The 57,671-nt window shown below is 69.6% G+C and carries 42 protein-coding genes and 1 tRNA gene (2 of these 43 only partly in view); 16 read left to right on the top strand and 27 right to left on the bottom strand.

Features of this window, described 5'->3' with window-relative positions; translation table 11 throughout:
• From V6S85_RS08320 to V6S85_RS08290, 7 genes are all read left to right on the top strand, one after another.
• A protein-coding gene (locus V6S85_RS08320) for a TonB-dependent receptor (protein ID WP_334348659.1) crosses the window boundary here: on the top strand, positions 1 to 2,491 show its 3' portion. The gene continues 263 nt to the left of window position 1, outside the view; the window shows 2,491 of its 2,754 coding nt (coding positions 264-2,754); the start codon falls outside the window, past its left edge; its stop codon occupies positions 2,489 to 2,491.
• Positions 2,492 to 2,627: 136 nt separating this feature from the next.
• A complete protein-coding gene (locus V6S85_RS08315) occupies positions 2,628 to 4,913 on the top strand; it encodes a beta-glucosidase (RefSeq protein WP_334348658.1) in 2,286 nt (761 codons plus the stop codon).
• Positions 4,913 to 6,331, top strand: a complete 1,419-nt coding sequence (locus V6S85_RS08310) for a glycoside hydrolase family 30 protein (RefSeq protein WP_334348776.1) — start codon at positions 4,913 to 4,915, stop codon at positions 6,329 to 6,331. The genes V6S85_RS08315 and V6S85_RS08310 overlap by 1 nt, the downstream gene beginning before the upstream one ends.
• A 98-nt stretch (positions 6,332 to 6,429) precedes the next feature.
• Positions 6,430 to 6,936, top strand: coding sequence for an RNA polymerase sigma factor (locus V6S85_RS08305; RefSeq protein ID WP_116570010.1), 507 nt, complete (start codon positions 6,430 to 6,432; stop codon positions 6,934 to 6,936).
• Complete coding sequence (locus V6S85_RS08300) at positions 6,933 to 7,871, top strand: FecR family protein (RefSeq protein ID WP_334348657.1); 939 nt, start codon at positions 6,933 to 6,935, stop codon at positions 7,869 to 7,871. Before V6S85_RS08305 ends, V6S85_RS08300 begins: the two co-directional genes overlap by 4 nt.
• A gap of 110 nt (positions 7,872 to 7,981) precedes the next feature.
• A complete protein-coding gene (locus V6S85_RS08295; protein WP_334348656.1) occupies positions 7,982 to 10,885 on the top strand; it encodes a TonB-dependent receptor in 2,904 nt (967 codons plus the stop codon).
• 175 nt (positions 10,886 to 11,060) lie between these two features.
• Positions 11,061 to 12,320 (top strand): histidine-type phosphatase, encoded by a 1,260-nt coding sequence (locus V6S85_RS08290; protein WP_334348655.1) that lies wholly within the window; start codon positions 11,061 to 11,063, stop codon positions 12,318 to 12,320.
• Positions 12,321 to 12,509: 189 nt separating this feature from the next.
• Here the strand turns inward: V6S85_RS08290 and V6S85_RS08285 are convergent, their stop codons facing one another.
• From V6S85_RS08285 to V6S85_RS08275, 3 genes are read right to left on the bottom strand one after another with little or no spacing between them, the layout of a single operon-like run.
• On the bottom strand, positions 12,510 to 14,063 hold the full coding sequence (locus V6S85_RS08285) for a DHA2 family efflux MFS transporter permease subunit (RefSeq protein ID WP_116570006.1): 1,554 nt from the start codon (positions 14,061 to 14,063) through the stop codon (positions 12,510 to 12,512).
• A gap of 23 nt (positions 14,064 to 14,086) precedes the next feature.
• The gene (locus V6S85_RS08280; RefSeq protein WP_334348654.1) at positions 14,087 to 15,250 is read right to left on the bottom strand and encodes an HlyD family secretion protein; all 1,164 of its coding nucleotides are present in this window, start codon (positions 15,248 to 15,250) and stop codon (positions 14,087 to 14,089) included.
• A 23-nt stretch (positions 15,251 to 15,273) separates the two neighbouring features.
• A complete protein-coding gene (locus tag V6S85_RS08275; RefSeq protein ID WP_334348653.1) occupies positions 15,274 to 16,713 on the bottom strand; it encodes an efflux transporter outer membrane subunit in 1,440 nt (479 codons plus the stop codon).
• A 138-nt stretch (positions 16,714 to 16,851) separates the two neighbouring features.
• On the opposite strand from V6S85_RS08275, the gene V6S85_RS08270 reads away from it, so the two are divergent.
• Entirely contained in the window at positions 16,852 to 17,466 is a 615-nt protein-coding gene (locus V6S85_RS08270; RefSeq protein ID WP_116570003.1) for a TetR/AcrR family transcriptional regulator, read from the top strand.
• 67 nt (positions 17,467 to 17,533) lie between these two features.
• Positions 17,534 to 18,025, top strand: a complete 492-nt coding sequence (locus tag V6S85_RS08265) for a hypothetical protein (RefSeq protein WP_133244841.1) — start codon at positions 17,534 to 17,536, stop codon at positions 18,023 to 18,025.
• Here V6S85_RS08265 and V6S85_RS08260 read toward each other — a convergent pair.
• From V6S85_RS08260 to V6S85_RS08240, 5 genes are all read right to left on the bottom strand, one after another.
• Positions 18,022 to 18,663 carry an isochorismatase family protein gene (locus tag V6S85_RS08260; protein WP_116570001.1) on the bottom strand — a complete coding sequence of 214 codons (642 nt, stop codon included), beginning with the start codon at positions 18,661 to 18,663 and terminating at the stop codon, positions 18,022 to 18,024. The two genes, V6S85_RS08265 and V6S85_RS08260, sit on opposite strands and share 4 nt — an antisense overlap.
• Positions 18,664 to 18,826: 163 nt before the next feature.
• A complete protein-coding gene (locus tag V6S85_RS08255) occupies positions 18,827 to 20,020 on the bottom strand; it encodes a CaiB/BaiF CoA transferase family protein (protein ID WP_334348652.1) in 1,194 nt (397 codons plus the stop codon).
• Positions 20,021 to 20,028: 8 nt separating this feature from the next.
• Complete coding sequence (locus tag V6S85_RS08250; protein ID WP_334348651.1) at positions 20,029 to 21,912, bottom strand: hydantoinase B/oxoprolinase family protein; 1,884 nt, start codon at positions 21,910 to 21,912, stop codon at positions 20,029 to 20,031.
• Positions 21,913 to 21,915: 3 nt separating this feature from the next.
• Positions 21,916 to 23,973 carry a hydantoinase/oxoprolinase family protein gene (locus V6S85_RS08245; protein WP_334348650.1) on the bottom strand — a complete coding sequence of 686 codons (2,058 nt, stop codon included), beginning with the start codon at positions 23,971 to 23,973 and terminating at the stop codon, positions 21,916 to 21,918.
• A gap of 144 nt (positions 23,974 to 24,117) precedes the next feature.
• Positions 24,118 to 26,601, bottom strand: coding sequence for a TonB-dependent receptor (locus V6S85_RS08240; RefSeq protein ID WP_334348649.1), 2,484 nt, complete (start codon positions 26,599 to 26,601; stop codon positions 24,118 to 24,120).
• Between the two features lie 180 nt (positions 26,602 to 26,781).
• Here V6S85_RS08240 and V6S85_RS08235 point away from each other — a divergent pair, with 180 nt between their 5' ends.
• Positions 26,782 to 27,699 (top strand): hydroxymethylglutaryl-CoA lyase, encoded by a 918-nt coding sequence (locus tag V6S85_RS08235; RefSeq protein WP_334348648.1) that lies wholly within the window; start codon positions 26,782 to 26,784, stop codon positions 27,697 to 27,699.
• Between the two features lie 141 nt (positions 27,700 to 27,840).
• Here V6S85_RS08235 and V6S85_RS08230 read toward each other — a convergent pair whose 3' ends face one another.
• From V6S85_RS08230 to V6S85_RS08210, 5 genes are all read right to left on the bottom strand, one after another.
• Positions 27,841 to 28,254 carry a DUF2141 domain-containing protein gene (locus V6S85_RS08230; RefSeq protein ID WP_334348647.1) on the bottom strand — a complete coding sequence of 138 codons (414 nt, stop codon included), beginning with the start codon at positions 28,252 to 28,254 and terminating at the stop codon, positions 27,841 to 27,843.
• 14 nt (positions 28,255 to 28,268) lie between these two features.
• Positions 28,269 to 29,444 (bottom strand): aromatic ring-hydroxylating dioxygenase subunit alpha, encoded by a 1,176-nt coding sequence (locus V6S85_RS08225; protein ID WP_334348646.1) that lies wholly within the window; start codon positions 29,442 to 29,444, stop codon positions 28,269 to 28,271.
• Positions 29,441 to 30,652, bottom strand: a complete 1,212-nt coding sequence (locus tag V6S85_RS08220) for a serine hydrolase domain-containing protein (protein ID WP_334348644.1) — start codon at positions 30,650 to 30,652, stop codon at positions 29,441 to 29,443. Before V6S85_RS08220 ends, V6S85_RS08225 begins: the two co-directional genes overlap by 4 nt.
• A 1-nt stretch (position 30,653) precedes the next feature.
• On the bottom strand, positions 30,654 to 31,547 hold the full coding sequence (locus V6S85_RS08215) for an SMP-30/gluconolactonase/LRE family protein (protein ID WP_334348643.1): 894 nt from the start codon (positions 31,545 to 31,547) through the stop codon (positions 30,654 to 30,656).
• Between the two features lie 77 nt (positions 31,548 to 31,624).
• The gene (locus tag V6S85_RS08210; RefSeq protein ID WP_165829086.1) at positions 31,625 to 32,179 is read right to left on the bottom strand and encodes a TetR/AcrR family transcriptional regulator; all 555 of its coding nucleotides are present in this window, start codon (positions 32,177 to 32,179) and stop codon (positions 31,625 to 31,627) included.
• A 367-nt stretch (positions 32,180 to 32,546) separates the two neighbouring features.
• Between V6S85_RS08210 and V6S85_RS08205 the strand changes: the two genes are divergently transcribed.
• Positions 32,547 to 35,093 carry a TonB-dependent receptor gene (locus V6S85_RS08205; RefSeq protein WP_334348642.1) on the top strand — a complete coding sequence of 849 codons (2,547 nt, stop codon included), beginning with the start codon at positions 32,547 to 32,549 and terminating at the stop codon, positions 35,091 to 35,093.
• Positions 35,094 to 35,177: 84 nt separating this feature from the next.
• Positions 35,178 to 36,491: an MFS transporter gene (locus V6S85_RS08200; RefSeq protein WP_334348641.1), complete on the top strand. Its 1,314-nt coding sequence runs from the start codon at positions 35,178 to 35,180 to the stop codon at positions 36,489 to 36,491.
• Here V6S85_RS08200 and ku read toward each other — a convergent pair.
• The 6 genes from ku to V6S85_RS08170 all read right to left on the bottom strand — a co-directional run bounded on the left by ku (position 36,488) and on the right by V6S85_RS08170 (position 44,892).
• Positions 36,488 to 37,339, bottom strand: coding sequence for a non-homologous end joining protein Ku (gene ku, locus V6S85_RS08195; RefSeq protein ID WP_334348640.1), 852 nt, complete (start codon positions 37,337 to 37,339; stop codon positions 36,488 to 36,490). The two genes, V6S85_RS08200 and ku, sit on opposite strands and share 4 nt — an antisense overlap.
• 13 nt (positions 37,340 to 37,352) lie before the next feature.
• Positions 37,353 to 38,810 (bottom strand): alpha,alpha-trehalose-phosphate synthase (UDP-forming), encoded by a 1,458-nt coding sequence (gene otsA / locus V6S85_RS08190; protein ID WP_116569988.1) that lies wholly within the window; start codon positions 38,808 to 38,810, stop codon positions 37,353 to 37,355.
• On the bottom strand, positions 38,807 to 39,601 hold the full coding sequence (otsB, locus tag V6S85_RS08185; RefSeq protein WP_116569987.1) for a trehalose-phosphatase: 795 nt from the start codon (positions 39,599 to 39,601) through the stop codon (positions 38,807 to 38,809). The genes otsA and otsB overlap by 4 nt, the downstream gene beginning before the upstream one ends.
• A 133-nt stretch (positions 39,602 to 39,734) precedes the next feature.
• Positions 39,735 to 41,531: a glycoside hydrolase family 15 protein gene (locus V6S85_RS08180; protein WP_334348639.1), complete on the bottom strand. Its 1,797-nt coding sequence runs from the start codon at positions 41,529 to 41,531 to the stop codon at positions 39,735 to 39,737.
• Between the two features lie 31 nt (positions 41,532 to 41,562).
• Positions 41,563 to 43,716 (bottom strand): amylo-alpha-1,6-glucosidase, encoded by a 2,154-nt coding sequence (locus tag V6S85_RS08175; RefSeq protein WP_334348638.1) that lies wholly within the window; start codon positions 43,714 to 43,716, stop codon positions 41,563 to 41,565.
• A gap of 111 nt (positions 43,717 to 43,827) precedes the next feature.
• On the bottom strand, positions 43,828 to 44,892 hold the full coding sequence (locus V6S85_RS08170) for a glycosyltransferase family 4 protein (protein ID WP_116569984.1): 1,065 nt from the start codon (positions 44,890 to 44,892) through the stop codon (positions 43,828 to 43,830).
• Positions 44,893 to 45,162: 270 nt separating this feature from the next.
• Here V6S85_RS08170 and V6S85_RS08165 point away from each other — a divergent pair, with 270 nt between their 5' ends.
• From V6S85_RS08165 to V6S85_RS08155, 3 genes are all read left to right on the top strand, one after another.
• A complete protein-coding gene (locus tag V6S85_RS08165; RefSeq protein ID WP_334348775.1) occupies positions 45,163 to 46,599 on the top strand; it encodes a L,D-transpeptidase family protein in 1,437 nt (478 codons plus the stop codon).
• 233 nt (positions 46,600 to 46,832) lie between these two features.
• Positions 46,833 to 47,513, top strand: a complete 681-nt coding sequence (locus V6S85_RS08160) for a DUF882 domain-containing protein (protein ID WP_334348636.1) — start codon at positions 46,833 to 46,835, stop codon at positions 47,511 to 47,513.
• Between the two features lie 30 nt (positions 47,514 to 47,543).
• Positions 47,544 to 47,894 (top strand): hypothetical protein, encoded by a 351-nt coding sequence (locus V6S85_RS08155; RefSeq protein ID WP_334348635.1) that lies wholly within the window; start codon positions 47,544 to 47,546, stop codon positions 47,892 to 47,894.
• A 78-nt stretch (positions 47,895 to 47,972) separates the two neighbouring features.
• On the opposite strand, the gene hfsH is transcribed toward V6S85_RS08155, so the two are convergent.
• The 4 genes from hfsH to hfsE are packed head-to-tail and all read right to left on the bottom strand — an operon-like array spanning position 47,973 to position 52,571.
• On the bottom strand, positions 47,973 to 48,755 hold the full coding sequence (gene hfsH, locus V6S85_RS08150) for an oligosaccharide deacetylase HfsH (protein ID WP_442885649.1): 783 nt from the start codon (positions 48,753 to 48,755) through the stop codon (positions 47,973 to 47,975).
• On the bottom strand, positions 48,755 to 49,684 hold the full coding sequence (gene hfsG, locus V6S85_RS08145) for a polysaccharide biosynthesis protein HfsG (RefSeq protein WP_334348634.1): 930 nt from the start codon (positions 49,682 to 49,684) through the stop codon (positions 48,755 to 48,757). The genes hfsH and hfsG overlap by 1 nt, the downstream gene beginning before the upstream one ends.
• Positions 49,681 to 51,120, bottom strand: a complete 1,440-nt coding sequence (gene hfsF, locus V6S85_RS08140; protein WP_116569980.1) for a polysaccharide biosynthesis protein HfsF — start codon at positions 51,118 to 51,120, stop codon at positions 49,681 to 49,683. Before hfsF ends, hfsG begins: the two co-directional genes overlap by 4 nt.
• A 2-nt stretch (positions 51,121 to 51,122) precedes the next feature.
• The gene (hfsE, locus tag V6S85_RS08135; RefSeq protein ID WP_334348633.1) at positions 51,123 to 52,571 is read right to left on the bottom strand and encodes a polysaccharide biosynthesis protein HfsE; all 1,449 of its coding nucleotides are present in this window, start codon (positions 52,569 to 52,571) and stop codon (positions 51,123 to 51,125) included.
• Positions 52,572 to 52,711: 140 nt separating this feature from the next.
• On the opposite strand from hfsE, the gene V6S85_RS08130 reads away from it, so the two are divergent.
• Positions 52,712 to 52,802: transfer RNA gene (locus V6S85_RS08130), tRNA-Ser, on the top strand.
• A gap of 302 nt (positions 52,803 to 53,104) precedes the next feature.
• Here the strand turns inward: V6S85_RS08130 and V6S85_RS08125 are convergent.
• From V6S85_RS08125 to V6S85_RS08110, 4 genes are all read right to left on the bottom strand, one after another.
• A complete protein-coding gene (locus V6S85_RS08125) occupies positions 53,105 to 55,000 on the bottom strand; it encodes a BCCT family transporter (RefSeq protein WP_334348632.1) in 1,896 nt (631 codons plus the stop codon).
• An 84-nt stretch (positions 55,001 to 55,084) separates the two neighbouring features.
• Positions 55,085 to 55,942 (bottom strand): ankyrin repeat domain-containing protein, encoded by an 858-nt coding sequence (locus V6S85_RS08120; RefSeq protein ID WP_334348631.1) that lies wholly within the window; start codon positions 55,940 to 55,942, stop codon positions 55,085 to 55,087.
• Between the two features lie 44 nt (positions 55,943 to 55,986).
• Positions 55,987 to 56,925: an Mbeg1-like protein gene (locus V6S85_RS08115; RefSeq protein ID WP_334348630.1), complete on the bottom strand. Its 939-nt coding sequence runs from the start codon at positions 56,923 to 56,925 to the stop codon at positions 55,987 to 55,989.
• Positions 56,926 to 57,014: 89 nt separating this feature from the next.
• A protein-coding gene (locus V6S85_RS08110; protein WP_334348629.1) for an ArsR/SmtB family transcription factor crosses the window boundary here: on the bottom strand, positions 57,015 to 57,671 show its 3' portion. 48 nt of this gene lie beyond the right edge of the window; the window shows 657 of its 705 coding nt (coding positions 49-705); its start codon lies beyond the right edge, outside the window; its stop codon occupies positions 57,015 to 57,017.

The following is a 57,671-nucleotide window of genomic DNA, read 5'->3' as shown; positions in this document are numbered from 1 at the left end:
CGACGTGTCGATCGCCGAGTCCCTGGCGCGCCTGCCGGGCCTGACCGGCCAACGCGTCAACGGCCGGGTGCAGGTGATCTCGATCCGCGGCCTTTCGCCCGACTTCTCGACCACCCTCCTGAACGGCCGCCAGCAGGTCAGCGCCGGCGACAACCGCGCCGCCGAGTTCGACCAGTATCCGTCCGAACTGCTCAACAGCGTGGTGGTCTACAAGACCTCGAACGCCGCCCTGATCGGCCAGGGCCTGTCGGGCACGGTCGACATGCGCACCGTCCGCCCGCTGGACCAGAAGGGGCGGGTGATGACCCTGAACGCCCGCCGCGAGATCAGCGACCTCGACAAGGCCAATGCCGACGGCTCCAAGAGCGGCTACCGCTTCAGCGCCTCCTACATCGACCAGTTCGCCGATGGCGCGATCGGTGTCGCGCTCGGCTACGCCCACCTCGACAGCCCCACCCAGGTCCAGCAATACAAGGCCTGGTACTGGGAGCAGCCGGCCCAGTTCACCGGCGCCAACGCCGGGGCCTACAGCCTGGGCGGCCAGGAGATCTTCGCCACCAACCGCGACCAGGTGCGCGACGGCTACATGGGCGTGCTGGAATGGCGGCCCAACGACAAGCTGCACTCGACGCTCGACCTGTTCTACTCGACCTTCGACCAGAAGGAGGTCCGCCGCGGCATGCAGTGGTTCTCCAGCCCCAGCACGCCCGACGCCACGGTGTTCCTGAACCCCGGCTTCACCAAGGTCGGCAACTCGCTGATCAACACCTCGGGCACGGCGACCAACGTCACCCCGATCGTCCGCAACGACCGCAACACCCGCAAGGACGAGCAGTTCGCCCTGGGCTGGAACACCTCGTACGTGTCGGGCGCGACCACCTACACCGCCGACATCGGCTATTCGAAGGTCGAGCGCCGCGAGCAGATCCTCGAGACCTACGCCGGCTACGGCCCGATCCGCACCTTCGACAACATCGGCTACGACCTCACCTTCAACGGCGTGGGCAAGTACACGACGGGCCTGGACTACGCCGACGCGGCCCGCATGCAGCTGGGCGATCCGGCGGCCTGGGGCGGCTGGGGCCATGACGGCGCCATCCGCTTCCCCGAGGTTGAGGACCGGATGTTCACCGGCGACTTCCGCATCGACCACGACGTCTCCGAGACCCGTCTCGGCGGCTTCCTCAGCAGCGTGCAGGCCGGGATCAACTATGCCGACCGCAAGAAGGACAAGACGGTCTCCGACAACGACCTGTTCCTGAAGAACGGCCGCGCCCCGACCACGGTGGCCTCGCAGTACCTGCTGGCGCCGGCTTCGTTGTCGTTCGCGGGCATCGACCAGGTGCTGGCCATCAACCTGCAGAAGGCCCTGCCGGTCTATTACGACATCGTGCCGATCGGGAACGCCGACGACTACAACAAGGATTGGAAGATCCAGGAGCGCCTGACCACGGCCTACCTGATGGCCAAGATCGACACCCATGTCGGCGCGCTGCCGATCAAGGGCGACATCGGCCTGCAGTACATCTCCACCAAGCAGGAATCGACGGGCTACACCGTCAGCGGCGGCACGGCCCAGGCCCCCAGCCTCGTCACCGTCGAGGACACCTATGACGAGCTGCTGCCGAGCCTGAACCTGACGGCCGAGCCGGTCGAGAACCTCTATGTCCGCTTCGGGGTGGCCAAGACCTCGGCCCGTCCGCGCCTGGACGACATGCGCGCCAGTATCACCGCCGGCGTCGACGCCCTGACCTTCCGCTGGAGCGGCTCGGGCGGCAATCCGTACCTGAAGCCGTGGAAGGCCACCGCCTTCGACCTGTCGGTCGAGAAGTACTTCGCGCCGGGGACCTACATCGCCGTCGCCGGCTACTACAAGGACCTTGAGACCTACATCTACAACAAGTCGGTCGACTACGACTTCTCCAACGTGCCCAACACCGGCACCGTCACGCCGATCAGCAACATCGGCCTCCTGACCCGTCCCGAGAACGGCGAGGGCGGCAAGCTCTACGGCTACGAGATCTCGGGCGCGGTCGACTTCGGCCTGATCACGCCGTGGCTGCAGGGCTTCGGCTTCGTCGGCAGCATGTCGCACACCAAGACCGACATCCAGCCGGACGGTCCCGGCTCGAGCAACGCCCTGCCGGGCCTGTCGGGCGACGTCTACAACGTCACCGGCTACTACGAGCGGGCCGGCTTCTCGGCCCGGATCAGCAAGCGCCACCGCTCGGCCTTCCGCGGCGAGGTGGTGCAGCTGTTCGCCTATCGCGGCTTCACCCAGGTGCTGGCCGACGAGCAGGTCGACGCCCAGATCGGCTACGAGTTCCAGGACGGGCCGCTCAAGGGCCTGTCGGCCGTGCTGCAGGTCAACAACCTCGACAACAGTCCCTACCGCACCCGCACCGGCGTGCTCTCGGACGGCACCATGCTGCCCGAGACCAACGACCAGTACGGCCGGCAGTACATCTTCGGTCTGAACTACAAGTTCTGACCCCTGCTCGCGGAGGGCCGATCCCTTCCCCCGGCCCTCCGCGCTTTTTTCGTTTCGACGAGGCCCGCCTTCGACAGAGGCGCGGGCCCCCTCGCGCCCGGTTTGCGGCGCCCCCGATCCCGACACGGAGTAGCCCATGACGACCGCCGCCCAGCCTTCATCCGCCCTGCGGATCCTGCGCCGGACCTCCGCCGCCGTGGCGCTGCTGGCCCTGCTGCCGGCCGCCAGCCTTGCCCAGACCATGCCGACAAAGGACAGCGCGCCGCTGGCCGCGCGGGCCGGCGACCCGGTCTGGGCGCGGGCCGACGCCCTGGTCAGGCAGATGACGCTCGACGAGAAGATCACGTACCTGCACGGCCTCTTCCCGCCCAACACCAAGCCGGCCCCCACCGACATGATCCCCTCGGCCGGCTATGTGCCGGGCGTGCCGCGCCTGAAGATCCCGACCCTGCGCGAGAGCGACGCCAGCCTCGGCGTCGCCAACCAGGTCGAGCAGCGCAAGGGCGACACCGCCACGGCCCTGCCGTCGGGCCTGGCGCTGGCCGCCACCTTCGAGCCGAAGCTGGCCTATGAGTCCGGCGCGATGATCGGCGCCGAGGCCCGCGCCAAGACCTTCAACGTGCTGCTGGCCGGCGGCGTCAACCTGACCCGCGACCCATGGGCGGGCCGTAACTTCGAGTATCTGGGCGAAGACCCGCTGCTGGCCGGCGAGATGGCCGGGGAGTCGATCCGCGGGGTGCAGAGCAACCACATCGTCTCGACCATCAAGCACTTCGCCATCAATTCGCAGGAGACCGGCCGCCACGTGATGGACGCCCGCATCGGCGAGGCCGACCTGCGGGAAAGCGACCTCCTGGCCTTCCAGATCGCCATCGAGAAGGGCCAGCCGGCCTCGGTGATGTGCGCCTACAACAAGATCAATGGCGACTGGGGCTGCGAGAACGACTTCCTGCTCAACAAGGTGCTCAAGCGCGACTGGAACTATCCGGGCTGGGTGATGTCGGACTGGGGCGCGGTGCACAGCACCACCAAGGCCGCTCTGGCGGGCCTGGACCAGCAATCGGGCCAGGAGCTCGACAAGCAGATCTACTTCGGCGACGACCTGAAGGCGGCCGTTGCCAGGGGCGAGGTCAGCCAGGCGCGGGTCGACGACATGGTCCGCCGCATCCTCTATGGCGTGATCGCCACCGGCCTGATCGACAACCCGACCCCGGCCAGCGCCCAGCCGATCGACTACGCGGCCAACGCCAAGGTCGCCCAGGCCCTGGCCGAGCGCGGCGCGGTGCTGCTGAAGAACGATCGTAACCTGCTGCCGCTGGCCAGGACGGCGAAGAAGATCGTGCTGGTCGGCGCCCACGCCGATGTCGGCGTGCTGTCGGGCGGTGGTTCGTCCCAGGTGCGCTCGGTCGGCGGCGCGCCGGTCGAGATCCCGCTGAACGGCGGCGAGGCGGCCTCGTTCGTCCGCGTCACCTGGCACGCCTCCTCGCCCCTGCAGGCGATCAAGGCGGCCTATCCGAACGCCGAGGTCTCTTACGTCGACGGCAAGGACCCCGCCACGGCCGCGGCCGCCGCGCGGGACGCCGACCTCGCGATCGTCTTCGCCTGGCACTGGCAGACCGAGGCGCAAGATGCGCCCTCCATCGCCCTGCCGGAGAACCAGGACGCCCTGATCGACGCCGTCGCGGGCGCCAACAGGAACTCGCTGGTGGTGCTGGAGACCGGCGGCCCGGTGCTGATGCCGTGGCTCGACCGGGTCGGCGGCGTGTTGCAGGCCTGGTACCCGGGCCAGCGCGGCGGCGAGGCCATCGCCGGCATCCTCAGCGGCGCGGTCAATCCGTCGGGCCGCCTGCCGATGACCTTCCCCAGGACCGAGGACCAGGCCCCGCGCGCCTCCGCGCCCGGCTATGCCGAGCAGGCCGCCATCGACGACGCCCGCCGCGCAGGCAAGGAAGCGGGGCCGATCAAGGGCTTCCCGGTCGAGTACGGGGAAGGCGCGGCGGTCGGCTACCGCTGGTTCGCCGAGAAGAAGCTGCAACCGCTCTATCCGTTCGGCTACGGCCTCTCGTACACGAGCTTTGGCTACAGGAACCTGAAGGTCGAGGACGGCGACGGGCTGAAGGTCAGCTTCGACGTCACCAATACCGGCAAGGTCGCCGGCGCCGATGCGCCGCAGCTCTACGTCACCGCCGGCAAGCGCAAGTCGATGGTTCGGCTGGCCGGCTTCCAGAAGGTCGACCTGCAACCGGGCGAGACCAAGCGTGTGACCCTCAGCGTCGATCCGCGCGTGCTGGCCGACTATGACACCGCCAAGCCGGGCTGGACCCTGCCGGCCGGCGCGTATCCGCTCTATGTCGGCGCTCACGCGGGCGATCCGGCCCTGACCGGTTCGGCCAAGCTGAAGGCCTGGAGCCGCAAGCCGTGATGCGCCTGGCCCTGATCTCGACGGCCGCCGTCCTGGCCCTGGGGGGCTGCGCCAGCGTCTCTCCGGCGCCCGAACGCGCCGCCCGCGCCTGGGTGACCACCGGCGACAAGGCGCAGCTGCTGGCCGAGCAGCCGCCGCCGGCCAGCCTGGCGGCGGGCGAGGGCGACGACCTGCCGGTCGTGACCGTGGACGTCGCCGCTCGCGACCAGTCGATCGTCGGCTTCGGGGCCTCGATCACCGACGCCTCGGCCTGGCTGATCCAGACCAGGATGTCGGCCTCGCAGCGACAGGCTCTGCTTTCGGAGTTGTTCGGGCGCGGGGAGGGCGGGCTCGGCGTCAGCTTCACCCGCGTGACCATCGGCGCCTCGGACTTCTCGCTCGACCACTACAGCCTGGACGACGCGCCGGGCGGGGCGGCCGATCCGGAGCTTGCGCACTTCTCGACGGCGCGGCCCGAGCAGTACGTGTTCCCCACCGTGCGGGCGGCGCTGAAGATCAATCCGGACCTCAAGGTCATGGCCTCGCCGTGGAGCGCGCCGGCCTGGATGAAGACCACAGGCTCGCTGGTGAAGGGCCAGCTGAAGCCCGACGCCTATCCGGTCTATGCGGAGTTCTTCGCCCGTTACGTCAAGGCGGCCAAGGCCCAGGGCGTGCCGACCGACTATCTCAGCGTCCAGAACGAGCCGGACTTCGAGCCCGAGAACTATCCGGGCATGCGCTGGCCGGCCGCCGACCGGGCGCGGTTCTTCGGCGACAACCTGGGTCCCGTCTTCGCCCGCGAGCGGATCGGGACCAAAGTGCTCGACTGGGACCACAACTGGGACCAGCCGCAGCAGCCGATGACCGTGCTGGCCGACGCGAAGGCCAGGGCGGTCGTCGCGGGCGTGGGCTGGCACTGCTACGCCGGCGACGTCACGGCCCAGGACGAGGTGCGCAAGGCCCACCCGGACAAGGACGTGTTCTTCACCGAATGCTCGGGCGGCCAGTGGGCGGCCAAGTTCGACGAGAGCTTCCTGTGGATGATGGACAAGCTGATCGTCGGCTCCACCCGGGGCGGGGCGCGGGGCGTCCTGATGTGGAACCTGGCGCTCGATGAAAAGTACGGACCGCACGCCGGCGGCTGTGGCGACTGCCGGGGCGTGGTGACCATCGACCAGGCCACCGGCGCGGTCGAGCGGAACCAGGAATACTACGCCTTCGGCCACGCCAGCCGCTTCGTGCGGCCGGGCGCGGTGCGGGTCGGATCGCCCGCCGAGGCAGCGGGGCTGAGGACCGTGGCCTTCGTCAATCCCGACGGCGGCCGCGCCCTGATCGTGCTGAACCAGACCGGCGAGGAGAAGGTCTTCGCCATCGTTGACGGCGCCCGGCGCCTGAAGGCGAGGCTTCCCGCGAGGTCGGCGGGCACCTTCGTCTGGTAACGACGCGGGGCGGCGGAAGAACTGTCACGAAGCCGTGGTAGCCGCCGCCCCATGCTCCCGAAGGCCGCTTCTCCTGCGCCGGCGCGTCCTGACGCGTCATGACCGACCTGGCGTCCCTGCGCGCCCAGCGCGACGAGCTCTATCACTTCATCGTCCGCCGCACCCGTGACCCGGCCGCCGCCGACGACCTGGTGCAGGAAACCTTCGCGCGCCTTCTGACCTACGAGAAGGCGCGCACCGTCGCCGACCGGGCGGCGCTCGGCTATCGCATCGCCCTCAACCTCGTCCGCGACCATTTCCGCAGCCGCAAGCGGCGGCCGACAGAGATGCTGGACGATGAGATCCCCTGCCAAGCCCCGGCGCCGGAGCAGATCCTCATGCATCGCCAGAAGGTCGAGGTGTTCGGCAGGGTGCTGGACGCCATGCCGCCGCTGCGTCGCGACGTCTTCATCCGCCGACGCCTGCACGGCCAGACGACGCGCGAAATCGCGCACGCCCTGGCCATGAACGAGGCCGCCGTCGAGAAGCACGTGGTGCGGGCCCTGGAGCAACTGCACCGCGAGATGACCAAGGCCGAGCGGCGGGCCGCCGGAGGCCGCCGATGAGCCGCGCCCGCCGCACCGCCGCCTTGTGGGCCGCCCGCCGCATGGATCCGGCCTTCCACGACGAAGCCGGCTTCGAGGCCTGGAAGTCGGACGACCCGGCCAATGCGCAGGCCTTCGACCAGGTCTGGGGCGTCAACCAGGACAGCGCCCTGACCGAGGCCATGAAGCTCAGCGAGCAGCGTCGCCTGGCCAGGCGACGTCAGGCGGGACCGATCGCGGCCCTGGCCGGAGGCGTGCTGGCCTGCGGCCTGGCCGTGGCCCTGGCCTGGCCGCAACTTCAGCTTATGACCGTGACGCCCACGGCCTTTGAAACCGCGCGGGGCGAGCACCGCGCCGTCGTGCTGGAGGACGGCACCAAGGTCATGCTCGACGGCGACACCCATCTGGAGGTGCGCCTGGGCATGGGCCGCCGAGAGGTGGCGCTGAGCCGGGGCGAGGCCTTCTTCGACGTCGCCCATGACGAGGCGCGGCCGTTCACCGTCAGGACCGCCGCCGGCTCGGCCCGCGTGCTGGGCACGGCCTTCGACCTGGAGATCAGCGACGAACGCGGTCCCGAGCGTCTGGAGCTGTCGGTGCATCGCGGCCGGGTGCGCCTGGCGCCCGACGGCCTGATCCGCCGCACCGCCGACCTGACCGTCGGCCAGCGCGCCTTCGCCACCGAGGGAAGGCTGTCGAAGGTCCGATCCTTCGATCCCCTGGCCGACGACTGGCGTTCGGGCTGGCTGGAGACCGACGGGGTCACCCTGGGCCGGCTGGTCGAGCGCGTGAACCGGTCCTCCGAGCGCCGCATCGTCATCGCCGATCCGGAACTGGCCCGCCAGCGGGTGGCCGGCCGCTTCCGCCTGGACGAGCCGGCGGCCCTGGTTCGCAACCTCGCTTTGGTCCACGGCTTCGAGGTGCGCGAGGGGCGGGGCGGCCTGGTGATCAGCCGGTGAGGGTCGCCGGCCGTCGCCGAAACTTCACAAAAATCCCTGTCCTGAATGGGGGCGCGGCGGCGTCTTCCCCGCCGAAGCCGGCCTGACGCCGCGCATTCGGGGATAGTAAGATGACCTTCAAGACCTGGACCCTGTGGAGCACGGCCTCGGCCGCGGTCCTGATGTCGGCGACGACGGCGATGGCCGCTCCGGCGCCCAAGCCCGCCCTGGCCATTCCGGCCGGCGACCTGGCCACGGCTCTTCCGGCCTTCTCGCGCGCCACGGGCCTTCAGGTCCTGGCCGATCCGGCCCTGCTGGCCGGCAAGCGCACCCCCGGCGTGCGCGGCGAGCTCGACGCCGAGACGGGGCTTTCCCAGCTGCTGCGCGGCACCGGCCTGACCTATGTCCGCAACGGCGGCGCGGCCGTGCTGCGTCCCGCCGCCCAGAAGATCTCGACCGCCCCGGCTCCCGCCCGCCGCGCCGAGGCCGCCGCGTCCGTCGCCGCCGCCGAGCCGGCCGCCGACGATTCCGCCACCGTCGAGGAGATCGTCGTCACCGGCGGCTTCGCCAACTCGCTGGCCCGGGCGCTCGCCGACAAGCGCAAGGCCGCCAACGTCGTCGACGCCATCTCGGCCGAGGACATCGGCAAGTTCCCGTCCAACAACATCGCCGAGGCGCTGCAGCGCGTGCCGGGCGTGGCCATCACCCGCGATCGCGGCGAGGGCCTGTTCGTCCGCGTCCGGGGCCTGGGTCCCAACTTCCAGATCGTCACGCTGAACGGCCGCAGCGCCGCGGTGAACGAGAACATGCGCGACAGCGGCCAGAGCGGCCGTCAGTTCCGCTTCGACACCCTGCCGTCGGAACTGGTCGCCGGCGTCGAGGTCGGCAAGACCCCGCTGGCCTCGCTGGACGAAGGCGCGATCGGCGGCGTGGTCGACATCAAGACCTTTCGCCCCCTGAACCTGGGCAAGAACACCATCGCCGCCTCGGCCACCGCCAGCCATCCGGAGCTGGCCGGCGCCACCGACCCGCGCGTGTCGGGCCTGCTCAGCTGGGTCAACGAAGACAAGAGCTTCGGCGCGCTGCTGGCGCTCGTCTACGACCAGCGCACCCTGCGCCAGGACCGCGTCACCGGCGTCAGCTGGAGCTATGCCGACACCTCGACCACCCTGGGCAGGAGCCTGGCCGCGCAGGGGATCAACCTCTATCCGACCGCCATCCGCCCGACCCTCGAGCGCGAGGACCGCGAGCGCAAGGGCCTGGTGTTTTCGGCGCAGTACCGTCCGACCGACGCCACCGAGATCACCTTCGACGCCAGCTACACCCACCTCGACGACCACTATGACGAGCTGACCTATTCGGTCGACCAGACGGCCTCGACCCTGGTTCCAGGCTCGCTGGTGGTGCGCGACGGCACGCTGGTCGGCGGCACCGTGACCTCGACCAGCCAGATCGGCCGCGAGGTCAGCGACCTGGCCCACGACAACCTGATGCTGGCCATCAACGGCAAGCAGCGGATCGGCGAGTGGACCTTCTCGGGCGACGCGGCCTACGCCCGCGCCTACAGCGAGACCTCCAAGCCGATCACCCGCACCCGCCTGCTGGGGGCCATCGGCCAGACGACCTTCAACATGAGCAAGGTCGACGATGACGTGCTGCCCAGCGTCACCCTGGCCACGGCGAACCTGTCGAACCCGTCGCTGCTGCCGTTCCGCCGCATCGAGTGGCGCACCAACGACTCGCTGGACCTGGAAAAGGCCATCCAGGCCGACGCCGAGCGTCCGGTGCAGTGGGGGCCGTTCACGCGCGTGGCCTTCGGCGTGAAGTTCCGCGAGCGTGAGCGCAGCTACAATCGCGCCGACATCAACTTCACCACCAACCTGGCCAACAAGTATTTCGACGCCAGCTATTTCGAGGCCTTCCCGGCCGGCGACTTCCTGGGCGAGGTGGGCGGCAGCCTGCCGCGAACCTGGGTGATGCCCGATCCTGAGAAGTTCTGGGCCCTGGCCGACAAGACCCAGAAGGGCACCGCCCGCGCCGACCAGCGCAACTCCTACTTCGTGTCGGAAGAGATCCTGGCCGGCTACGGCCTGACCGACATGGACACGCAGGTGTTCGGCCGTCCGCTGCGCGGCCAGCTGGGCGTCCGCGTCGCCCAGACCAAGCAGGTCTCGGCCGGCCACGCCGACACCGGCAGCGCCGCCATCCCCGTGCGCTACGAGAAGACCTATACCGACGTCCTGCCGACGCTGAACTTCGCCATGGACATCACCGACACCCTGCAGGCCCGCGTCGCGGCGGCCAAGGTGATCACCCGTCCGTCGCTGGCGGATCTAGCCCCGCGCCTGACGCTGAACTCGTCGGGCACGGTGCTGACGGCCGTCGGCGGCAATCCGCAGTTGCAGCCGTTCGAGGCCTGGCAGTACGACGCGACGCTGGAGTGGTACTTCGCCCCGGGCAGCGCCCTGGTGGCCGGCGCCTTCTACAAGGACATCACCACCTTCGTTTACAGCCAGAAGACCAACATCGTGGTCGACGGCCAGACCTACCAGCTGACCTCGCCGACCAATGGCGGGCAGGCCAGCATCAAGGGCGTCGAGCTGGCCTACCAGCACCTGTTCAAGAACCTGCCCGCGCCGTTCGACGGCCTCGGCTTCCTGGCCAACTACACCTACACCGACACCGAAGCGACCTACTCGCCGACCCTGACGGACGCGATGGTCAACGTGGCCAAGAACAGCTTCAACATCACGGGCTTCTACGAGAAGGACCGCTTCGCCGCTCGCGCCGCCTACAGCTGGGTGGACGACGTGCTGCAGGATGTCGGCGGCGCGGGCCTGTCGGCCCTCAACGATGCGGCGTTCGGCTCGCTGGACGCCAGCGTCAGCTACAAGATCACCGACAACATCACCGCGGCCCTCGAAGGCCAGAACCTGACCGACGCCGCCCAGTGGCAGTTCGTTAAGGGCGGCTGGTTCGGCGGCTACACCCACTACGGCCGCACCGTCAGCTTCGGCCTGCGGGCCAAGTTCTAAGGCCCAGGTCGCTCCGTTTGCGGAGCATCGTCGCGGCCGTCTGCACAGCTGGGCGGCCGCGACGGTGATCTCTTGTTCCAGCGGGGGCCTCTGCTTGACCCCCCGTGATCCGATCCCCTCGACTGGCCCGCGCGATTCCGCCGCGCGGGCCGCTTTTTCGTTTTCGGGAGTTTCGATGCGTCTGCTTGCCCGCTTTTCCGCCTTCGCCCTGGCCGCGCTCGTCGCCGCGCCCGCCGCCGCCCAGACGTCCGGCGAGACCCTGGAGAAGGTGGTGATCCTCAGCCGCCACGGCGTGCGCGCGGCGATGTCGAGCCCCGAGCGACTGGAGACGGCCACCGCGCGTCCGTGGCCGCGCTTTTCGGTCCCGCCGGGCCACCTGACGGCCAATGGCGGGACGCTGTCGACCCTGTTCGGCGCCTATTACCGCGAACTCTACGCCAGGCAGGGCCTGCTGGCCGGCGCTGACTGCGGGCAGGTCTACTACTGGGCCAATGTCACCCAGCGCACGATCGCCACGGCCAAGGCGATGGGCGAGGGGCTGTCGCCGGGCTGCGCCATCGACGTCCACACGGTGGGCGAGGGCAAGGCCGATCCGCTGTTCGAGCCGGTGAAGGCCGGCGTCGCCAAGCCGGACATGGCCCTGGCGCGGGCCTCGGTCGCCGGCCGGGTGGGCGGGAATCTGGTCGCCTGGAGCGCCGGTCATGCCGACGCCATCGCCAGCCTCGACGCGCTTCTGATGCAGTGTGACGCCGCGCCGTGCCCGAAGGCGCCCGGCAAGCGCCGCGTCTATGACGAGCCGGCGGCCTTCCTCGACGACGCCGACGAGACGGTCGGCATCTCGGGGCCCGAAGCCTTCGCCTCGGGGATCACCGAAAGCATGCTGATGGCCTGGGCCGACGGGCAGGACTTCGCGGGGCAGGGGTGGAAGGGTCTGGACGAGGCGGCGCTGCTCAGGGTCTTCCCGCTGCACCAGGCCGAGTTCGACCTGCGGCTTCGCTCGCATGAAGTCGCGCGGACGGGCGCCGGCCACCTGGCCTCGAAGATCCTGGCGACGCTGGAGGCCAAGCCCGGCAAGGACGCGATCGGCGGTCCGGACGCGAAGATGGTGGTGATCGTCGGCCACGACGGCACCCTGGCCATGCTGGGCGGCCTGCTCGGCATGGAGTGGGTCGCGCCCGGCTATCAGCCGGGCCAGATCGCGCCGGGCGGAAACCTGGTCTTCGAACGCTGGAAGCGCGCGGACGGCGCGCGGGTGATCCGCGTGCGCTACGCGGTGCAGAGCCTGTCGCAACTACGCGAGAAGACGCCCCTGACCTTGGCTGCGCCGCCTTCGGCCTCGCCGATCTTCGTGCCGGGGTGCAGCGGGGCCGGCGCGGGTTACGACTGCCCGATCGAGGCGTTCGCGGCGGTGGTGAAGGGGGCGGTCGCCCACTGATCCCAATCTCCCGTCATTCCCGCCCTTGTGGTGGGGAACCCCTGGTTCCGCTCGCCGGGGCAGCGCAAGCGGCGTGCCCAGCACGCCGCCCCATCTGCACTTGCGGCTGAAAGAGAGGTTCCCGCCACAAGGGCGGGAATGACGGGAGTATGAGGAGGGGAGCGGCCTTCGCCACTCCCCAACCAGCCTCTAGTGAACGGCCGACGTATCGGCCACGCGGGTCGGCTTGGGGGCCAGCCAGACGATCGTCGCGGCCACCACGAAGAGCACGGCCATGGCCATGAACACCTGGTTGGTGGCCAGCATCACGCCCTGGCTCTGGACCATGTTGTCCAGCGTGCCGCGCGCCTGGTCGGCGCTCATGCCTAAGCCCTTCAGCTGGTCCATCGTGCCCTGCGCGCCGTTCAGCACGCCCGACAGTTCGTTATGGTTGCGGCTGGCGCCGTCGGCCCAGACCGTGGTCACCACCGAGGTCGCGAACGCTCCCGACAGCGTGCGGCAGAAGTTCATCAGGCCCGCGGCGCTGGCGGTCTCCTCGACCCTGACGCTGGCGAGCGCCAGGGCGGTCACGGGGACGAAGAAGAACGGCATGCCGAAGCCCTGGAACAGCAGCCAGTGGGCGATGTCGAAATAGCCCATCTGCTGGTTGGCCTGGGCCCGGAAGAAGGTCATCACCGCCATCCAGATCAGGCCCAGGAACACCAGCTTGCGGGCGTCGAACTTGGCCGACATGCCCGCCGCCAGCGGCGCGACCATCACGGCCGTGACGCCCAGCAGGGCCGAGACGTAGCCCGCCCAGGTGGCCGTGTAGCCCATGTTCTGCTGCAGCCAGAGCGGGTTGAGCACATTGATCCCGAAGAACGCCCCGAAGGCCACGCTGAGGGTTATGACCGCTGCGGTGTAGCCCCGGTGTCGGAAGACCCTCAGGTCGACGATCGGGTTCTCCGCCGTCAGCTCCCAGATCAGGAAGGCGGCGAAGCCGACGACCGCGACGATGGCCAGGCCGATGATCATCGGCGAGGCGAACCAGTCGTGCTCCTTGCCGAGATCCAGCATGATCTGCAACGCCCCGACCCAGACGACCAGCAGGCCAAGGCCCACCAGGTCGACCTTCGCCTTGGCAAGAGGCGTCTCGTGGCCCTTCAGCAGGTTCCAGGCGAACCAGGCGCAGGCGATGGCGATCGGCACGTTGATCCAGAAGATGAAGGCCCAGCCGACGCTGTCGCACAGCGCCCCGCCCAGGATCGGCCCCAGGATCGGGGCGATCAGCGTGGTCATGGCCCAGAGGCCCGTGGCCGCGGCGGCCTTCTCCTTGGGGAAAACGCGCAGCAGCAGGGTCTGGGACAACGGCATCAGCGGACCGCCGCAGGCGCCCTGCAGGATGCGGAACAGCACCAGCAGGCCCAGAGACGGCGCAAGGCCGCATAGGAACGAGAAGATCCCGAACCCGATCATGCCGAAGACAAACACCCGCACCGCGCCGAAGCGGGCCGACAGCCAGCCGGTCAGCGGCACGACCACGGCCTCGGCCACGGCGTAGGAGGTGATCACCCAGGTGCCCTGGCTGGGCGAGACGCCCAGGGCACCGGCGATGTTGGACACCGAGACGTTGGCGATGGTGGTGTCGAGCACCACCAGGAAGTTGGCGGCGGCCAGGATCAGGCCGGCGAAGATCATCGCCGGCCCGCTGAGCGGCGCGGGTTCGGACGCCGCCCGCGCGGGGACGGCTTGAGCGCTGGCCATGACGGCCTCCTTGCTGCTCGGGTTTAGTCGCGGGTGTCGATCGTGGCCTTCATCGAAAGGCCGACGCGCAGCGGATGGGCCTTCAGGTCGGCCGGGTCGACGGCGACGCGCACGGGCAGGCGCTGCACCACCTTGATCCAGTTGCCCGTGGCGTTCTGGGCGGGGATCAGGGCGAAGGCCGCGCCGGTGCCGCCCGACAGGCCGGCGACCTTGCCGTGGTACTTCACCGAATTGCCGTAGAGGTCGGCGGTCAGCTCGACCGGCTGGCCGATCTTGACCTTGCGCAGCTGGCCTTCCTTGAAGTTGGCGTCGACATAGGCCGCGGCGATCGGCACCACCTGCATGACCGGCGTACCGGCGGCGACCCGCTGGCCGATCTGGACGGCGCGCTTGGCCACGACGCCGTCGATCGGCGCGCGGATCACGGTGCGCGACAGGTCCAGCTGCGCCTGCTCGAACTTGGCGCGGGCGGCGGCGACTTCGGGGTTGGTGTCGACGGTGGTCCCGTCGGTCAGCACGGCGTTGGCGGCCAGCGAGCCGGCGGCGGCGGCGCGGTTGGCCTGCGCCTGGGCCTGGGCGGCCTTGGCCGAGGCGAAGGCGGCCTGGGCGTTGGTGAAGGCGTTCTGGGCGCGAGTCAGTTCGTCGCCCGACACGGCGCCGGTGGCGGCCAGGGCCTTGCGACGGTCCAGGTCGATGCGGGCGCGCTCGAGGTCGGCCTGGGCCGAGGTCAGGCTGGCGGCGGCGCGCGCCTGGTCGGCGTCGCGGGCGGCGATCTGGGCCGACAGGCTCTGGTCGGTGGCCAGATAGCCGCGCACCCGGCGCTCGGCGCGGGCCAGGTCGGCCTGGGCCGAGGCCAGGGCGATGCGGGCGTCGCTGTCGTCGAGCACGACCAGCACGTCGCCGGCCTTGACCACCTGGGTGTCATGGACCGCGACGCTGCGCACCGGGCCGCCGACCAGCGGCGTCACCTGGGCGACGTCGGCGCCGACATAGGCGTTGTCGGTCTCGACGTGGTGCGAGCCGACGAGGGCGTAGTAGGCGCCATAGCCGGCGCCGGCGATCAGGACGACGGCGGCCAGGCCGAGGAACAGCTTCTTGCGCTTGGCGCCGGCGGCGGCCTTGGCCTTGGCGGCGGCTTGGGCTTCCTGGGAGGAAGAGGCGTCGGCGGAGGCTTCGGAATCGTACATAGGGGAGGGCTCCGGGAAACGGGTCAGGCGGCGCGGTAGCCGCCGCCGAGGGCGCGCACGAGCGCCACGTCGAGGGTGAAGGCGCGGGTCTCGAGCTCGGCGAGCGTCCGCTGATTGGCGATCAGGGCGTCCTCGGCGGAGAGGACTTCCAGGTAGGTGGCCAGGCCCCCGCGATAGCGCTGCAGGGCGATGTCGTGGGCGGCCGACGAGGCGGCGACGGCCTTGCGGGTCTCGTCGAGGCGGGCGTCGAGGGCGCGGGCGCTGACGGCGGCGTCGGCGACGTCCTTCAGGGCCTGGGCGAGGGTCCCGTTGTAGCTAGCCACGGCGGCGTCGTAGTCGGCCGCGGCGCCGCGATAGTTGGCCCGCAGCGCGCCGCCCTGGAAGATCGGCAGGCGCACGGCCGGGCCGATCGAGCCGATGCGCGAGCCGCCCTTGGTCAGCAGGTCCAGGCCCAGCGACTGCTGGCCGAAATAGGCCGACAGGTCGACGTTCGGATAGAACTCGGCCTTGGCCTCCCTGATCGACTGGCTGGCGGCTTCGGCGCGCAGGCGGGCGGCGACCACGTCGGGGCGGCGGCCGATCAGGTCGGCCGACAGGTTGGCCGGCAGGCCGAAGGCCTTCAGCGTTCCGACCTTCGGCCGCTCGATCGAAAGGCCGCGATCGGGACCGGCGCCCAGGAGGGCGGCGATGCGGTTGCGGGTCAGGCCGACGGCCTCGTCGGCGGCGGCCAACTGGGCGCGGGCCGAGGCCAGGCCGGCCTTCGACTGCTCGGCCAAGCCGCGGTTCTCCAGGCCGTTGGCGGCGCGGTCGGCGGTCAGCTGGGCCGTCTGTTCGCGGGTCTTCACGGCGTCGGCGGCCGCGTCGCGGTCGGCGAACAGCTGGGCCAGGTCCGCATAGGCGGCCGCGACGCTGGTCGACAGGACGAGGCGCGCCTCGGCGGCGTCGGCCCTGGAGGCCTGCGCCTGCGACGTCGCCGCGGCCAGGGCCGCGCGGTTCTTGCCGAAGAAGTCGAGCTCCCAGGAGAAGTCCAGCGTGGCGCGGCCGGTGTCGTTGTAGCCCTTGGGCACGAACGCGGCCGGGACGCCGTTGTTGTAGCTCTGCTTGACCGAGGCGTAGGTCGCGCCGGCGCTGAGGCTGGGCAACGTGGCCGAGCGGGCCTGGCCGGCCAGCGCTTCGGCCTTGCGCACGCGGGCCTCGGCGGCGACCAGGTCGGGCGAGCCGGCCAGGGCCTCGTCGACCAGGGCGTCGAGCTGGGCGTCGCCATAGGCGCTCCACCAGCGGTCGGCCGGCCAGTCGGCGGTCGGGGCCGCTAGGCTGGCCTGCGAGTCGTAGGCGTCGGGCGCCTTGATCGCCTGGGCCGGCGGCAGCTTGGGCACGGCGGCGCAGCCCGCCAGGGCCGTGGTCGCCAGCAGGCCCGCGAGGGCCAGTTTAAGGGGGGAAGTCCGGGGGAGGGCGTTTGCCATCGGATTTGCTCGATATCAAACCGTACAGGACGGTCCAAATATAACTTGACGTGACGGCGTCAAGTGAAAAGTGTACGGTCTGGTCCAGAAAACGCCTGGGCCTGGTTAACGGGCCGATCGGAGTCGGGAGGAGGGCGCGTGCGCGTCAAGACCGAGGAAAAGCGCAAGTGCATCCTGGAAGCGGCCAAGGCCGTGTTCCTGGAGCGCGGGTTCCTGGGGGCGAGCATGGCCGAGGTGTCGGCGCGCGCCGGCGGCTCCAAGCAGACGCTCTACAGCTACTTCGCCTCCAAGGACGACCTCTTCGTCGCCACGATGCTGGAGAAGGGCGCCCAGATCATCGACCCGGTGTTCTCGACCTTCGAGACCGAGCATGATCTGCGCACCGCGCTCAGCCGCTTCGGCCGCGTCTTCCTGGCGTTCGTGTCGAGCGAGGAGGTGCTGGCGTTCCGGCGGATGATCATCGCCGAGGGCGCGCGCTCGAACCTCGGCAAGCTGTTCTTCGAGAACGGCCCCCGGAGGGGCTGGACGCGGATGACCACCCGCTTCGAGTGGTTCATGGAGCAGGGGCAGATGCGGCGCGTCGATCCCTGGCAGGCGGCCATGCATTTCCAGGCGCTGTGCGAGTCCGGGGCGTTCTACCGCCTGCTCGAGGGGGTGCTGCCGGAACTGACGCCGCAGATGATCGACACGGCGGTCGACGCGGCGGTCGACGTCTTCATGCGCGCCTACGGGCTGGAGCCGGCCGCCGGCTGACCTTGACTGTTGCGTAAGGGGCGATCCGGCGTAATCATTCCCTCAAGGGTTGACCGGCGGGGCTGAAATGACGCGGATCGGACGGATCGCTGGATTGGCGGGCTTGGTCGGCGCCGCCCTGCTGGCGGGCTGCGCCACCACGCCGGAGGCGCGCTTCGCCACCCTGGGGCCCCTGCGCGCGGCGCTGAGCACTTCGCCCGAGACGCTGCGCCAGCAGGCCGACCGCAACGACGCCAACGCCCAGATGGCGCTGTCGCTGCTCTATCAGTACGGCCAGGGCGGCGTCGCCAAGGATCCCGTCCAGGCCATCCTGCTGCGCCAGCGCGCCACGGCCCAGCGGGGCTCGACGCCGATCACCACCTACATCGCCGGGCTCAACGGCAAGCCCGGACGGGTGTCGATGATCTTCGTGCCGCGCTACGACGTTTCGCCCGGACAGGCCGGGGTCAACGCCGCCTGCGCCAACGCCCTCGCCAGCGGCGACCGCTCGGCCAAGGGTGTCGAGCCCTGCGGCGGCGAGGAGCGTTACGATCAGCTGGCGGCCGTCTGGCGACGCTAGGCGCTCGCCGCGCCGGCGATGAGGTCCAGGGCCTGGGCTTCCGAGACCACCTCGGCGTACTTGGCCTGCAGGTCGAAGAGGTTGGCTTCCTGCACCCTCTCGTCGCGGTCGCCGGAGGCTTCGCGCACCACGAACGGGATGAAGCCGTGCTGGAGCGCGTCGAGGGCGCTGGCTCGCACGCAGCCCGACGTGGAAAAGCCGCCCATGATCACGGTGTCGACGCCCATGGCCCGCAGGGTCGAGGCCAGCGGCGTGCCGAAGAAGGCCGAGGCGTACTGCTTGGACAGCACGATCTCGCCCTCGATCGGGGTGATCTCCTTGGGAAAGGCGCCCAGCGGCGAGCCTTCCTGGAAGGCCTTCAGGGCCGGCACCTTGCGATAGAAGACGCCGCCGTCACGACCGCCGACACCGGCCTGGTAGACGACGTTGGTCAGGATCACCGGGATACCGGCCTTCCGGGCCGCCTGCAGGAGCCGGGCGTTGCTGGCCAGGGCCGCCTCGACGCCGGCATAGAGCGGCGAGTCCGGCAGCAGGTAGGCGTCGACCACGTCGATGATCAGCAGGGCCGGGCTCTTGCCGAAGGCCAGGCGACCGCCGAAGCCGGCCTTGTGGTAGTCCGCGTTCAGGTCTTCAGCCATTTCTACTCCGTGCATCCCCGATACGGCGGGGATCCAAGCTGACTTTCGGTTGCGGTGCGTGATCCTCGTCCTTCGACAAGCTCAGGGTGAGGACCAAATCATCGACCGTGCAGTAGAAACCTCACCCTGAACTTGTCGAAGGGCGAGGTTTCGGATCCGTGGCCTAGACCACCCCCTGCTCGGCGAAGGCCTTCAGTTCGCTCTCGCTGACGCCCAGTTCGCTCCATACCGCCGCATTGTCCTGGCCCACCGCCTGCGAGGCGATGGCGCGGACGACGCCGGGGGTCTTGGAGAGCTTGGGCATGACGTTCTGCATCGGCAGTTCGCCCCAGCGCGGATGGTCGAGCGTGATGATCGACTCCCGCGCCGCGAAGTGCGGGTCGGCCAGCATCTCGGGCACGCGATAGATCTTTCCGGCCGGCACGCCGGCCTCGATCATCTTGGCCTCGACCTCGTCGACCGTCAGGGTCTTGGTCCACGCCTCGATGAGGGCGTCCAGCGCCTTCATGTTGCGGCCGCGGTTGACGTGGTTGACGTAGTCCGGGTGCTGGGCGAGCTCGGGCTGGCCCATGGCCTTGCACAGGCGGCCGAACACCGTGTCCTGGTTGGCGGCGATCAGATAGTCGCCGTCCTTGCAGTGATAGACGTTCGACGGCGCGATGCCGGGCAGCACCGAGCCCGAGCGCTCGCGGATGTAGCCCATGACCTTGTAGTCGGGGACCAGGCTCTCCATCACCTGCAGCACCGCCTCGTAGAGCGAGCTGTCGACCACCTGGCCTTGGCCGGTGGCGTCGCGGTGGCGCAGGGCCGCCAGGGCGCCCAGGCACCCGTAGGTAGCCGCCAGGGCGTCGCCGATCGAGATGCCCATGCGCGAGGGCGCGCGGTCGGGATCGCCGACGATGTGGCGCCAGCCGCCCATGGCCTCGCCGATGCCGCCGAAGCCCGCGCGGTCGGCATAGGGACCGGTCTGGCCATAGCCCGACACCCGCACGATGATCAGGCCCGGGTTCTCGGCGTGCAGGACTTCGGGCGACAGGCCCCAGCCCTCCAGCGTGCCGGGCCGGAAGTTCTCAATGAGAATGTCGGCGGTGGCGATCAGCCTGCGGGCCAGGGCCTGGCCTTCCGGCACGCGCAGATTGGCCGAGACCGTGCGCTTGTTGCGGGCCACGACCTCCCACCACAGCGGATAGTCGCCGCGGCCCCAGTCGCGCATCGGGTCGCCCTTGCCGGGCGGCTCGATCTTGATCACGTCGGCGCCCATGTCGCCCAGCAGCTGGCCGCAGAACGGACCAGCGATCAGCTGGCCCATCTCCACGACGCGCAGGCCCTTCAGGGGACCCGTGTTTTCAACCGTCATGACGCGCCTTACTCCGCCGCCAGGGCCAGCGGGGCGTTGCGCCAGACCGGGGCGCGCGGCGCCGGCAGGCCGGTGTCGGCCAGGCAGTTGGCGCGCAGCTCCTCGATCGACGGACCACGGTCGAACACCTCCAGCGGCCCGCGTTCGGCGCGGATCTTGGCGCGCAGGCCTTCCGTGGCGGCCGAGTCGACCTTGCCGGCGCCGTCCAGCACCACGCCGAAGCGCTTGGCGCCCTGCGCGCTGACCAGGCCGCGCGCGACTTCCAGCTCGACCAGCTCGACCTCACGCTCCAGCGGGTCGCCCCAGCCGCCGCCGCCCCAGGTGACGAAGTGCAGCAGGTCGCCCTTGTCGACCTGGATCCCGTCGCACTTGGAGGGCAGGGCGACGCTCTCGCCATTGGCCTTGTCCAGGCGCTTCCACGAGCGGGCGCCCGGTGCGCCGCCGTTGACGCCCCACGGCGGCACGAACCAGCGGTCGTCGTGGATGGCGATCGTGCCGGCTTCCGTGAACTTGTAGGTCATGTGGATGCCGTTGCCGCCCCGGAAGCGACCAGCGCCGCCGCTGTCGGCCACGCTCTCGTAGCGCTCGATGACCATCGGGAAGTAGCGCTCGAGGAACTCGTTGGGCACGTTGGTGAAGCCCGGCCACAGCGAGTGGCCGTCGGCGCCGTCGCCGAACGGACGGCCCGGAATGCCGCCGAAGCCGATCTGGAACAGCTGGAACCACTCGCCCTTGCCGTCGAAGCCCGAGAACATCAGGTGCGGCGAGCTCGAGAAGCCGGCGGCGCATAGGAATTCCGGGGTCTTCTGGCCGAGCAGCGCGCCCAGCACGTCGAAGATGCGGCCAAGCGCGTGGGTGCGGCACGAGAGGGCGGCCGGGAACTTCGGCTTCAGCAGGCTGCCTTCCGGGATCCGCACGTCGACCAGATCGTAGAAGCCGTCGTTGAACAGGATCTGCGGGTCGAAGACCATGATCATGTAGATGCCGAAGAACATCTTGAACATGTTCTCGTTCAGCAGGAAGTTGATCGAGCTGTCCGACTGCGGATCGGTGCCGTCGAAGTCGAGAACGACCTTTCCGCCCTCGCGCCACATGGTGCACTTGATCTTGAAGGGCCCCGCGCCCTTGCCGTCGTCGCAGATGTAGTCCTCGAACGACACCGGGGCCTCACCGATCGCCGTCGAGATCAGGTGGGCCATGGCGCGGTGGTTGCGGGCCAGGAGCTCGTCGAGGGCGCTGGCGAAGACGTCGTCGCCGAAGCGCTCGCAGATCTCGACCACCCGGCGGCCGGCCACGCGGCACGAGGCGACGATGGCGTGCAGGTCGGCCTTGAACCATTCGGGCATGCGCGACTGGTGGGCGGCGATGCGCACGATGTCGGCCTGCAGCTCGCCCTTGCGATAGAGCTTCACCGGCGGCAGGCGGAAGCCTTCCTCGAAGATCGAGGCCGCGTCGGTGGGCAGGGAGCCGGGCACCTTGCCGCCGACGTCGGTCATGTGGCCGAACATCGCCGACCAGGCCACCAGGCGGCCGTCGCGGAAGATCGGGGCGATGCACAGCTGGTCGGAGGCGTGGCTGATCGCGCCCTCGACCGAATAGGGGTCGTTGACGAGGATGATGTCGCCTTCCTCGATCTCGCCGTCATAGCCCTTGAGGAAGCCGTCGATGAACGAGCCGAACTGGCCCACCACCATGCGGCCGTCGCGGTCGGCGATCAGCGGGAAGGCGTCGCCCTGTTCGCGAATGCCGGGCGACAGCGCGGTGCGGAACAGCGTGGCGTCCATCTCGACGCGGGCGTTGCGCAGGGCGTTCTCGATGATGTCGAGCGTCACCGGATCGACGGCGACCTTGCCGAAGGGCGTGGAGTTGGTTTCCAGGATGCGCGCGGGCATGGCTCAGGATTCCTTGGCAGGGTTGATCAGGATGACGCCGTAGGCGTCGACGAGCGCCTCGCAGTCGGGCAGCACCAGGGTGGTCGAATCCATCTCGGTGATGATGGCCGGGCCCGGGACGCGGTCGCCGGCGCGGAGCTTGGAGCGGTCGTAGATGGCGGCCGGCTTCATGCCGCCGTCGGCCCAGACCTCGTGGTCGCGGATCTTGGCGCGCGACGGGTCGCCGTCGCCCTTCTCGATCTCGAGGCTGGGGATCTCCTGCACCTTGCCCATGGCGACGGCGCGCAGGTTCACCAGCTCGTGCTCGGCGTCCATGTTGAAGGTGAAAAGGCGGCGATGCTCGTCGTCGAAGGCAGCGGCCAGGCGTTGCAGCCCGCCGTCCTTCAGGCTGTCGAGCGTCACGTGCATCGGCACTTCGAAGGCCTGGCCGTGATAGCGGACATCGATCTCGAAGCGGGTCTCGATCTCGGCGTCGGTGACGCCGTCGGCCTTCAGCGTGTCGCGGATCTGGGCGTCCATCTCGCCGAACAGGGAGAGGACCTCGGCTTCCGTCGCGGCCGACAGGCGCTTGGAGTAGGAGCGGGCCGTCTCGGTGCGCATGCGGGTGGTGGCGTCGCCCAGGGCGCACAGCACGCCGGGCGAGACCGGCGACACCGCCGGCCACGAACCCATAAGCTTGGCCACGGCGTTGACGTGCAGCGGGCCGGCGCCGCCGAAGCCCATCAGCGCGAAGTCGCGCGGATCGTAGCCCTGCTGCACCGAGATCATGCGCAGCGCGCCGAACATGTTCTCGTTGACGATGTCGATGATGCCGCGGGCGGCTTCATACAAGTCGATGCCCAGGGCGTCGGCGATGGTCTGCACCGCCGTGCGGGCCGCCTCGCGATCCAGCTTGAAGGCGCCGCCCAGCAGGTCTTCGGGCAGGTAGCCCAGCACCACGTTGGCGTCGGTGACGGTGGGGGCGGTTCCGCCCTTGCCGTAGGCGGCCGGGCCCGGAGCGGCGCCGGCCGACTCGGGGCCGACGCGCAGGGCGCGGGTCAGTTCCGGCACCTTGGCGATCGAGCCGCCGCCGGCGCCGACCGTCTTCACGTCCAGCGACGAGGCGCGGACCGTGAGGTGGCCGACGTCGGTGGTGCGCACGCGGCGCGGCTCGCCGTTCTCGATCAGCGCGACGTCGGTCGAGGTGCCGCCGACGTCCAGCGTGAGGATGTTCTTCAGGCCCGAGTTGCGGGCCACCCACAGGGCGCCGGTGACGCCCCCGGCCGGCCCCGACATCAGCAGGCTAACGGGATGCTCTTCGGACTTCTCCGACGACATCAGGCCGCCGTCCGAGCGCAGCAGGGCGATGCGGCCCTGCATGTCGAGGCCGCGCAGCTTGTCGCGCAGGTTCTTGACGTACTTGCTGACGACCGGGCGGACCGAGGCGTTGGCGACGGTGGTCAGGGTGCGCTCGTATTCCTGCATCTCCGGCAGGACCTCGTGCGACAGCGACACCAGCACGCCCGGCAGGATCTCGGCGGCCAGCTGCGCCACGCGGCGCTCGTGCGAGCCGTTCAGGTAGGCGTTCATCAGGGCGATGGTCACCGCCTCGACGCCTTGCTCCTTCAGCTTGGTCAGCTGGGCGCGGACATCGACCTCGTCGAGCGGGCGGATCTCCTTGCCCGCCGCGTCGATGCGGCCCTTTATCTCGACCGTGTCTTCCAGCTTCGCGAGCGGTTCCGGCTTGGGCCAGATGATCCAGGCGGCGAGACCGCCGGGCACCAGCGAGCGGGCGATCTGCATCACCTGGTGGTAGCCTTCGGTGGTCACCAGGCCGACGCGCGCGCCCTTGCCCTCGAGCACGGCGTTGGTGGCCACGGTGGTGCCGTGCAGGAAGACGTCGACGTCCGACGGCTTGACCCCGGCCTTCTCGCAGACCGCGTTGACGCCGGTCATCACGCCGACCGAGCTGTCATGCGGGGTCGACGGCGTCTTGTGTCGCCAGAAGTCGCCCGTCGCCTCGTTCAGCAACAGCAGGTCGGTGAAGGTCCCGCCTACGTCCACGCCCAATCGGTAAGCCATCGTCAGCCTCTATTGCTGGCGCGCCAACTCCCCCCAGGGCGACTCCCCCCAAGTGCGACGGCGCGACGCCTGTCGGGCGACATTCCCCCGATCGGGCGGCGCGCGCCGGATCGGGGGAGGGGTTTCACCGCTGTGCGGGCGCCATCAGAACTTCACGGCGAGTTCGACGCCGAAGGTCGCGCCGGCGGCGGGCGAAGCGAAGTTGCCGCCGAACTCCGGAGCCGGGATCACCTCGGTCAGGTAACGCTCGCCCGTCACGTTCTTGCCGAAGGCGGTGACGCTCCACGTGTCGGCTTCGAGACCGGCCCGCAGGTCCAGCGTGGCGTAGGCGTCGCGGCGGCTCTTGGCGTAGTTGGCCCGGCCCAGGGCGCCGTAGCTCAGCTCGAAGACGGTCGGCGCGTCCTGGTCCTGGACGACGTGGAACCAGGTCGGTCCCGTGCCGCGCACGTCGGCCCGCAAGTGCAGGGCGAGGTTGTCGGGCAGCGGATGGACGTAGTCGGCCGCCAGGTTCCAGGTGTAGCGCGGCGTGTAGGGCGACTCGTTGCCGATGGTGTCGGGCCGCACGCTGTTCTTGCGAATCTCGCTGTCGGTATAGGCGCCGGAGGCCTCCAGCATCAGGCGCGAGCTGGCCCTGTAGCGCAGGCCAAGCTCCGCGCCCTTTATCCGCACCTCGTCGATGTTGGACACCACGCGCAGCAGGCCGAACGGGCCGACGAAGAACTCGAAGAACTGCATGTCGTCGACGTCGGTGTGATAGGCGGCCGCGTCGATGGTCAGGCGGCCGTCCAGCATCCTGCCCTTGGCCCCGATCTCGAAGCTGCTGGAGACCTCCTTGTCGAAGTCGTCGCGGATGGTCACCGGCTTGTAGCCGGCGGCCGTGCGCACCGGATTGACGAATAGGTTCACGGTGGCGGCGCTGCCCTGGCTGTTGAAACCGCCCGACTTGAAGCCGACGCCCCAGTCGCCATAGAGCGTCCAGTCGTCGCTGGCCTTCCAGCGCAGGGCGATCTTGGGCTGGACCTGGTCGTAGGTCTTCTTCTGGTCCCTGATGCCGCCGGGATTGATCGTGGTGTCGAGGCCCGGGTTCAGGGCCGCGCCGCCGGTGTAGGGCGGGCCGTTGAAGTCGATATACTTGGTCCGCGCCGCGGTCGGCACAAGGTTGTGCACCTTGCGCTCCTCACGGTCGTAGCGCAGGGCCAGCGAGCCTTCGAGGCCAGGCGTGATGTCGTAGGCCAACTGGCCGAACACGGCGGCCACGTCGCTCTTGAAGTCGTCCCAATAGAGCTGCTCGGTCGAATAGGCCGAGGACGAGGGCACGTAGAGGGCGCGCGGAACCTCGCCGCCGCCGTCCAGGCCCGTGGCCACGCCCACCTCGCGGTCGATGCGCAGGGCGTAGGCGCCGACCATCCAGCGCAGCGGCTGGTCCGAGCGCGAGGTCAGGCGCAGCTCGCCCGAGACGTCGCTCTGGTCGCGCTTCTGGTACTGGTAGCCGTCGCAGGCGGTCGGCGTGTAGGGGCCGAAGAACGAGCCCGCCGCGGTCGGCGCCAGGTACTGCGGCGCGGGCAGGGTGATCCCCTTGGCGGTCAGGTTGGCGATCGAGGCGGCGCAGGCGGCGCTGGCGTTGAAGAAGCCGAACGAGGCCGAGGTCCCATCGGCGACCAGGTCGTTGTCGATGTCTGAATAGAGCGTCCAGGCCGTCAGGGTGGCGAAGCCGAGGTCGCGCTCCAGCTTGGCCGAGACCTCCAGCGCCTGCTGCTCGTTGGTGTGCGGCACGTTGTTCTGGAAGGCGAAGCGGTGGTCGTTGACGTCCTCGTAATAGGAGGGCGTGGCCAGCACCGAGGCGAAGGAGGGCAAGGCGAAGACGGCGTTGTAGGCGATCGAGCCGGCGGTGACCTCGCCGTAGCGGGCCTTGAGATCGAGCTTGGTCTTCTCGTCCAGCCGCGCCACCAGGCGGCCGTTCAGATTGTAGCCTTCGAAGCGGTCGACCGAGCCGCCGCCGAAATCGCTGCCCCAGAAGCCGTCTGTCTTGCGGAAGTCGGCCGACAGGCTGCCCGAGATCCGTTCGCTCAAGGGCCCGGCCACGCGGATGTCGCCGGAAAAGCTGTCGCGGTTGCCGACGCTGATCTTGCCCGCGCCCTCGAAGGTCTCTCCCGGTTCGACGGTCGAGACGATGATCGCCCCGGCGGCGGCGTTGCGGCCGTAGACCGCGCCTTGCGGGCCCTTCACCACCTCGATCTGGCGCAGGTCGGAGAACTCGCGGTTGAAGGCGGCCGGGTTGGCCATCTGCACGCCGTCGACGACGAAGGCGAACGAGGCCTGGGCGTCGCGGGCGCCGTTGACGCCGCGGATGTTGACCTGGGCGTCGCCCTGTTCGGCGGCCTGCACTAGGCTGACGCCCGGGGTCAGGGCCACGAAGTCGGCGGCGCGGGCGACGCCGGCGGCTTCCAGCGTCGTCTGGCTCAGCGCCGAGACGGCGGCGGGCACGTCGCGCAGGTTCTCGGCCCGCTGGCGGGCGGTGACCATCACCTCGTCGACGGCGGTGGGCGTTTCCTGCGCCGAGACGACGCCGGCCCAGGCCAGTGCCAGCAGCGAAGCGCCCATCAGGGCTGTGGTTCTTTGGGTGTTCATCGATCAGGCTCCCCTCCAGTGATCGGGGGTGAGCTTGCGCCGCATACCGATGTTCGCCGCGCGGTCGCGCGCGCTCCCCGCCTGTCGGGCGCCGGGGGCGGGGCGCTGGCTTCGCGGGCGCCGCCGCGCATCCTCGCGCGCCATGCCTGCCCGCCTCGCGGGCGTCGAGGAGACCGCGCCATGACCGCCCGCATCGAGATCGTCGAGGTGTCGCCCCGCGACGGCCTGCAGAACGAAAAGACGATGGTCTCGGCCGGCGACAAGGCCGCCCTGGTGCTGAAGGCCGTCGAGGCCGGCGCCCGGCGCGTCGAGGCGGTCAGCTTCGTCAATCCGCGCGCGGTGCCGCAGATGGCCGACGCCGACGAGGTGATGGCCCGGCTACGCGGCCAACAGGACCTGCGGGCGCGCGGCGTGTCGCTGATCGGCCTCGTCCTGAACCGTCGCGGCCTGGACCGCGCCATCGCCGCCGACGTCGACGAGGTCAATTTCGTGGTCGTGGCCAGCGAGACCTTCAACGCCCGCAACCAGGGCGTCCCGGTTTCCGAGACCCTGCGGCAGATTTCGGAGGCGCCGCAGGTCGCGCGCCAGGCCGGGCTGAAGCTGGGCGTCACCATCGCCGCGGCCTTCGGCTGTCCGTTCGAGGGCGAGGTGGCGGTCGAGCAGGTGGCGCGCATCGCCGCCGAACTGGCCGACTACGGCGTCACCGAGCTCACCCTGGCCGACACCATCGGCGTGGGCGACCCCTTGGCGGTCGAGACCCGCTTCACCGCCGTGCGCGCCGTCGCGCCGGACGCGGTGCTGCGGGCCCACTTCCACAACACCCGCAACACGGGCCTGGCCAACGCCTTCGCCGCCTGGCGCGCGGGCGTGGCCAGCCTGGACGCCTCGATCGGGGGCATCGGCGGCTGCCCCTTCGCCCCGGCCGCGACCGGCAACGTGCCGACCGAAGACCTGGCCTACATGTTCGCGCGGATGGGGGTGACGACCGGGCTGGACCTGCCGTCGCTGATCGACGCGGCCGGTTGGCTCAAGGGCGTGCTGGGCGCGCCGGCGCTGCCGGGCATGGTCTCGAAGGCCGGAGGATTTCCGCAGCCCTGATCCTCCCCCTGAAGGGGGAGGTGGCCCGAAGGGCCGAAGGGGGGAAGTGTTCAATGACGAGGGGCAGCCGCCGGCTCACCAGCGACTGCCCCCTCCGTCGGCTTCGCCGACACCTCCCCCTTCAGGGGGAGGATCTTTGGATCAATACTTGAGCCCCACCGCGACGTTCGCGCCGTCGGCGCCGACGTCGACCGCCGAGTCCTCGAACTTCGGCGGGCCGAACCTCGCCTTGGGATCGCGCGACAGGCCCACGCCGTCGGCGGGCAGGCCCAGGGCGGTCTTCTTCATCACCCCGTCGCCGTCCTGGTCGTGGAAGGCCAGGAACGACCAGCGGCCGGCCGGCAGGCTGGCGAACTTCGCGCTCACCCCGCCCGAGGCGGCCGGGACCTTCACGTTGTAGGGGCAGGTCTTCAGGAACGTGGCCTTGTCGCAGGCCGACACCACGACCTGGCCCTTGGTGTTCTGGAGTCCCGAAACCTTGACCTCCACGGAGGCCGCCTGGGCGGCCCCCGTGACGGCCAGCGCGGCGACGAGGATGAGGATGCTCGGTCTCATGCGCGTCGCTCCCGCTATTCGGCCGCGGCCGGCGCGGAGCCGCCGTGGCGCTGTTTCAGGGCCTCGGCCCGCACCCGCTCGCCGTCGACCAGAGGCACGGTCTTGAGCAGGAAGTCCTTGGCCTCCGCAGGGTTGGCGCGGTCGGGCGAGGGGATCACCATCGCCCGCTTGCCCTGGATGTCGCGCTCCATGGCGTCGACGTCCAGCGCCCAGCCCTTCTCGATCAGTTCGCGGCGCTTGTTGCGCCAGGCCACCATGATGCCGTCCGACTTCACGCTGACTTCCTCGTGCAGGTAGACGGGCAGCAGCTCGGGGCAGACCTTCTCCATGATCACGCGGTCCTGTTCGAAGATGCGCAGGGTGCGGCGGCGGCTGTCGCCGTCCCAGATCTTCTGGGTCAGGAAGTTGCGGGCCATGATCCAGCGGGTGATCGTGGTGGTCTCGTCGATCGGCGTGTTGACGTCGAAGATCACCGTCGACCAGGTCGGCGTCGGGCGGATCTGGATGCGCACGTGGGCGCCCGAGACGTGGAAGCCGTTACGGACAGTGACCATGCTGCGCTTGGCCTTGCGGAAGAACTTCCACATGCCCTTGTACTCGGGCGGCACGAACTTCAGCTCGGCATAGGCCGAGTACTCGTCCTGCTCGAGGGTGAACTCGTGCACCTGCGGCGCTTCCTTGTCGCCGAAGCTGGGGTGGACGAAGGCCGCGTGCGAGGGGTCGATGCCGTTCTCGGTGATGCGGGCGTAGTTGGCCTTCCACTCGTAGGTGCCGCGGATGCAGCGCCAGGCCGGGTCCTCGAACTCGGGGAAGGGCGGCAGGGGCGGGCGCTCGGCCTCGGGCAGGTCGCCCATGAACACCCAGATCATCCCGTACTTTTCCTGCACGGGATAGGAGTCGACCTTGGCGCGCGGCGGGATCTTCACGCCGGGCTCCTGCGACGGGATCTTCACGCACTTGCCGCCGCCGTTGAAGCGCCAGCCGTGATAGGGGCACTCGATGGCGTCGTCGACGACCATGCCGCTGCCCAGCGACGCGCCGCGGTGGATGCAGACGTCCGACAGGCAGCTGACCTTGCCCTTGGAGTCGCGGAACACCACGAACTCCAGGCCCAGCATCTTCACCCGCTTGTGGCCGCCATTGGGAATCTCGTCGCTGTACTCGGCGACGTACCACTGGTTCTTGATCATGGCGCCTTCTCCGGCTGCGGGGCGGCGGGGGCCGCCAGACCGCGAAGAATGAGATTGGGTATCTTGGTGTCGTCCCAGTCGTCGAGATCGACGCCGTCACGCAGGACGACCAGCTTCTGCGAGGGCACGATCCAGAGGCGGCGTTTGCCCCAGCCGTCCAGGAAGATGGCGTCCTCGGCGGCGATCGGCTCGGCCGACACGCTGGCCTTGTCGGGGCGCTCGGGCGAGTAGATGCGGTTCTTGGCGAACGGCCGGCCGCGCCAGATCTGGAAGCCGTAGCCCGGATTGGCCTTGCCCGGCGCGCTCATGGCCGCGACGTACTCGGCGGGCAGCACCTGCTTGCCTTCGAACGAACCGCCGTTGGCCAGCATGATGCCGATGCGCATCCAGTCCTGGACCTGCGAGATCATGCAGCAGTCGCCGTGCGACAGGCCGCCTTCCTTGGCCAGCCACAGCGAGCCGTCATGCATGCCCAGCGGCTGGAACAGCTTTTCCGACATGTAGTCGGCGAAGGTCTTGCCCGTGGCCCGCTCGACGATGACGCTCAGCGCCACCGGGTCGGGGTTGTGGTGGCCGAACACCGTGCCCGGCGGATGCACCGCCTTCAGGGCCAGGTTGTCCTTGGCCAGGTCCGGCGACAGGAAGGTGCGGATGGTGCTGGACCACGGTGCGTAGGAATAGTCAGGCGGCTCCAGCCCCGACGACATCTGCAGGAGGTCGCGGATGGTGATCTTCGAGCGCTCGTCGTTCTTCCACTCGGTGATGAAGTCGGCGGCCGGCTGGTCGACCGACTTGATCTTGCCGTCGGCGATGGCCGCGCCGATCAGCATGCCGGTCATGGTCTTGGTGAAGGAGTGGGCCTTCATCACGGTGTTGGGGCCCACGCCGTTCCAGTAGCGCTCGTAGACGATGGCGCCGTCCTTGACGACGATCAGGGCGTCGGACTTGCGCTCGCCCGCGTACTCGGAGGCGGCCTCCAGGGCGGCGGGATCGATCCCGGCCGCTTCCGGCGTCGTCGTCGGCAGGGCCGCGGCGGGCGCGCCCTTCACGACGGCGACCGGCTTGTACCAGTCGATCGGCGGCTCCAGCGGATTGACGGTCAGGGCGCGGAAATAGCGGTTCCAGTACAGCGGGGCGGTCGCATAGGTCGCCGCGCCCGCCAGGACGACGGCGCCGAGACCGATCAGCAGGATCTTGCGCTTCTTCACCTCAGGCGACCTTTGCTTCGACGATCGAGGTCACGCCGAACGGGATGTCGAGCTTGACGCTGGCGACCAGCTCGCCGCTGTCCAGCGCGATCTTGGCCAGTTGGCCCGAGAAGAAGTCGCCGGCCCAGAAGTGCGCGCCGTCGTCGGTGACGCGCAGGAACGACCAGCCCCGGCCTTCCGGCACGGCGTAGGTGCGCAGCACCGAACCGTCCTGGGCCACGCGGCGCACCTCGTTGCCGCAACTGACCAGCACGTCGTCGTTCGGCGTGGCGGCGATGCCGAACACCATGCCCGGCGGATCGGTGCGCACATAGAGCGGGGAAAGCTGGGCGTCGGCCTCGATGTCGTATCGATAGACGGTGTGGCCGGTCTCGGAGACATAGGCCACGGTCTTGCCGTCCGACAGCACGGTCAGGTGAGTGACGCCCAGGAAGCCCATGACGCCGCCATGATACTCGGGGCGATAGAAGCGCGTCACGCGGCCGTCGGCGTCGAAGCGCACCAGGCGGCCCTCTCCGGTGAACGGCGGGGCCTGGCCCGACAGATGCTCGCCGGCCAGGGCGCCGCCGTCGGGCAGGAACACCATAGAGCCCAGGCCCCGGCCGGGGAGAAGCGAGGCCTGGCCGGGCACGCGAAGCCCTTCGGCGTCGATGCGGGTGACGTTGCGGGCGAAGGGGTCCAGCGCGTTGAGCTCGCCGGTGCGGGGATTCACCGCCAAGCCCGAGACCATGCCGAAATCGCCCGTATGCAAGGCCGCCCTGATCTGCAGGTCGGGGCCCAGGAGGAGGATCCTGGAAAGCCCGAGCTTCAGCTTGTCGTCGGTGACCATCGTCGCGGCCACCCAGAGGTCGCCCGCCTGGGGTTTGACGGGGAGGGAAAGGGGGTCGCCGAACATCAAGGTCTCCGTGCGGTCAGGCCCGCGCTTGGCGGGATGCTCGGAGGTTTTCAAAAAGGGACCGACCGGTCAATTTTCTAGTCGGCGCTATCCGCCTGACGAGAAACAGCCGCATCGACGCCGGTCTGGTAGCGGCCCATCACGTGGTCCAGCATGCCTACGACACGCTCCCAGGCCAAGTCGTCATGCAGGTCGAAACCGAAGAAATTCGGCTCGAACTTGGCCCGCATGCCCACATAGGACACGGCCGACAGCATGGTCATGGCGATGGCCAGCAGTTCCTTGTCCTCGCTGCGCTGGCCGATGAACAGGCGCTCGTACTCTTCCCAGATGCGGATGCGCACGGCGGTGACGGCGTCGCGCAGTTCCGGCGGTCCGGCGAATTCGCCCGCCATGATCGTGGCCACGGCCGGGTGGGCGCGCAGCGACGAGGCGTAGGTGCGCACCAGCATCCGCAGGCGCTCCATCGGCGGGCGCTGGTGGAAGGTCTCCAGCGGCTCGTCCAGCATGTCGGAGAGGCGAGGCCAGATGCCGGTGCGACGCACCCAGGCGTCGGCGACGCCGCCCAGGCCGCCGAAATAGTCATATATTTGTTTCTTGCCGACGCCGGCTTCCTTGATTAGGGCGTTCACACCCGCGTCGTGGACGCTTCCGCGCTCCATAAGACGCCCGAACGCCTCTACGATCGCTGCTTCGGTGGCGATCCGGCGCGATTGCCGAGGCTTGGTTGCGGGCGCTACGTCTGTCAGCATGGCGGGACTTTCCTGAACTCCTATCCGATGGACGGACAAACGCTTTATCGCAAGACCTGTATTGGTCCGGCTCCATCATCTTGACCGTCGGGGAACAGTCGCGGGGAACGCGGCGGGGTGTGGTCAAGATTTGAAGAGGGGAGTCATGACCAAGTCGGCAATGAGTATCTATGGCGCGAGCGCGAGCGCTCTTACGCTTCTGATTTGTTCGGGGCAAGCCCTCGCGCAAACGACAACTTCAGATGATATGACGGTGATTGGGGAGATCACCGTAACGGCACGTAATAAGTCTGAATCTCTGCAGGACGTTCCGATCACCATCAACGCCGTGTCGGCCGAGACGATCGAACGCCGTAATATTTCCGACATCAGCCGTGTGGCGCAATCGACCGCCGGTCTGACTTTTGACCAGGGCCTGACGCCCAGCGACACGCGCCCGGCCATTCGCGGCGTGCAAGCCGTGCGCGGTCGTCCGAACGTGGCCATCCTGGTGGATGGGGTCGACACGTCGTCGGAAGCCTTCGCCACCGCCGGCGGCGGCGCCCTGGCCTCCCTGCGCTTCGTCGACGCCGAGCGCATCGAGATCGTGAAGGGTCCGCAGAGCGTGCTCTACGGTCGTTCGGCCTTCTCGGGCGCGATCAACTACATCTCCAAGCGTCCGAACCTCGGCGAATTCGAGGGCAAGCTCAGCGTGGAAGCCGGCGATTTCGGCCTGAAGGAGGGCAAGGTCTCGGTTTCGGTCCCGCTGGTGCAGGACAAGCTGGCGATCAACCTGAACGCCGGGGCCTGGGAAAACGACGGCCAGTACCTCAACAGCGTCAGCGGCAAGCGCGTCGGCGGCGGTGAAGCCAAGGGCGCGGCCTTCAGCGTGCTGATGAAGCCGACCGAGAAGCTGACCGTCTTCGCCCGGGTGCAGAGCTCGCACGAAGAATACGACCAGATGGCCCGAGCCTACATCACGGCGGTCAATCCGCTGACCGGCACGGCCAACACCGCCAATCTCGGCGTCGCGGTCACCGATCCCAGCAACAATCGCCCCGGCTTCACGGTCAAGGGCGACCTCAGCGACGCCGCGGTGGTCAAGAGCCAGACCATCGCCTACTCGCTGGATCCGCGCACGGGCAAGGACTTTACGGGCACGGTCACCGATGCGACCCGCGCCTCGTTCGAGGTCAACTACGAAAGCGATTGGGGCACCTTCACCTCGCTGACCGGCATCACCCGCGGCGAGACCACCCAGGTCCAGGACTTCGACAACTCCAACAACAGCCTCAGCGGCAATGTCCTGCCGCTCTATGCGGGCATGGCGCCGTTCTACGGCTCGCTCTACCAGTACCTGGGCTTCCTGCGCGCCTACGGCCTGAACTACTCGACCGTGGCGCCGACCGGCGGCCTGCCGGCCATCGGCTTCTCGGTTATGCTGGACGACGACTTCGACACCAAGCAGCAGAGCCAGACGCTGCGCTGGAGCAAGGACTTCGGCAAGCTGCGGACCTCGTTGGAAGGCCTGTACTTCCATGAGACCGCCAGCCAGATCAACAAGGACCAGTTCTGGATGCGTGAGGGTTCCGATCCTCGCCTGACCATCCTGACGGCGCTCTTCATGGGCGGCGGCGCGACGGCGAGCGGGGCCTTCCAGGCGCCGACCACGACCGCGAAGGCCACGGCGGACTATCCGCTGAAGATCTCGCGCGAGACGGACTCGCTGTCCTGGGCCGGCAGCGTCGAATACGACGTCACCGACGCCCTGACCCTGCGCTTCGACGGTCGCTACATCGAGGAACGCGTCGCCTATCGCGGCAGCCCGTACCAGCCGATGTACTACCGCCTGTTCGGCGTGCAGCTGGTCTGTCTGCAACAGCTGGGTTGCGCCGCCGGTCCGGCCGGCACCGTCGCCGCTCGCAACGCCCAACTGGCCAAGACCACCCAGATCGACAAGAAGACCGTCCGCGCGGACGCCTTCACGCCGAACTTCGTGGCCAACTACAAGATCACCTCGCGCAACTCGGTCTACGCGTCGTACGGCGAAGGCTTCAAGCCGGGCGGCGTCGACACCACCGGCACCAGCGGCAGCGTCGACTCGACCTTCAAGCCGGAGAAGCTGCAAAGCTTCGAAATCGGCTCGAAGAACGTGTTCCTCGGCGGCGACCTGGTCCTGAACGGGGCGATCTTCTTCAACCGCTACAAGAACCAGCAGATCGGCACCACCAAGGTGCTCGGCGGGACCTCGGTTCCGTCGGTCGAGAACGCCGGTGAAAGCGAAAGCAAGGGCATCGACCTGACCAGCGACTGGCGGGCTGCGCACTGGCTGACGCTGAGCGGCAACTACACCTACACCGACGCCGAGTTCACCGACTACAAGGTCCCGACCCCCGGTTACTTCGACCGGATCGAGTCCACTGGCGGCGACTACACCGGCAAGGCCGTTCCGCTGACGCCCAAGCACAGCTTGAACGTCTCGGCCCTGGTCACCGGCGAGCTGCCGAAGATGTCGAACTGGTCGTGGACCGCCGAACTGTCGGGCCGCTACCAGTCCAAGCGCTACATGACCCAGAACAACCTGACCTGGCTGCCGAGCTACTTCGTCTCGGATCTGCGGGCCGGGATCACCGATGGGTCGTGGGGCATCGACGTGGCCGTGACCAACCTGTTCGACGACGACACCCCGAAGAACGCCATCGCGGCGACCGACTTCGGCTTCTTCGACCTGAACAACAACACTCCGCCGCGCTCCTACGTGGTTTCTCTGCCCGAGAAGCGCGCCGCCTCGATCCGCATCAGCAAGACCTTCTGATCTTTCTGAACGCGTGACCTTCAAGGCCCGGCGCCCCTGCGCGCCGGGCCTTTTCCTTGCCCCCAAAGTTTTCTGGAGTTCCCGATGGCAGCGCCCAAGAACCCCGAGCGGTTCGGCATATTGGCGATCGAGCCTGGCGTGCGCGCCGGCCACATGTGGACCGCGCTCTATGCCGCCTTCGTCAATATCGGCCTGGCCACGACGGTCGCGGTGATGACGCCCTACGTGCTGAGCGCCAATCTCGGCGTGCCGCTGGATCGCCAGGGCTCGGTCCTGGGGATCCTGAACCTCGTCAACGAGGTGGCGCTGCTGTTCGTGTTCGGCCTGGCCGGGGCCCTGGCCGACCGGGTGGGCCGCCGCGCGGTCTACGCCATCGGCTTCCTGGCCACGGCGGCCGGCTACCTGCTGTTCCCGCTGGCCACCAATATCTGGGACCTGTCGCTCTACAAGGTGGTCTACGCCATCGGCATCGGGGCCACGACCGGCATGCTGTCGACCATCCTGGCCGACTATGTGAAGGCCCGCGACCGGGGCAAGATCGTCGCCCTGTCGGGCATCCTCAACGGGCTGGGCGTGGTTATTCTTGCCTTGGCCATCGGCAAGCTGCCGGCCGTGTTCGTCGGCCAGGGCATGGACGAAAAGACCGCCGGCCAGGCCGCGCTGGCCATCGCCGCGGCCCTCTGCCTGGTCTCCGCCGCCGTGATGTGGCTGGGGCTCAAGCCGGGCGCGGCGGCCCGCACCGTGGAGCGGCCCAAGCTGTCGGCACAGCTGGGCGTGGGCGTCGCGGCCGCGAAGTCCAATCCGCGCATTGTCCTGGCCTATGCCTCGGCCTTCGTGGCGCGGGGCGATCTCGCCATCGTCGGCGCCTACGCCATCGCCTGGGGCAAGAAGGCGGCGCTGGAGAACGGCGCTAGCCTGGCCGACGCCCTCGACCAGGGCCGCATCCCGTTCATCGTCGCCCAGTCGGCGGCGCTGCTTTGGCCGGTGGTCATCGCCCTGATGATCGACAAGGCCCACCGCCTGACGGCCCTGGCGGCCTGCATGCTGCTGGGCGCGGTCGGCTACCTGGCGACGATGTTCATCGACGACCCGCTCAGCAAGGCGGCCCTGCCGCTGTTCGTGCTGCTGGGCGTTGGCCAGATCAGCGCCTTCATCGGCTCCCAGGCCCTGATCGGCAAGGAAGCGCCGGAAGAGGGCAGGGGCGCCGTGATCGGCTTCTTCAACCTGTGCGGCGCCTTCGGCATCCTGGTGCTGGGCACCCTGGGCGGCGTGCTGTTCGACGTGATCAGCCCGGCCTCGCCGTTCGTGCTGGTCGGCATCCTCAACGCGGCGGTCGGTTTCGGCTGCATCTATCTGCGGCTGAAGGAGGCCAAGAGCCCTGTGGGGCAGGAGGCCTAGGAGGCCTTCTTGGTCCTGGCGGAGGCGGCTTTCTTCGGAGCCGCCTTCTTCGCCGGCGTCTTGGCGGCCGGGGCCTTGCCGCCCAGGCTCCTGCGCAGGGCTTCCATCAGGTCGACGACGTTGGTGTCGTCGACCGGCGCGGCGGTCACCTTGGTCTTGCCGCCCTTCTCCTTGCGCTTGATGAGGTCGCGCAGCGCCTCCTCGTAGCGGTCCTTGAAGTCCTTGGGCTCGAAGGGGCCGTCCTGCTGCTCAATGATCTTGCGGGCGATGGCGATCATCGACGGATCGGCCTTCTTGGCCGGGATGTCGTCGAACAGGTCGGCCGGATCGCGCACCTCGTCGAACGATCGCAGCGAGTAGGCCACCAGCCCCTTGCCGCGCGGCTCGATGGCCAAAAGGCGCTCGCGGGTGTGCATGACGACGCGGCCCAGCGCGATGCGCCGGGCGCCGGCCATGGCGTCGCGGATCACGCTATAGGCCTCGACCGCCAGCTTGCCGTCGGGGACCAGGAAATAGGGATTGTCCCAGTAGAGGCGGTCGATGTCGGCCACGTCGACGAAGCGCTCTATGTCGATGGTGCGGGTGCTTTCCAGCCGCACGCTCTCGATCTCTTCCGGCGTGACGATCACGTAGCGGTCCTTCTCGACCTCGTAGCCCTTGACGAGGTCCGAGCGCTCGACCGGCCCCAGGTCGGGATCGGTCGCCACCATCCGGATGCGGTTGTGGGTCTTGGGGTGCAGCAGGTTGAAGCGCACCTCGCCGCCGGGGTTGGTGGCGGTGTAGAGCGCCACCGGGCAGGTGACGAGCGAGAGCCGCAGATGGCCCTGCCATGTGGGACGCGGGGCCATCTGCGTGTCGCTCCTACTTCTTGGCGCCCACCAGCGCCTTCTTCATCGTGGTCACCGCGGGCTCGTCAGGCGTCTCGGTATTGGCCGCCTGGACCGTGGGATCGCCCTTCAGCGCCGCCACGAAGTCGTCGCGCCAGGCGGTCACGTCCTGGCGGGTGACGTTGTCCATCAGGTCTTCCCAGCGGCGCTTGCGCTCGGCCTCGTCCATGGCCAGCGCCCGGCTCAGCGCGTCCGAGATCTCCTCGGGGCTGTTGGGGTTGATGATCAGCGCTTCCTTCATCTGTCGCGCGGCGCCGGCGAAGCGCGACAGGATCAGCACGCCCGGATCCTCGGGGTTCTGCGAGGCCACGTACTCCTTGGCCACCAGGTTCATGCCGTCGCGCAGGGGCGTGACCAGCGCCGCCTTGGCCGCGCGATAGACCCCGGCCAGCTCGTCGCGCCGGTAGGAGCGGTTGAGATAGCGGATCGGCGTGAAGTCCATCTCGGCATAGGCGCCGTTGATCCGGCCGATCAGGCCGTCCAGGCGATGGCGGATGTCCTGGTAGGCCTCGACCTCGTCGCGCGACAGCGGGGCGATCTGCAGCAGCATCACCTCGCGCCGCGCCTCCTCGTGATCGTGCAGGAAGCGCTCGAAGCCGAGCAGCCGCTCTTCCAGGCCCTTGGAATAGTCCAGGCGGTCTACGCCCACGACCATCTTGCGGAACACGCTGTGGGCCGCCATCCGGTCATAGACCCGCATGGCCCGCGGGCTCTTGGTGATGCGGGCGAAGTCCTCGGCGTCGATGCCGATCGGGAAGGCCCCGGCCTCGGTGATCTGGCCGAAGGCGCGCAGGCGGCCGTCCTCGGTCTTCTCGCCGCCGACCTCGTTGAGCACGTAGCCCTCGAAGGCCTGCAGGTTCTCCTCGGTCTGGAAGCCGATGACGTCATAGTGGAACATCGCCTCCACCAGCGGCCGGTGGCGGGGCAGGGTGACAACCAGCTGGTGGGCGGGCCAGGGGATGTGCAGGAAGAAGCCGATGCGGTTGGTCACGCCCAGCCGCCTCAGCTCCCGCGCCATCGGGATCAGGTGATAGTCGTGCACCCAGATGATGTCGTCCGGCTCGATCAGCGGGCGCAGGGTCTCGGCGAAGCGCTTGTTGACCCGGTCGTAGCCCTCGCCGAACGAGCGGTCGTAGGCCGTCAGGTCGACGCGGTAGTGGAACAGCGGCCACAGCGTCTTGTTGGCGTAGCCGTTGTAGTACTCCTGGTAGTCGCCTTCCTCGAGGTCGACCGTGGCCACCGTCACGCCCTCGACGCGCTGCATGTTCAGCTGGCCGGTGAACTCGGGCGTGGTCTTGCCGCTCCAGCCGAACCAGATGCCTGAATATTCGCGCAGGGCCGCGGCCAGGGCCATGGCCAGGCCGCCGACGCTTTCCTCGCCCTTGCCGGACGGCGGGTTGACGCGGTTCGAAACGACGATCAGGCGGCTCATCGCGCGACCTCGCTTTCGGCAATCGACCTGGCGGCGGCGTCCAGCCAGGCGTGAACGGCCTCTGGACCGTCGAGGCGATAGCTCGCCGCGCTCGGCCGCTCGGGGCCCACCAGCACGCCGTAGCCGCCCAGGCGTCGGGCGGCCTCGAAGCCGTCCTCGTCGGTCAAATCATCGCCGATGAAGATCGGCAGCGCGCCGTCGAAGGCCGGTTCGCGCAGCAGGGCGGCGACCGAAGAGCCCTTGTCCTGGCCGGGCGTGCGCAGTTCGGCGACCATGTCGCCCAGTTGCAGGACGAGGCCGGTCTGGCGCTTCAGGCGCTCGGCGGCCTCGATCACCGCGTCGGCGGCCGACGGGGTGTTGCGATAGTGCAGGCCGACGCTGAGGTGCTTGTCCTCGAAGATCAGGCCGCGATCGCAGCGGGCCAGATCGGCCAGCACGTCGCGCGCTTCGGCCAGGCCCTCGTGGGGCTGGGCGCGGAACACGCCCTCGGGGGTGCGACGCTCCAGGCCGTGGACGCCGGCCATGTAGGCCAGGGCGCCGTCGCCCAGGATGCGGGTAAGGTCGTCCAGCGAACGGCCGCTGATCACGGCCACGCGGTCGTTGAAGGCTTCGCGCAGGCGCGCGATCAGCGCCGCGCGCGCGGCGTCGGGGCCGACGTCGTCGGGACGCGGCATGATGGGCGCGAGCGTACCGTCGAGGTCGAGGAACAGCGCGCAGTTGGCAGGAATACTGGTGGGCGGCGGCGGAAGATCCGACGACGCAAGCCGAGCGGCAGACCCGTACGTGGTCATGCAGTTAGGCCCCTTTCACTATGGAACTCAGCCGTCAAAAACGCCCCGGGGCCCGGTTCGATCCCCCCGACACAGCGATCGGGGGGTCACGTTTGACTGACCAAAACGTGAGGCCGAAGGGGTTGACCCAGCTTCAGCGTACCGAAGTCCAGGGCCTGCTGAGCAGCGCCGCGCAGTTGATCAGACCTACCAACGAATAGGTCTGCGGGTAGTTGCCCCAAAGCTCGCCGTCCTCGAAACCGATGTCCTCCGAGAGCAGGCCCGCTGAGGTGCGGCGGTCGAGCATTTCCTGGAACAGGGACCGGGCTTCCTCGACCCGGCCTTCGAGATAGAGCGCCTCGACCAGCCAGAAGGTGCAGATGTTGAAGGCCGTCTGCGGCGTGCCGAAGTCGTCGGGCAGGGCGTAGCGCAGCAGGTAGCTGCCCTTGCGCAGGCCCGCCTCGATGGCCGCCACGGTGGCCTTGTTGCGCGGGTCGTCGGCGGCGATGAAGCGCAGGTCCACCAGCTGCAGCAGGCTGGCGTCCAACTCCTCGCCGCCGAAGGTGGCCGCGAACCGGCCCAGGGCCTCGTTCCAGGCGCGGGTGTCGATCGCCTCGCGCACCTTGGCCGCGCGGTCGTTCCAGAACTTGGCGCGGTCGGTAAGGCCCAGCTTCTCGGCGACGTTGCCCAGGCGGTCGCAGGCGGCCCAGCACATCACCGACGAATAGGTGTGCACATTGGCCCGGCCGCGGAACTCCCACAGGCTGGCGTCGGGCTGGTCGTGCAGCTGGAAGGCCCGCTCGCCCACCGGCTCCAGCGCCTTGAAGTCCTCGATGGTGCCCGGTCGCAGCAGCCGCTCGTCGAAGAAGGCCTGGGTCGAGGACAGGATGATCTGGCCGTAGACGTCGTGCTGCTGGTGCTCGAAGGCCTGGTTGCCGATCCGCACCGGCCCCATGCCGCGATAGCCGGGCAGGTCAGGGGCGAAGCGCTCGATCAGCGCCGGCTCGTAGCCGACCCCGAAAAGCGGCTGGATGTGGCCGCCGGCCGCCCGGTCGACGATGTTGCGCAGGTAGGCGAGGTAGTTCTCCAGGATGTCGGCCGCGCCCAGCCGGTTCAGGGCCTGGACCACGTAATAGGCGTCGCGCAGCCAGCAGTAGCGGTAGTCCCAGTTGCGGCCGCTGTTGGCGTGCTCGGGGATCGAGGTGGTCATCGCCGCCACGATCGCCCCGGTCTCCTCGTGCATGCAGAGCTTCAGGGTGATGGCCGCGCGGATCACCGCCGACTGCCAGTCCAGGGGCACGGCCAGGCCCCGCACCCAGTTCAGCCAGTAGTCCTCGGTCTGTTGCAGCATCCGCGCGCAGGTGGCGCCGACGTCGGCGTCGAAGCCCTCGTCGGCCCCGAGGAACATCGCCAGGGTCCGCTCCACCCGGAAGGTGCGCTCTTCCAGGATGTGCGAGACCGGGCAGTCCGTGGTCAGCCGCAGCGTCATGTCCGAGCACAGGTAGCGGATGTGGTTGGAGCCGTTGGTGTGCTCGGCCAGGCGTCCGCCCCAGTTGGCGGTCGGGCGCAGGCGGATGGTGGCGCGGCACACCCCGCTGATCGGCCTCACCAGGCGGATGAAGGCGGTGGGGCGATAGATCCGGCCGAACTGCTGGAAGCGCGGCGCGAAGTCGATGATCTCCAGGCTCGCCCCGTCGGCGTCGGTGACCACGGTGCGCAGGATCGGGGTGTTGCGCAGATAGGCCTGCTCGACCTTGACCGCCCCGTCGACGACCACGTCCCACAGGCCCTTGCCGCCCTCGAACGGCGGCTCCAGCCCGCCCAGCAGGGTGCTGAACACCGGGTCGGAGTCGATGCGTGGCATGCACCCCCATACGAAGCGGCCGTCGCGGTCGATGAGGGCGCTGACCGAGCAGTTGCCGATCGGAAACAGGTCGAGGTTCTGGGGCATGGTCTTTGTTCTTGTTACGCTTTTGGGGAAATCAGCAGCGGGTCAGGATCGGCACGGTCGAGCGCCGTCCACCCTGGACGGTGACGTGTCGGCCGACATGTTCGAAGGCCAGGTCGGTGAGCCGGTCGCCCACTCCCAGGTTCTCGATCGACAGGCTGTCGATGCCGATCGGCAGGCGAGGCTCCTGGATCCGGATCTCGCCGGCCCACCCGTCGACGGTGATGCCCAGGCAGGCTTGCAGCATCATGAAGGCCGAGCCGGCGGCCCAGGCCTGGGGCAGGCAGGCCACCGGATAGGCGACCGGCGGCTCGCCCGGCTGGCGGGGGAAGCCGCAGAACAGCTCCGGCAGGCGCATCTCGTAGTGGGCGGCGGTTTCGAACAGGCCCGAGGTCATGCGCACCACCCCGTCGCGGTGGCCGTAGCGGGCCAGGCCCATGGCGCAGATGGCCGTGTCGTGCGGCCAGACCGAGCCGTTGTGATAGCTCATCGGATTGAAGCGCGGCTCGCCCTCGGCCAGGGTCCGCACGCCAAAGCCGTTGTTGAACGCCGCCGACAGCAGGGTGTCGGCCACCTTGGCCGCGCGCTCGGGCGAGGGCAGGCCGCAGAATAGCAGGTGGCCCGGATTGGAGCCGCGCACGCGGCAGGGCTTGCCGTGACCGTCGACGGCCATGGCGTAGAACCCTTTGTCCTCCATCCAGAACCGCTCCTCGACCATGGTCCGCAGATGCTCGGCCTTGGCGCTCCAGCGCTCGGCGTCGGCGGTCTCGCCCCGGCGACGGGCCAGGTCGGCCATGCCCTTGAAGGCGGCGAAGGCGTAGCCCTGCACCTCGACCACGGCGATCGGCCCGTCGGGGAACTTGCCGTCGGCATGGAAGACGCTGTCCTCGCTGTCCTTCCAGTTCTGGTTGGAGAGGCCGGTGTCGGCGCCGCGGGCGTAGTCGATCAGGCCGTCGCCGTCGCTGTCGCCGAACTGCTCGATCCAGGCCACGGCCGCCCGCAGGGCGTCCCACAGCCCGTCGATGAAGGCCAGGTCGCCGGTCCGCTCGGCATAGGCGCAGGCCAGGGCCACGAACAGCGGCGTGGTGTCGACCCCGCCGTAGTAGCGGCCGAAGGGCAGCTCGCCGAGCCTCGTCATCTCGCCCTTGCGGGTCTCGTGCATGATCTTGCCCGGCGCGCTGTCGCGGAAGGCGCTGACCTCCTCGGCCTGGTGCTCGGCGAGGTAGCCCAGCACCCCCTTGGCCAGCCGGGGCTCGATCCACAGCACCTGCCAGGCGGTGATGATCGCGTCGCGGCCGAACGGGGTCGAGAACCAGGGGATGCCGGCATAGGGATAGGGGCCGGTCTCGAACTCGGTGGTCAGCAGGGCGAGATCCGCCCGCGACTTTTCCAGCCAGTCGTTGAACAGGCGCCCCGAACTCTTCAGCCGCGCTCCGCGCCGGCGACGGCCGCGCATGTCCAGGCGGGCCCGGGCGGCGGCGGCGCGCCAGCGCTCGCGGGTCGGCGGATGATCCGGAACCGGCCCGACCTCGAGATAGAGGTCGAAATGGGTCTCCGGCGTCAGCATGAACATGAACTCGGCCCGCTGCGGCGTCAGGCGGCCGGGCGGTTCGGAGAAGGCGATGACGCTGTCGCGACGCAGCTCGTCCAGGCCCTGATAGGCGAAGTGGACCGAGCGGCCGTTCAGTTCGGCCGGCAGCACCCGGCCCCTGGCCTTGCGCTTGGAGCCGCGCACCTCGAACATGTCGTGGAAATCGGCGTCGTACTCCAGGGCCACCGGCAGGATGACCATGTCGCGGCTGTAGTTCACGAACCGCAGGCGCTCGTAGAGCCGCTCGCACCACAAGAAGCGCTTGCGCTCGACATGGATCGCACCGTGAGGCGCCGAGGCGCCGCCCAGCGACGGCAGGGTCTGGTTGGTCGAGTGCGAGGTGAAGAAGACGTTGTCCTGCGAGACGCTGGCGCTCAGCAGGGCCGGCGGCCGACCGCCGATCAGCAGCCGCAGGCGCGACAGCAGGCGGGTGTCGTCGTGAAACAGGCCATCGGCCGCGCCCAGCACGTCGCCGAAGGCGTCCGCCACCAGGAAGGTGTCGCGGTCCTTCAGGGCGAACAGCCGGTAGGGCACGCGCGGTTCGCCGGTCTCTCCCTGCTCGCCCGCCGTCACCGGGGTCGGCGCCAGATCGTCCATCTCGATGCCCCTTGTCTAAACGCGATCAGCGGCCGCGCCAGGGGAGGCGCGGTCGCTGAACTTGAAAGCTACAATGCGGCCTCAACCCGGCGAGGTTTGGCCGCCTTTAGGTCACGCGCTCTGGGCCAGGGTCAGGCGCGGCGGCTGGGCCGCCTCGTCCAGGCGCGTGTAGAGGTCGAGATAGCGGCGGGCCATGGCGTGGGCCGAGAACCGGGTCTCGAACCGTTCGCGCACGGCCTGGCGCGACAGGTCGGGCAGGCGGCGAAGCGCGGCCACGGCCTCGTCCTCGTCGTCGACGATGAAGCCGGTGACGCCTTCCTCGATCACCTCGGGCACCGAACCCCACTGGTAGGCGATCACCGGCGTGCCGCAGGCCATGGCCTCGATCATCACCAGGCCGAACGGCTCGGGCCAGGCGATGGGGAAGAGCAGGGCGTCCGCGCCGCCCAGGAAAGCCGACTTCTCGGCGTCGCCGATCTCGCCCACGAACTCGACCAGCGGATGGTCCAGCAGCGGCTCGACGACGGTGTGGAAGTATTCGCGGTCGGCGGCGTCGACCTTGGCGGCGATCTTCAGCTTGCGACCCAGGCGCTTGGCGATGGCGATCGCCCGCTCGGGGCCCTTCTCGGGCGAGATCCGTCCGAGGAAGGCCAGGTAACCCTCTGACTTCGGATGATATTCGTAGATCTCGGCGCACATGCCGTGCAGCACCGTCCCGGCCCAGTTGGCGAAGGGCAGGGGCGCGCGCTGGCTGTCGGAGATCGACACCAGCGGAAACTGAGGCCAGCGGCGGTAGACGCCCGGCAGGTCCTTCAGGTCCAGCCGCCCGTGCAGGGTGGTCAGGGTCTTCTGCGCCATGCCCTCGAACAGCGGGAAGTGGAGCATGTCGGTATGGAAGTGGATGACGTCGAACTCGTCGGCGCGGCGGCGCACCTCGGCCAGCATGGCGATGTGCGCGGCGAGGTCGGATTTCAGCGGGGCGGGATCCAGGCGGATGGCCTGGTCGCGGACGACCACGAGGTCGGCCTTGGTCTTGGCTTCGGCGGAGGCGAACAGGGTGACCTCATGGCCGAGGTCGACAAGCGCGTCCGTCAGGTGCGCGACCACCCGTTCTGTGCCCCCGTAAAACCGTGGCGGCACGGCTTCGTACAGGGGCGGAACCTGGGCGATTCTCATTCTGGCTGTCCTGACAAGGACGATTGTGGCGCAAAGGCGCCGTCGTCGAACTGCAAACCGCGAGTGTGGCGTTAAGGTTCCGCAACGTGAGAAAGAACCAAATGACGACCTTGGCCGTTGGGCTTTCACGATACTCGCGTTGACGACCCCGACGCGGAATTGCCATTTGGGAAGCGCGCGGAGGGGCCGCGCGCAACGTGCGTGCGAGACCCGTCGACGGTGAGCCAGAGCCTGAAAGTTTCGACCGTCCTTCTCGGGGCGGCCCTGTGGATGTCGGCGGCCCCGGCCGTTCTCGCTCAAGCTCAGGTTCGGCCGCCACGCGCGCCGCAGCAGGCGCCCGTGGCCGTGCCCGCGCCGCCGGCCCTGCGCGCCGACCAGATCGACCTGCTGGTCAAGGCGCTGAACGACGCGCCCTCGCACGGCTTCGAGCCCGGCGTCTTCGCGCCCGACCGCGCCCTGGCCCTGCTGGACTCGCGCAACGGCGCCGACCGCCAGGCCGGCGTCGCCCAACTGGTGGCCCTGACCATGCGCTACGCCAAGGCCGTACATAGCGGCCGGCTGGCGCCCGCCGATTTCGACGGCAACTGGGGCCTGCGTCCCGCCGCCTATGATCCGGCCCCCGGCTTCGCCGCCGCCGTGCAGAACGACCGCCTGGCCGGCTGGCTGGAAGACCTCTCGCCGCCCTATACCGGCTACCAGACCCTGCAGAAGGGCCTGGTGGTCTATCGCGACCTCGCCGCCAAGGGCGGCTGGGCGGTGATCCCCGAAGGTCCGCCGCTGAAGCTGGGCGACAAGGGCGATCCGCGCATCGCCCAGCTAGAGGCCCGCCTGGCCGTCGAGGATCCGACCATCGCCGTCGACAAGGCCCCGGTGTTCGACGAGGCCCTGCAACAGGCGCTGATGCGCGCCCAGAAGCGCTTCGGCCTCAATCCGGACGGCGTGCTGGGCAAGGGCACGCTGGCGGCGCTGAACGTGCCGGTTCAACTGCGCATCGACCAGATCGTCGCCAACATGGAGCGCTGGCGCTGGCTGCCGGAAGAGCTGCCGGCCGACCGCATCCAGGTCAATATCGCCGCCGCGGTGATGAGCGTCTTCCACCACGACGCCCCGACCCTGACCATGCGCGCCGTCACCGGTCGTCCGGGCGACGAGACGCCGATGTTGCAGTCGCAGATCCACTCGATCGTGCTGAACCCGCCCTGGAACGTACCCAGCTCCATCGCCACCAAGGAGCTGTGGCCCAAGGAGCGCGCCAATCCCGGCTACCTGGCCCGCAACGACTTCATCGTCATCCCGACAGAGGGCGGCGGCACGCGCCTTCAGCAGAAGGCCGGCGACAAGGCCGCCCTGGGCCTGGTGAAGTTCGACTTCAACAACCCCTACGGCGTCTACCTGCACGACACCCCGTCGCGCGCGAAGTTCGCCAGCTACAGCCGCCTGGCCAGCCACGGCTGCGTGCGCCTGGAAAAACCGATCCCTCTGGCCAAGCAGCTGCTCGACGGCAGCGCCGAATGGACGGCCGAGAACGTCGACGCCACCATCGCCTCGGGCAAGACCGTGCGCGCCCAGCTGCCCAAGCCGATGGCCGTCTATCTGCTCTACTGGACCGCCTACGTGACCCCGGACGGGCAGGTGAATTTCCGCGACGATCCGTACGGCTGGGACAAGGCCCTGGTGCAGCGTATCGCCGCATCCAAGGCCGTCTGAGCGCCTCGCCCGAGCGGTCAAGCCGCTGTCTTTGCAGCACTTGAAGCGTGGCCGCAGCGGTGAATGCTCAGGCTTTCGGCGGCCGCGCGTCCATTGGCCCGGCTTGACCCGACGGCCCTCGTCAGGCCTCTTTTGGTGCGTAAGCCTTTCCGATCGGGAAAGTTTATCGTGTTCCAAGTAAGCGTCGGCGGCCTCTTAGGCGGCCTGACGCGGTCAGTCGGGAAAGCGTATCTATGATCGAACGACGCAAGCTCCTGGGCCTTGGCCTGGGTGTGCTGGGCGCCAGTGCGGTCGGGCCGATGGCGGCCTTCGCACAGTCCAAGTTCGGCCCCGGGGCCGATCCCATCGCCGACCTGCTGATGAAGCAGGGCGACCTGGGCAATGCGGCCGAGGGCATGCCTGAGAACGGCCTTCCCGAAGCGCCGGTTCCCGTCGCCGAGCCGAAACGCATCATTTCCGCCGAACCGCGCTGGGTGAAGCTGCACAACGTGCACACCCAGGAGAAGCTCGAAGCCGTCTATTTCGAGAAGGGCGAGTACGTGCCCGACGCGGTCCAGGCCCTCGACAAGGTGCTGCGCGACTATCGCACCGGCGACGTCTCGGAGATGAACCCGAAGCTTTACGACATCATGGCGGGCCTGGCGGCGCGCACCGAGAGCAAGTCGCACTTCCAGATCATCTCCGGCTATCGCTCGCCCAAGACCAACGCGATGTTGCACGCGCGCAGCGGTGAAGTCGCCAAACGCAGCCTGCACATGGACGGCAAGGCCATCGATCTCTATCTGGAGGATGTCTCCCTGGATCGGCTGAGGACCGCGGCCCTCGATCTGAAGCAGGGCGGTGTCGGGTACTATCCCGTCAGCAATTTCGTTCACGTGGATGTCGGCGCGGTCCGACGCTGGGTCGGCTCCTAGGATCGGAGTCTTCCCCTTAGGGAGCTCCAGATGGCCAAGGCCGAACGTCGCGGCAATCCTTTGGGATGGATCGTCCTGGGTTTCGTCGTCGGGGCGGTCGCCGCCCTGGGCGTGATCCTGGTGGTCAGCGCCGGGGTCGGTTTCGAGAGCTCCGGCTACGAAGAGGGCGCCGAGGTCCGCACCACGGCCGACGACGCGGCCAGCGCGGCGACCGTCCGCACGCCCGCCGCCCAGGCCGCTCCGGCCCCTGTCGCGCCGGAACCCGAAAAGCCGCCGGTCGTCGAGGCGCCGCCCGCCACGCCCAAGCCCGCGCCCGAGATCGACCCGCAGATGGCCGACGACGCGGCTGCGGCTGGCATGACGTCCAGGACGCGCCAGTAGTTTCCCTCTCCCAGAGGGTGAGGGTGGGGCCCAGGCGATCGGCTACGCCGCCACCTTCTCCCTATGGGAGAAGGGACCTCAGAGCCCGATCCGCCGCGACCCTTCCGCCACGGTCACCACGTCGAAGCCGGCGTTGACCGCGCCGTCGACCAGCCGTTCCAGCGCCTGCACAGTACAGCCCCAGGCCGACGGCTGCTCGGCCACGTCGTGGGTGTAGAGGATCAGCCAGGCCTTTCGACGGTGGGCCTTGTCCAGCCAGTGCAGCGCCGTCGCCTCGCCGTCCTCGCCCTCGATGCCGACGGCCGGCGCCTGGTTGAGGTCGGCGCCATTGGCGATCAGGCCGTGGTGCAGAGCCCTCAGCGTCTTGAAGCGGCCGGCCAGGGCCGTCTTGGCCGGGGCGGCCACGTCACCGTACGGATAGGCGAAGCTGACGGCGTTCCCCACGCCCCACGCGGCCAGGGCGTCGGTGTTCTGCGCCACGTCGGCCAGGGCGACCTGCGTCGTCGCCTGGCCGCAGTCGAGGTGGCTGAAGGTGTGGCAGCCGATCTCGTGGCCGGCCGCGTGCAGGCGGGCGGCGTCCTCGCCGGTGGCGTAGCGGCCCATGGGCCCGTCGCGCCCGGTCAGGCCGGCGGCGAAATAGTAGGTGCCGCGAAAGCCCCGGCTTTCCAGCACCCGGGCCCCGGCCTCGCAGGCGGTGGCCGGCGCGTCGTCGAAGCTGAACGACACCATCGGCCGCGTGAGCTTCACCCGCGCGGGACGGCGATGCTGCAGGCGGATCAGCCGACGGCGGACCTTGCCCTTCAGCGAGCGGTCCGGCTCGTAGGCGTCCACCTTCTCGTAGGTCTGCTCGATAGCGGTCATCACACGGCGTCCGAATAGAGGGCGGCCCGGTAGAGCCGCATGGAAAAGGCGCGAAGCGGGGTGGGCAGGTTCTCGGCCAGGGCGATGGCCTTGAGCCACGGCCGCCAGGTCCCGCGCAGCGGAACCGCCTTCAGGGCCTTGGCGACCTTGTAGCTGGGATAGGCGCTGACCACGTCGCGGTGGGCGGCCACCACGCGGGCGAAGTTGGCGGCCGACTGCTCGTACTTGGCGGCCATCACCGGCGCGGGATCGAGACCCAGGTGCGTGGCGGTGTTGTCGACGTGCAGGATCGGGTGGGCGCGGGCGACCCGCATGGCCCATTCGACGTCCTCCCAGCCCCAGCCGGCGAAGCCTTCGTCGAAGGCGATGGTCTCGAAGACGTCGCGACGCACAAGGAGGTTGGAGGTGAAGACGTGCTTCTCGGGCGCCTGGGCGCGCTGCGGCGCGGGCGTGCAGTCGCTCTTCAGCGCCATGGCCCGGTGCAGGGCGTGCTCGGGCCGGATGGGGGTCTGGTCGAGGGTGAAGCCGCCGAAGGCCACCGGCGCGTCATCGCCCGCCACCGCCAGCCAGCGGGCCAGGAAGTCCTTGGGATCGGGCAGCATGTCGCTGTCGAGGAACAGAAGGTGCCGGCCACGGGCGTGGGCGGCCAGGCGGTTGCGGCCCTGGGCGCGGCCGGCGTTGCGCGACAGCCGCACGAAGCGGGCGGGGCGCTTGAGGCCCGCGACCAGCTTGCCGATCCGCGCGGCCAGGGCCTCGTCGCCGCCGCCGTCGTCCAGCACGACGATCTCGACCTTGTCGTCTTTTCCATCAAGCGCGCGCAGCAGGGCCGTCGGGTCGTCGCGGAAGGTGGGGATCAGCACCGACAGGCGCGGGGCGGCCGTGCTCCACGCGGCGTTGTCGGTGACGGTTTCTGTGATCGGGGCGGTCATGCGGTGCGGAACCTGCGGGTGAGAACGGCAAGCCTCGCGCGGGCGCCGCCGGCGTCGAGCAGCAGGGCCGCGCCGCCGAAGGTCGCCGCTCCCAGGCCGGCCTTGAGGATCAGTTCGAACAGGCCGCCGATGTCGGGCAGGGCCAGCACCACGGCCGCCATCAGGGCGCAGGCCAGGCCCGTCCTGGCCAGGGCCTCCCAGGGGATCGGCAGGGCGCAGGCCCGGCGGCCCAGCACCCCGGCGGCGATCGCGCCGAGGGCGTAGCTGGCGGTGGTGGCCCACAGCGCGCCGGAAAGGCCGAACCGCGGGATCAGGATCAGGTTCAGCACGAGGTTGGCGCCGGCCGGGATCGCCATGCAGGCGCTCAGCATCGTCGTACGCCGGCCAAGCGTGAAGGCCTGAAGCAGGTAGTAGGTGGTCACGCCTGACAGCCAGCCGCTAGCGGCGATCCACGGCGTCACGCCCGCTGCGCCCTCGCGCAGGGCCGGGCCGATCATCACCTCGGTCAGCGGCCGGGCGACCAGCGCCAGGCCCACGGCCGCGGGCAGGGTCAGCAGCACCATGAAGTCGGCCTGCTCGCGGGCGCTTTCCTCCAGCGCCGGCCGGCCGCCGCGCTCCAGAGCCGCGACCATGGCAGGACCACCGGCCATGCCCAGCCAGATGAACACCACGTCCAGCGTGCGCGAGCCCAGCGAATAGCCGGCGTGGTAGACGCCGACCGCGCTCTCGTCGAGGAAGGCGGCCAGCAGGAAACGGTCGGTGGTCGACAGCACCAGGGCCAGGATCAGCGAGAACGCCACCGGCACGCCGTAGGCGGCGTAGGTCTTGGCCATCGCCCTGTCGAACGTCCCGCCCTTGAGGCGCTTCAGGTCGGTCGGCAGCACGAACACCAGGCACAGCAGGGCGACCCCGCCTGTGCCCAGGATCGGCGCCGCGCCGCCCAGGCCCACCAGGGCCAGCACCAGGCCCAGGGCGAAGCCGCCGACCGTCTGGATCACGTCCAGCAGGGCCGCGCCCGACACCTCGCCGGCGGCGCGGCGGCGCTCCTGGGACATCTTGGCCAGGCTCTTGACCGCGGCGGCGGCGAAGGCGGCGGCGACGGCGACCTTCAGGGCCGGGGCCATGGGCCAGAACCGCAGCGCCACGGCGGCGACGACCGGGATCGCCAGGGCCATCAGGATCCACAGCCGATAGAGCGTGGCGAAATGGTCGGGCAGGCGGCCGTCCTCGTCGGCGCGGGCCAGGAAGCGGGCCATGGCCGCCTCGGTCCAGGTCAGGAACGCCGTCTGGGTCAGGCTCAGCACCGAGAACGCCAGCGCGTAGATCCCGTACTCGGCCGGGGACAGGATCTGCGTGAACAGCACGATCGTCAGGAGGCCGACGACCCCCTGGGCGATGTTGACGGGCAGGTAGCCCAGGACGCCGCGCCAGAACATGGTCAGCGCACGGCGGTCTTGTCGCCCAGAAGGCAGGGGACGGTCATCAGGATCACGTAGAGGTCCAGCCAGAACGACTGGCGCTCGATATATTCGACGTCGTAGGCCACGCGCTGGCGCACCAGCTCGGGCGTGTCGACCGCCCCGCGCGAGCCCTTGATGGCCGCCCAGCCGGTGACGCCGGGCTTCATGCGGTGGCGATGGGCGTAGGTGGCCACCAGCTTGGCCGACTCCACGTCGCCGGTCATCATGCCGATGGCGTGCGGGCGCGGGCCGACCATCGACATCTCGCCGGCCAGCACGTTGAACAGCTGCGGCAGTTCGTCGAGGCTGGTGCGGCGGATGAACTTGCCGACGCGGGTCACGCGGTCGTCACCGACGCTGACCTGGCGCGCGGCCTTGGCGTCGGCCATGTCGTGCCGCATCGAGCGGAACTTCCAGACCAGGATCGCTTCGTTGTTGAAGCCGTGGCGGCGCTGGCGGAAGAAGATCGGGCCTGGGCTGTCCAGCTTCACCGCCAGGGCCACGCCCAGCATCACCGGCGCGGCCACCACGAGGCCGACCCCGGCGACCGCCAGGTCTTGCAGCCGCTTGGCCATCGCCCGACGGGCGTCGGTCGGCGCGCCCGACAGATCGGCCAGATGCGACAGGGCAGCGTCGCGATCGGCGTCGCCGCCGACGTCGACGATCATGCTGACGGGGTTGGGCAGCTCCGACAGCCGCTCGACCAACTGGCCGACGCGGGCCTGGGCGGTGGATTCGACGGCGATCACCACGCGGTCGACGAAGGGCATGATGCGGTGGTCGACCAGGGCCTTGGTGTCGCCCAGCACCGGCACGCCCAGCACGGCCTCGGGGGCGCGGGCGGCGCGGTCGTCGAACACGCCCAGCACGTTGACCTCGCCAGTGCGCAGGGCCGCGGCGATCAGCCGCTCGGCGTTGGTGGTGGCGCCGACCAGCACGATGTTGGGCGTCAGCTTGCCGATGCGGCGGCCATGGCGGACCACGGCCCACCAGGTCGCGTGCAGCGCCAGGAACGCGGGCAGGGCGGCCAGCAGCCAGCCGGTCACGGCGTGCGCGCCCGGCGACAGCGGGGTCAGGACAACGACCTGCACGGCGATCGCCGAGGCGCCGATGGCCGAGCCGACGCGCAGCAGGTGGCGGATCAGCGGCTCGCGGTGAGCAAAAGCGTAGGCTTCCAGCCCGTGCAGGGCGACCAGCAGCACCCCTGCGCCCACGAGCGGGGCGACGAGGCCGCCGCTGCGGGCGATCCAGAAGGCGAGGGCGACGGCGAGAACCGCATCGGCGACGCGGAAGGCGCGAGTCAGGTTCTGGATCTGCACCCGGGCGCGCGCCGGGGTCAGGCGTTCCGGTCGGAACGGTCCGCGCCGGCTGCGTGCGGCGTCCGAAGCATGGCTTGCGTCCGCTGGGCGGGCGAGGGCGGAACTCATGATCGCTCTTGGGCTTCTGCGCACTGGAGAACGAGGTTCAACCTAGCGTGGCCGTCTGAGCGTCGCGTTAACGCGATTTTCCTTCACGCCTCGATTGTCATTCGCCAGCGAACAGGCTATCGAACCGCTCCCTCTCAGGAGGAGACGTGGCCGAGAGGCTGAAGGCACCGCTTTGCTAAAGCGGCATACCTCAAAAGGGTATCGAGGGTTCGAATCCCTCCGTCTCCGCCATCCCCCTTCCAGAAGCAGCAATTTTCGCCCGACGGCGCCGTCGGCGCGCTTTGCCATGTCTGGCGTTCAGGCAACGATAATGCCCATCAACATATTGTAATTTCTAGGAAATGCCTTCCAGTGGAAGGGCTCCGTCAGTGCTTGTCGACGGGATGTCGCTTGTCGCCCCTGCGCTTGCTTCCGAACCGCATGCGGTTCGGAAGCAGGACCAACGGACCCCCGCCGATGCGAGTCGCCGTCCGCGCCGCGGGGGATTCGCGGCGGCGACTCGCATCGGCGGGGGCGAATCTCCTGGGGGGCGCCTAGGCCATCCGCCAGCGTTGCAGGTGGTCCAGCACGTCGCTGACCAGTTGGTCCTGCGTGAAGCCCGTCACGTCCCGGGGTTTTGCGACGTCGGCCGAATGGGCCATCAGCCGCCATTCCAGCGCCCGACGGCCCTCGGGCGCGTCGAGCGCGGTAAGGGCGGGGCGCGGTCGTGAGCGGGCGGCCAGCCGGTAATGGAACAGCTTGCCGCCTTCGCCGACCGAGGCCGTGAGGGCCAGGCCGTCGTCGTCTCTGGCCAGGGTGGCGGTCAGGCCTTCGGCCTCCAGCCCGGCCCGCACGCCTTCCAGCGCCGGAAGGCCCGTGCGCTCGATCTGCCGCAGGATCTCGCGTCGGCTGGCGGGCGAGAGGATCCGCTTGAGCTGTTCGGCCAGGGGCGGCGTCTCGGTGTCGATGGTGCGGCCGGCGACGTCGGCGTTCATTTGCCGCACCAGGCCGACCGACAGCAGGATCATGATCACCGCGAAGGGCAGGGCGGCCACCAGCGTGGCGGCCTGCAGCGCGCCCAGCCCGCCGGCCAGCAGCAGCACGGCGGCCACCAGCCCCAGCATCACGCACCAGTACATGCGCTGCCAGCGCGGCGTGTCGTCGGCGCCGCCCGAGGCCATGGTGTCGATCACCAGCGCCCCGGAGTCGGCCGAGGTGACGAAGAACACCGCCACCAGCAGGATCGCCAGGGCCGAGGTGAAGGTCGTGCCCGGCAGTTCCTCGAAGAAGTGGAACAGGGCCGTCGACAGGTCGGCGGCCACGGCTTGCGAGATCGCGCCGGCCGCCTGGCCCATGTCCAGGCTGATGGCGGTGTTGCCGAAGACCGTCATCCACAGGAAGGTGAAGCCGGCCGGGACCAGAAGCACGTTGAGCACGAACTCGCGCACCGTGCGCCCGCGCGAGATGCGGGCGATGAACATGCCCACGAACGGCGACCAGGCGATCCACCAGGCCCAGTAGAACAGCGTCCAGTCCGCCATCCAGGCCCGCGGCTCGTAGGCGTAGAGCGTGAAGGTGCGGCGGATGAAGTGGTCCAGGTAGAAGCCGAAGTTCTGCACCAGGGCCTTCAGCAGGAAGCCGGTCGGGCCGATCACCAGCACGAACAGCATCAGCAGGATCGCCAGGATCAGGTTCAGCTCGGACAGCCGCCGCACGCCCTTGCCGACGCCGCTCATCATCGAGGCGGTGGCGGCCGCCATGACCACGGCGATCAGGATCACCTGCACCCAGGCGGTGTTGGGAATGCCCAGCAGATAAGTCAGGCCGCTGTTCATCTGCGCCACGCCGAAGCCCAGCGAAGTGGCGATGCCGAAGGCCGTGCCCCAGATGGCGAAGATGTCGACGGCGTCGCCGATCGGGCCGTTGATGCGCTTGCCCAGCAGCGGCGACAGCCCCGAACGCAGCGTCAGCGGCAGGCCCTTGCGGTGGGCGAAGAAGGCCAGGCTCAGCCCCACCACGGCATAGATCGCCCAGGCGTGGACGCCGTAGTGGGTGAAGGTGATGACCATCGCCTCGCGCGCGGCCTCGAAGCTGCGCGGCTCGACCTCGGGCGGGTTGATGTAGTGCTGGATCGGCTCGGCGACGCCGAAATACATCAGGCCGATGCCCATGCCGGCCGCGAACAGCATGGCCAGCCACGAGACGTAGGGAAAGTCGGGCTCGGAGTCGTCGGGCCCCAGTTTCAGCGCGCCCGTGGGGCCCAGCGCCAGGAATAGAACCAGGCCCAGAAAGCCGGCGACGGCGGCGACGTAGAACCAGCTGAAGGTGTCGATCACCCAGGCCTGGGCGGTTTTGAAGACGCGGTCGGAAAAGTCCGGAGCGACGACGGCGAAGACGAGAAGCAGCCCGATGATCAGGCTGGCGCCCCAGAACACACGAGGGTTCATCATGGTGGTCAGCATCCCCAACCTTAACGGCGGAGACCCGAATGCGCCACCCGCGGGGCCTTGGCGTGTTCGGAACGCGGTTCGGCGTCAGCGCGGGCGCTTGTCGCCGCTCTCGGTCCAGAAGCGCCGCATCCGGGCCGTGACCTCGTCGGGCGGCGGATGTTTCCAGCCGGCGGCGCGGGCTTCGGCCGGCGGCCAGGCGCCGGTCAGGACGAGATGGCGCGTCTGTTTGGCGTCGGGCGCGCCGGGAATGCGCCAGCCGGCTTTCTTCAGGGCCTCGAGCACGCGCGGGCGGGCGGCCTGTTCCTCGGGCTCGCCGGGGCGCATGGGGCCGGCCAGCACGGTCCCGACCGTCTCGCCGTTGCCGCCCACCGTCCAGGGATCGGCGCCCTTTTCCAGCAGCAGGTCGGCGATGCGGAAGTTCTGCTGCTCCACCGCCAGCCGCAGGGGCGTCGCGCCGTTGGCGTCGTGGTCGTCGAGCCTGGCGCCGTGCTGCAGGAGCAGGCGCACCGCCCCCAGCGAGTTGAGGCCGATCGCGGCCTTCAGCGGCCAGTAGGCCTCGCGCCGCTGCGGGCTGGCGCCGGCTTGCAGGATTTGGGTGGCGAAGCTCGGGTCGGTGGCGCGCAGGGCCAGGCTCAGCGGGACGGCGTCGCCGGCGCCGTCGGGCGGGACGCCCAGGTCCAGCAGGGCGGCGACCATCGGCTTGTCGCAGCGGGCGATGGCCAGGCTCAGGAGGTCGCCGTTAGGCCCGCCGCGCGTGGTCTTCAGCGCCGGATCGGCGCGCAGGCGGCGACGGACCTCGTCGACATCGCCCTTCAGCACGGCCGACATCGTCTCGCGTCCGGCCTGGCCGTGATCGGCGGCGGCCAGGGCGGCGCGGCTGTCGGGCAGGGCGGTTCCGCCCACGAAGCAGGCGGCGAGCGCGGCGTCCGTCATCATCACCATCGAAGCCGCCAGGGCGGCGATTGCTGCGGGTCGGATCACGGGCCTCAGTTGGCCGTGGCGCGATAGGCCGCGTCAAGGCTGGACGACAGCCACGCCTGGCCGTGCAGGTCGCCCAGCGAGGCGTCGCCCGCCGATTGGCCCTCAGGGCCGACCGGCGTCAGCACGTGCCGCTCGCCATAGGCCGGCGGGGCGTCGGCCAGCAGCCCGCCGAGGATCGCGCCGGGGATGCCGCCGAGCAGGCCCCCCAGGCCCGCGCCCAGCCAGCGGTCGCCGCCGTCCTGCACCCGGCTCAGCGGATCGCCGTCCAGATAGTAGGCGTCGACCTGCGGGGCGGCCGCGCCGCTGGCCCGGGCGGCCTCCAGCGTGTCCTCGTGCAGGCCAGCGGCGTTGAAGGTGTCGGCCGGCAGGCCCGAGGCCACCGCAGCCGCGGAGGCCAGGCCCCCGCCCAGCGAGTGGCCGGTCAGGGTGACGTCCTCGCCCGCCGTGCGCAGGCGCTCGCCGATCACCAGGGCCTTGTCGTAGTGGCCGGAGTCCAGCCCCACGCCCTGCTGGAAGTTGTTGCGCCAGTCCTCGGCGTTCTGGCTGCCGCGGAAGGCCACCACATAGTCGCCCTGGGCGTCGACATAGACCCGGGCGCGGAAGCTGGAACCCGGTTCTTCGAGGTCGGTCGGATCCAGGCCCAGGCGCGCCAGGTCGTCGGCGCCGGCGACTTCCCAGCCGGCCGGCGGGTTGGGGGTGTCGTTATAGACGTCGGCGGCCAGGGCCATGTGCACCCGGGCTTCGGCCAGTTCGGCGGACCTGCCGCGGCCGGCCGCGACGGCCGAGATCCGCACGTCGGCCTGGGCCGTGGTCGTGACCGCCGGGCGCGAGGCGGGCGCGTCCCACTCGGCCGCCACCCGGGCGTCGACCGCGACCCGCGCGCTGGCGCCGGTGTCGAAGCGGTCGCTCGCCGCGCTGATCCCCGATCCGCCCTCGATACGCATGACCCTGTCCCTCGGCGTCTTCGTCAGGACCAGGATGCTGCGCGCGGCGGCGGGGAGGGGATAGCTGGGGAATTCCCTAGTGCGGCGCGTCAGGCCGCCACGCGGCCGTCGTCATCGAGGCTGACGCCCAGCAGGTCGCGCAGCGCCGCCGCGCCTTCCCCCGTCAAGCGCACCGCGCGTCCCTTGGCCTCCAGCGTCAGCCAGCCCCGCTCGCTCATCGCCGCCAGCAGCTTCACGCCCAGCGGGCCGGCCAGATGGTGGCGACGCTCGGTCCAGTCCAGGCACCGGCGGGCGACGCCGCGCGGGGAGGCGAGGGCGGCGACGTCGATCCCCAGCTCGGCGAACCAGGCACGGCCCTCGTCCGTGACCTCGTAGAGCTTGTCGTCGGTTGGGGTCAGCAGGCCGCGCGCCACCAGGGCGTCGGCGACCTTCACGCCCAGCCGGCCGGCCAGGTGGCCGTAGCAGCAGCGGGCGTCGCGCAGCGCCCGGGCCTTGGGCGAGCGCGGAACCTCCAGCGACCGCACCGGGGCCGCGATCGCCGACAGCGCCTCTATGGCGTGCGCCACTTCGGCGGACGCCAGGCGATAGTAGCGGTGGCGTCCCTCGCGCTCGACGCTGAGCAGCCCGCCCTCGACCAGCTTGGAGAGGTGGTTGCTGGCCGCCTGGGCCGTCACGCCCGCCGCCCAGGCCAGGGCCCCGGCGGGTTGGGCGCGGCCGTCCTGCAGCGCCTGCAGCATGGCGGCGCG

This window comes from Caulobacter sp. CCNWLW153, from assembly GCF_036889365.1.
Classification (GTDB): Bacteria; Pseudomonadota; Alphaproteobacteria; order Caulobacterales; family Caulobacteraceae; genus Caulobacter; species Caulobacter radicis.
The sequence above is the reverse complement of the archived record's forward strand: the minus strand, read 5'-3'. Positions and strand labels throughout refer to the sequence as shown.

Excerpts from the sequence above, each read along its gene's own strand:
- V6S85_RS08315 (WP_334348658.1), top strand. The coding sequence starts at position 2,628 with ATGACGACCGCCGCCCAGCCTTCATCCGCCCTGCGGATCCTGCGCCGG.
- V6S85_RS08310 (WP_334348776.1), top strand. The coding sequence starts at position 4,913 with ATGCGCCTGGCCCTGATCTCGACGGCCGCCGTCCTGGCCCTGGGGGGC.
- V6S85_RS08305 (WP_116570010.1), top strand. The coding sequence starts at position 6,430 with ATGACCGACCTGGCGTCCCTGCGCGCCCAGCGCGACGAGCTCTATCAC.
- V6S85_RS08300 (WP_334348657.1), top strand. The coding sequence starts at position 6,933 with ATGAGCCGCGCCCGCCGCACCGCCGCCTTGTGGGCCGCCCGCCGCATG.
- V6S85_RS08295 (WP_334348656.1), top strand. The coding sequence starts at position 7,982 with ATGACCTTCAAGACCTGGACCCTGTGGAGCACGGCCTCGGCCGCGGTC.
- V6S85_RS08290 (WP_334348655.1), top strand. The coding sequence starts at position 11,061 with ATGCGTCTGCTTGCCCGCTTTTCCGCCTTCGCCCTGGCCGCGCTCGTC.
- V6S85_RS08285 (WP_116570006.1), bottom strand. The coding sequence starts at position 14,063 with ATGGCCAGCGCTCAAGCCGTCCCCGCGCGGGCGGCGTCCGAACCCGCG.
- V6S85_RS08280 (WP_334348654.1), bottom strand. The coding sequence starts at position 15,250 with ATGTACGATTCCGAAGCCTCCGCCGACGCCTCTTCCTCCCAGGAAGCC.
- V6S85_RS08275 (WP_334348653.1), bottom strand. The coding sequence starts at position 16,713 with ATGGCAAACGCCCTCCCCCGGACTTCCCCCCTTAAACTGGCCCTCGCG.
- V6S85_RS08265 (WP_133244841.1), top strand. The coding sequence starts at position 17,534 with ATGACGCGGATCGGACGGATCGCTGGATTGGCGGGCTTGGTCGGCGCC.
- V6S85_RS08260 (WP_116570001.1), bottom strand. The coding sequence starts at position 18,663 with ATGGCTGAAGACCTGAACGCGGACTACCACAAGGCCGGCTTCGGCGGT.
- V6S85_RS08255 (WP_334348652.1), bottom strand. The coding sequence starts at position 20,020 with ATGACGGTTGAAAACACGGGTCCCCTGAAGGGCCTGCGCGTCGTGGAG.
- V6S85_RS08250 (WP_334348651.1), bottom strand. The coding sequence starts at position 21,912 with ATGCCCGCGCGCATCCTGGAAACCAACTCCACGCCCTTCGGCAAGGTC.
- V6S85_RS08245 (WP_334348650.1), bottom strand. The coding sequence starts at position 23,973 with ATGGCTTACCGATTGGGCGTGGACGTAGGCGGGACCTTCACCGACCTG.
- V6S85_RS08240 (WP_334348649.1), bottom strand. The coding sequence starts at position 26,601 with ATGAACACCCAAAGAACCACAGCCCTGATGGGCGCTTCGCTGCTGGCA.
- V6S85_RS08235 (WP_334348648.1), top strand. The coding sequence starts at position 26,782 with ATGACCGCCCGCATCGAGATCGTCGAGGTGTCGCCCCGCGACGGCCTG.
- V6S85_RS08230 (WP_334348647.1), bottom strand. The coding sequence starts at position 28,254 with ATGAGACCGAGCATCCTCATCCTCGTCGCCGCGCTGGCCGTCACGGGG.
- V6S85_RS08225 (WP_334348646.1), bottom strand. The coding sequence starts at position 29,444 with ATGATCAAGAACCAGTGGTACGTCGCCGAGTACAGCGACGAGATTCCC.
- V6S85_RS08215 (WP_334348643.1), bottom strand. The coding sequence starts at position 31,547 with ATGTTCGGCGACCCCCTTTCCCTCCCCGTCAAACCCCAGGCGGGCGAC.
- V6S85_RS08205 (WP_334348642.1), top strand. The coding sequence starts at position 32,547 with ATGACGGTGATTGGGGAGATCACCGTAACGGCACGTAATAAGTCTGAA.
- V6S85_RS08200 (WP_334348641.1), top strand. The coding sequence starts at position 35,178 with ATGGCAGCGCCCAAGAACCCCGAGCGGTTCGGCATATTGGCGATCGAG.
- ku (WP_334348640.1), bottom strand. The coding sequence starts at position 37,339 with ATGGCCCCGCGTCCCACATGGCAGGGCCATCTGCGGCTCTCGCTCGTC.
- otsA (WP_116569988.1), bottom strand. The coding sequence starts at position 38,810 with ATGAGCCGCCTGATCGTCGTTTCGAACCGCGTCAACCCGCCGTCCGGC.
- otsB (WP_116569987.1), bottom strand. The coding sequence starts at position 39,601 with ATGACCACGTACGGGTCTGCCGCTCGGCTTGCGTCGTCGGATCTTCCG.
- V6S85_RS08180 (WP_334348639.1), bottom strand. The coding sequence starts at position 41,531 with ATGCCCCAGAACCTCGACCTGTTTCCGATCGGCAACTGCTCGGTCAGC.
- V6S85_RS08175 (WP_334348638.1), bottom strand. The coding sequence starts at position 43,716 with ATGGACGATCTGGCGCCGACCCCGGTGACGGCGGGCGAGCAGGGAGAG.
- V6S85_RS08170 (WP_116569984.1), bottom strand. The coding sequence starts at position 44,892 with ATGAGAATCGCCCAGGTTCCGCCCCTGTACGAAGCCGTGCCGCCACGG.
- V6S85_RS08165 (WP_334348775.1), top strand. The coding sequence starts at position 45,163 with ATGTCGGCGGCCCCGGCCGTTCTCGCTCAAGCTCAGGTTCGGCCGCCA.
- V6S85_RS08160 (WP_334348636.1), top strand. The coding sequence starts at position 46,833 with ATGATCGAACGACGCAAGCTCCTGGGCCTTGGCCTGGGTGTGCTGGGC.
- V6S85_RS08155 (WP_334348635.1), top strand. The coding sequence starts at position 47,544 with ATGGCCAAGGCCGAACGTCGCGGCAATCCTTTGGGATGGATCGTCCTG.
- hfsH (WP_442885649.1), bottom strand. The coding sequence starts at position 48,755 with ATGACCGCTATCGAGCAGACCTACGAGAAGGTGGACGCCTACGAGCCG.
- hfsG (WP_334348634.1), bottom strand. The coding sequence starts at position 49,684 with ATGACCGCCCCGATCACAGAAACCGTCACCGACAACGCCGCGTGGAGC.
- hfsF (WP_116569980.1), bottom strand. The coding sequence starts at position 51,120 with ATGTTCTGGCGCGGCGTCCTGGGCTACCTGCCCGTCAACATCGCCCAG.
- hfsE (WP_334348633.1), bottom strand. The coding sequence starts at position 52,571 with ATGAGTTCCGCCCTCGCCCGCCCAGCGGACGCAAGCCATGCTTCGGAC.
- V6S85_RS08125 (WP_334348632.1), bottom strand. The coding sequence starts at position 55,000 with ATGATGAACCCTCGTGTGTTCTGGGGCGCCAGCCTGATCATCGGGCTG.
- V6S85_RS08120 (WP_334348631.1), bottom strand. The coding sequence starts at position 55,942 with ATGGTGATGATGACGGACGCCGCGCTCGCCGCCTGCTTCGTGGGCGGA.
- V6S85_RS08115 (WP_334348630.1), bottom strand. The coding sequence starts at position 56,925 with ATGCGTATCGAGGGCGGATCGGGGATCAGCGCGGCGAGCGACCGCTTC.